The organism is Polynucleobacter corsicus, assembly GCF_018688255.1.
Taxonomy (GTDB): domain Bacteria; phylum Pseudomonadota; class Gammaproteobacteria; order Burkholderiales; family Burkholderiaceae; genus Polynucleobacter; species Polynucleobacter corsicus.
Map to the genome: position 1 here is coordinate 742978 of NZ_CP061314.1, position 57671 is coordinate 800648.

The following is a 57671-nucleotide window of genomic DNA, read 5'->3' on the forward strand; positions in this document are numbered from 1 at the left end:
CAACCAACTACGCATTTGCGCCGGCATATAACGCTACTGCTGGTGGCAGTCAGAATATCGTTACCTTGGTTGCTGCAAATCAGAAGATCTTGACAGTGACTGGCGCTGTAGCTGCCTCTAAGGTTTACGACGGCACTACTGCCATTACGGTCAGCGGCGGAACCTTAGTAGGCGTGACAAGCGGTGACACCATTAATTTGGTCCAGTCAGGCGTTTTGATTAATGCCAACGTGAGTAATAGTGCAGCAGTTGCTCTGAATTTCTCCATTACAGGTACTAACGTAGCAAATTACATCTTGGTGCAGCCTAGCGGTATTACCACCATCGTGACACCAGCGCCCCTAGGTATTGTTGTCACCGGTGAATACAACGGTACTACCAGCATCGTACCAAGTTCATTTACTGCAACTGGTTTGGTGGCGAGCCAGACAATTACAGGGCTATCCAGCGCTACCTTCAATGCAATCAATGTGGCTAATAATGGCAGCAACTTTGTCACTTCTATTGTGAGCAGTGGTGGCACCGCTTTATTAAGTAACTACAGTATTACCCCGGCATATAACGCAACTAGCGGTACGACTAAGAACGTTGCGACTCTGACTGCTAAAGCCTTGACTGTCGGCGGCGTTTCTGTAGCAACAAGTAAGGTCTACGATGGCTCGACAGTTGCAGCGATTACTGGAGGCTCCTTAGTCGGAGTCATTGGTACTGATAATGTGACGCTCAATCAGGCTGGATCATTTGCGCTGGCTACTGTTGCCAATGGCATTGCGGTTACTTCAAGCTCAACCCTAGGCGGACTAAGTGCCAGCAATTATTCCTTAGTTCAACCTACAGGTATTACTGGCAACATCACACCTAAGTCTCTTACGATCAGTGGTGTTACGGTTGCCAATAAGGTCTATAACGCTACAACTAGCGCAACCGTCACCGGCGGCATACTGGTAGGCCTGATTGGTGCTGATGGCGCCAATGTCATCTTGGCCCAGACTGGCCTATTTGCATCCGCTAATGCAGCTAACGGAATTCCTGTCGCCGTTATTGCCAGCATTAGTGGCACAGCTTCTGGTAATTACACCCTAGTTCAGCCAAACCCAGTGACTGCCAATATCACTCCTAAAGAATTGACAGTAACTGGTACGTTAGTCTCTAACAAGGTCTACGACAGAACGACTGCTGCAACAGTTACAGCGGGAACTTTAGTAGGAGCGATTACAAATGATGATGTAGTTCTAACTAGGGCAGGCTCATTTGTAACCTCAGGTGTTGGTACAGCTATAGCCATCGTGATGAACAACACCATCACCGGAACAGCTGCCGCTAACTACACCTTGACTCAGCCAACGGGAGTTACTGCCAACATTACTGCTAAAGCCTTAACGATTACCGCAGACAATGTCAGTAATGTCATTTACGGCAGCACTATCAGTTTAGGCACCAGTGCATTCACCCAATCTGGCTTAATCACTGGCGATACCATTGTTGCAGTAACCTTGCTGTATAGCGGTAGTAGTGCAGTAGCAGCCACTATCAACGCAGGCACCTATAACGGATCTATTGTGGCTAGCGCTGCAACGGGTACAGGCTTATCTAATTACGCTATTAGTTACGTAGCTGGTAATCTCACAGTGAGTCCAGCTACTTTGACTGTAGCGCCATTAGCCAAGAGCGTTGTCTATAACGGTAATGCCTTAACCGCAGCAACATACTCTACAAATGCAGCAAACTATGCTGTGACAGGATATAAAAATACAGACTCAGCAAGTAATACGACCCTAGCATTTACAGGTAGTCTTGGCTTTACTGCTAATGGTTCTGCTGCGATAGTACAAAATGCAGGTAGCTATGCTTACACTGCCAACACCTTAGCAATCACTACTACCAATACCAATTACCAAGTTGTTTTAGCAAGTTCTTTAACTAATAGCTATGTCATTACTCCAGCCACGGTTAGCCTAAGTGCAAGTAAGGTATACGACGGCACTACCACCTTTACTGCTGGTGATGCGGGCACTAGCTTTACCGTAGCTACTGGTATTGGCTCACAAACGCTGACTGTCAACGGATCGGCTACTGCTAACAATGCCAATGTGATTGGTGTCAGCAGCCTTAATACCACTGGCTTGCTACTTGCAAATGGCGCAAACGGTGGTTTAGCTAGCAACTATGTATTGCCAGCAACAACTGCCAACGTGGCAATTACTCCTAAGTCTATTGCCGTATCGATCGCCAATCAAACCAAGGTTTACGACACCACGACTGCAGCAAGCCTAACTGCTGGCACTAGTTCATTAGATGGCTCTTACATTCTGACTGGATTTATGGGTAATGATGGGGCCTATATCACCCAAGCAGTAGGAAGTTATAACAATGCCAATGTCGCCAATGCCTCTTCTGTTACTGCGGTAATCGGATCATCCTATGTTGCAAAGGGTGGGGCAGCACTAACAAACTACGTATTACCTACGACCGCATCAACAGCTACAGGCGGAGCAAGTATTACTCCAGCACCATTAACCATGACAGCGAATGACTTAACAACATTTGTTGGTGTTTCTATAGCGAATATCAATTCTCAGTACCAGCTATCAGGGCTTTTGGGTTCTGATACTGCAAGCACTGCAATTAGTAGTCCGACAGTAAGCTATACAGTCAGCCTGAACACAGCTATGGCTAGACCAACCTTAAATGCATTAACCCCAAGTGCGAGCTCGTCAAACTATAGTTTGAGTTTCGTAAAGGGTTCATTGATGGTTGCTGATAACTATCAAATGATCGTCAATGCAGGAAGCAACACTGCAATTTATGGCGTAGTCAATTCTTCTAATATCAGCTACTTAGGTGATGCACTTTCTAGTGGTAGCAGCGTCACTGCAGGCTACTGCACTAATTGTGGTCAAGCTGGCGTTACCTCACCAACCATTATTAATTTAGTGATTACTGCACCTGCAGCGGGTAGCAATATCTGGATTGCAGCAGACTTAGGCTCTGGATCTGCTCAGGGTAAATATAGTTTTGCGATTTCACCTACAGTTCTCAGCGGCTCTTATGGTGCTGGCGCTAATCTGAATGTGGGTAATTATGTATTGACAGCAGCTAATTTAGCTACAGTTACTGGATTTGCTACTCGTTATGCCTTGGATAAACCGATTATCTATAACGCTGGTAATTTAAGCATTACACCGAAAGCATTAACTGTCACCGGCTCATCAGTTGCTGCAAAAGTGTATGACGCTACCAAAACAGCGACCATCACAGGCGGCGAATTGGTTGGTGTTGCTGCAAATGACTCTTCCTATCTCGGTTTAGTACAAGCGGGTAGCTTTAATACACTCAACGTTGCTAATGGCATCGCCGTTACTGCATCAAATAGTCTCAGTGGATCGGTAGCATCCAACTACACCTTGACTCAGCCTACTGGACTGACAGCAAACATTACCGCTGCTCCAGTGACCATCAGTGGTTTGTCTGCGGCAAATAAGGTCTACAACGCTAATCAAGTTGCTGTCCTTAGCGGTACCCCAATGATTAGTGGCTTCTTGGGCAGTGATACAGGCACTATTTCGAGTGGAAGCGTAACAGGGCAATTTGCTAGTGCTAACGTAGGTACGGCAATTGCAGTCACTGCTGATGTGAGTGGCTTAACTATTTCTAATAGCAATTACAGTGTTGTTGGCGTCAGTACTTTAATGGCTGCTGATATTACCCCAGCCCCAATCACTGTCTCTGCAGCCAAGACTTATGACGGTAGTAATTCTGTTGCAGCTAATCAAATGACGATTGCTGGTGTATCAGGGCAGGTATTAACATTTGCTGCTGGTAGCACCGGTACGCTGACTAACCCAAATGTAGGATCTGCAAGACTAAGCTCTTTAAATAATGCCGTACTAGTAAATGGCACAGCTAGCTTGGCAAGTAACTATACCGTAGTTGATCCTATCTTCTCTACCGTTGCTATCAGCCCAGCAGCTATTACTGTAGGCGTTAATAATCTCACTAAGATATACGATAGAACACTGAGTACTGCCTCAGCCGCCACTGCTCCAGCATTGCAATTAAAGAGTGGCACACTGTTTATCAATGAGGGTACAGGTTCTCAAGATACGCTATCTGGAGGCGCTTTTGCTTATACCAATGCTAATGCCGGCTCAAGCAAAACAGTCAATGTATCTAATGCTAGTGTGGTGAGTGGGGCATCTACTATTACTCAAAACTATGCAATTACCTATCAAGACAATACCGCTAGCGTCATTACTAGAGCGCCAATTATCGTTAGCGGTCTAAGTGCAGTTAATAAAGTTTATGACACTAATAGGGTTGCGGTATTAACAGGTACTCCGCTAATTGTATCTGGCGGTCTAATCACTGGCGATACTTCAACCCTATCCGGTTCAGCAACAGCGGGCACATTTGCCAGCTCTAACGTAGGTAATGGTATCGCTGTTACGCCTACTTTGAGTGGTTTAACTCTCTCCAATACCAACTACTACGTAGCGGGTACATCGATAGCGCTTGCGGCCAATATCGCAGCTGCTCCACTAACCATCAGTGGTTTAGCGGCAGCAAATAAGGTGTATGACACAACAACTACAGCAACATTGAGTGGTACACCAACAGTGCAGGGCGTTCTGACTGGCGATAGCGTCACTGTTACTGGTGTAGTGAGTGGAACATTTGCTAGCGCTAATAAAGGCGACGGCATTGTTGTAACTGCGAATTTAAGTCAACTTCTTCTTTCTAATACAAACTACTATTTATCTAGCGTGACTACTGAATTGACTGCTGATATTGCGGCAGCTCCAGTAATCATCGGTGGTTTATCTGCTGCTAATAAGGTCTACAACAGAAATGCTGTCGCAGTCTTAACGGGCACCCCAGTGATTGCTTCTGGATTATTGGGTAGTGATTCAGAGACACTATCTGGGACAGCGACAGCAGGTACTTTTGCCAGCCTCAATGTTGGTAACGGTATTACTGTAACCCCTACATTAACCGGTTTATCCCTCAGCGCTAACTCCAATTACACCATCGCTGGTGTAGACACTGTGCTGAAGGCTAACATTACACCTGCTTCAGTGACGATTAGCGGATTATCGGTGGCAAATAAGGTCTATAACGGCACGACAGCTGCAACCTTAAGCGCTACACCAACAGCTTATGGTGTTATCTCAGGCGATACTGTTTCAGTGAGTGGTGCAGTGAGTGCGAATTTTGTGAGCGCCAATGTGGGAACTGGTATTGCTGTTACTCCTAACCTGGCTGGCTTAGTGCTTTCAAATACCAACTATCAAATTGCGGGTATCCGTACTACCTTAGCCGCTAATATCACCGCAGCACCATTAACAGTCACCGCAGATAATAAGACAATGGTGTATGGCTCATCTACTCCTGTATTGACCTACGCCTACACTGGCTTGGTTGGCGGTGATACTTCTGCTAGTTTTAGTGGGGCTATCGCGACCAATGCTACATCGACTGCATCAGTTGGCAATACTTATACGATCACACAAGGTACTTTAGCTAGCTCCGGTAATTACAGTATTACTACATTTAATGCCGGTCGCGTAACCATTACTCCACGTCCTGTGACGGTGACAGTTGATGCTGGTCAAGCCAAAGTCTATGGCAATGCAGACCCAAGCACATTTACTACAAGTATTCAGGCAGAGGGTGCTGATGTTGGCTTATTAACTGGTGGAACCTTAGGTGGAAGCCTGGTTAGAGCTACCGGTCAGAATGTTGGTGTCTATGCAATCTCTTCAGGAACCATGGTTGCCGACAATCCAAATTACGCGATTAACTTTGTTGGCGCTAATTTTGCGATTACGCCACGCCCAATAACTATCTCTGCAAATAGTGGGCAAACTAAAGTCTACGGAAGTGCTGATGGAGTCTTGACTTATGCAATCAGCAGCGGAAGTTTGGCCTCTTTTAATGGCGTTACAGACTCCTTAAGTGGAGTCTTAACTAGGGATGCTGGCAACCAAGTGGAGAGTATTTATGCGATTAATCAGGGTGGCTTAACCAATACTGCTAATCCAAACTACAACATCACTTATGTTGGGGCTACCTTCCAAGTAACACCAAAGCCGATTACATTGACTGCGCCTACCATTAATAAAGTCTACGATGGCTCTTATACCTATGATTTCACGGCAACGGATTTAGCGGCCATGAATTCACAGTTGGTTGGATCCGACACCTTTAGCGCTGCTAAAGCAGTATTTAACGGCAATAATCCAAATGTAGGCAATAACAAAGTCATCATTATTGATCCTACGTCTGTAGTGATTCGGGATGGTAATGCTGGTAAGAACTACTCTGTAAGCACTATTAAATCTTCTGGCAATATCACGCCTGCAAGTCTCATAGTGACCGCCACTAATGATGCTAAATTTAGTGTTGAGACTGACGCAGTTGGGTATGCGGGCGCTCTGTATAAGGGCTTCATCAATGGTGATACTGCAGCTAGCCTCCCGTCAGGAAGTCGTGATTTGCTGATTACCCGCAGTGATGCCTCTAATAATGCTGCTGGAACCTACACATTAACGCCAAGTGGTCATGGTGCACAGGGTGCGGTTGTGGGTAATTATCAAGTGAGTTATGTCAATGGTCTTTACACCATCCTAGGGCCGCAAGATATCTTAATTAGAGTCAGCGCAGTAACAAGCTATGCTTCGACCCCAACATACCAGTTCACCGCAAAATATATTGCCGCGAATGGAACAACCATCTCTTATATCGGTACTAATGGTAGTGACCTCAATCCGATTAATTTAAGCTCTAGTGGGTCCGCGCCGTTTACATTAAATGATGGGGTAGTTGGGGGTGGACGCCTGACCACTGCATTTATGCCGCTATCTACAACTCCAAGCGCATCTGGCCTAGTCAATGCCGGTCAATATAACGTGACTTCAACTGCCAATCCTACTAAGACCGGTTTCGTCAATTTGACAGTTGTAGGCTCCTTGATAGTAGAACCTATGGTGGTAACAATACCGAATCTGAGCGCGAGTTCGTTTACCAAGGTATACGATGGCTCAGCAGTAATGGGTTCGCAAGCCACAAATCTGTTTGGTGGAGCATCCCTCTTAGTTGCTAGTGACGCGGCAGCAATATCTGCCATTGGTACCTACGATGATAAAAATGTAGGCACATCTAAAACGGTCACTATTAAGTTTGGTATTAGTGGAAACGATGCCGCAAACTATGTGCTGTCGACAAACCAGGTTTCAGGTAGCTACGGCACGATCACTCAACTCAATTCAGTAACTTATGTTGGCCCAGCTGGCGGTGATTGGTCTTTAGCAAGTAATTGGGCGGGTGGGGCGATTCCAGACTTGTCGAACGTGGCTAATGTCATTATTCCTGCAGGCACATCAGTTTCTTATGGCTCCGGAATTGCTGGCCCTGTCACTAGCCAGGTCACTGCTAACGGCGCCCTGAGTTTGGCTAACGCTGGCGGAGCAGTTTCTCTTGGTGGTATCTCTGGTGCCGGCTCAATCGCATTAGGTGCTAATACCTTGTCATTAACAGCAGCAAGTGGTAATTTCTCTGGAGTAGTTAGTGGCACCGGTGGTCTTACTGTAGCCGGTGGTACGCAAACGCTTTCTGGTGTTAATACTTACACTGGCAATACTGCCATTAATACCGGTGCCAGCCTGATCATTGCGGGTTCAGGTCAATTGGGTGGCGGAAGTTATGCTGGCACGATTGCTAATAATGGCTCGCTTGTTTATGCCTCATCTGCCACTCAAACCGTCAGTGGTGTGATTTCAGGATCGGGCTCACTGACACAAGCTGCTACTCCTAGTGGTGCTCCTGTTGGCACTCTCATCCTCACAGAAGCTAATACCTACACTGGTACAACTACGGTAGATGCAGGAACCTTAGCTATTACTAATGCCGCTGCTCTAGGTTCAAGCTCTGCTGGTACTACCGTGAACACTGGTGGCACTCTAGATCTCCGCAATGTCACTGGTGTTGCAGAACCGATTACTCTGAACGGAGGTACTTTAGCTACTAGCACTGGTACAAGTAGTGTGACTGCGCCAGTGGCCATTACCGGCAATAGTGCGGTGAGTGTGACTGGCACCCAACTGACCATCAGTGGTGTTATCTCCGGCACAGGCGCTCTGGATAAAACTGGTGCAGGCACCTTGGTACTCTCTGCCGCTAATACCTACACTGGTACAACTACGGTAGATGCAGGAACCTTAGCTATTACTAATGCCGCTGCTCTAGGTTCAAGCTCTGCTGGTACTACCGTGAACACTGGTGGCACTCTAGATCTCCGCAATGTCACTGGTGTTGCAGAACCGATTACTCTGAACGGAGGTACTTTAGCTACTAGCACTGGTACAAGTAGTGTGACTGCGCCAGTGGCCATTACCGGCAATAGTGCGGTGAGTGTGACTGGCACCCAACTGACCATCAGTGGTGTTATCTCCGGCACAGGCGCTCTGGATAAAACTGGTGCAGGCACCTTGGTACTCTCTGCCGCTAATACCTACACTGGTACAACTACGGTAGATGCAGGAACCTTAGCTATTACTAATGCCGCTGCTCTAGGTTCAAGCTCTGCTGGTACTACCGTGAACACTGGTGGCACTCTAGATCTCCGCAATGTCACTGGTGTTGCAGAACCGATTACTCTGAACGGAGGTACTTTAGCTACTAGCACTGGTACAAGTAGTGTGACTGCGCCAGTGGCCTTGACTGCGAATAGCACTATTAGCGTTACTGGAACTTCCTTGGAACTTACCAACGTGGTTTCTGGTAGCGGTGGATTAACGAAGACGGGATCAGAAACTTTGCTATTGGATGCTGCTAATACCTATACAGGCGCGACAACGGTTGATGCTGGCATTCTGAAGTTAGGTGCCAACGCTTCGATTGCAGACTCCAGCAAGGTTACTGTTAATGGCACGCTAGATATGAGTGCTATTGCAGCAAATGTGTACATCCAAAGCCTCGCTGGTTCTGGTTCAGTCATCTCGGGTTCAGTTGCACCAAATTCATTGGTGATCACAAATGCAGGGGATACATTCTCAGGCGTATTGAGCGGCACTGGTGGACTAAGAATCGCTGGCGGTACCCAAACATTAACTGGCATTAATACCTACACTGGTCCAACCGTAGTAGATCCAGGCGCTAATTTGATTGCAGGCGTGCGATCCATCCCTGGAGACATTGTGAACAACGGTAGCTTTGGATTTAGTCAATCTACGGCAGGATCATTTACTCACAATATGAGTGGATCCGGCACCATGGTCATTGGTGGAACTGGGGTTATCACGTTGACTGGTACTAATACCCAAGCTGGTGGTACGCAGATTAATGCAGGGGCATCGTTGATGATTGGTTCTGCTAATGCGCTAAGTGGTAATCAGGTGCAGTCTAATAATGGCTCATTTGGTATTGCTGACAATATTGTCTTATCCAGCCTCAGCATTACTGGCACAGTCACTCTCACTAGCGACATTTATACGACCGGCGCTCAGTCCTACGGTAATGTGAAGCTTGCTCCATCTGCTGACAATCTCACTACATTGCAGACGGTCAATAGTGACATCACCATCACAGGCACCCTGGATGCAACGGTTGGAAAGATCCAGTCGATTTTGATTAACGCAGGCACTGCTAAGGTCACTTTTGGAGATAGCATTGGTTCTATTGCAAGACCGAATAAATTGACTGTGACGGGCTCACGTATCTTTATCTTGGCTGATATTTTGACTGGTGATAAGCAGGAATATAACGGCGCCACTTCAATCGGCGATGGCACTTACTTAGGTAAAGCCTTGGTAAAAGGATTCTTGTACGACTCACACTATCAGTACTTTGAGTATGCTCAAGGTAATGTGACAAGCAAAATTGATTCCCTCAGAAATGACCCACGTTTTGTCAGGACCTTAGTTTCTAAAGATCCAACCGTCACCTTTAATGGTCCGGTAGATGATTTGGCTGACTTTACGCATACATTATTGGTTGCAGCCATTGCCGCTAATGCTACGAGTGCCTTAGCTGCATCGACTATGCCGATCATTAACTTTAATGACTCGGTTAGTAAAACCATCCCGCTCTATAGCCTGAATGTGCAAACTGTTGCGGCAAGTACTAATGTAGAAGCGCCTAACTTATCTGTGTATGTAGGCCAAATTAATCTTGCTGGTAATGTGACTACCTACTCAAATCAGGTCTTCCATACAGCCTCGATGCCAGCGCTCAATGGTAGCCAGCCTATTACTTTCTCTGTATATGATGCCAATGCCTCAGTGTCATTCCTGTTGCCACCAGCTGTCAATGGAGTTTCTTCAAATCCGTACATCACTGTAAATGGTCAAACTAATCTGGGTAATTGGGTCTCCAACTTCACCCAAAACTCTGCACTGGGTGCGCCCCCTGCAGTACTGACTACGGCTAGCTATTCTCCTGGAAGTGAGGTGGGTGCGTTGCGAAGCATTATGGACTACCACGCTGATCAAGTACAGATGACTATTGTTCCAAAATCACTTTCTGGTGTCACCGTCAGCTCTCCTGAGGATGTTGAGATTGTTGCGGGCAAGGCTGCAAGTAAAAAGACTGGAAAGTCTTCATCTTCAGGCGATGAGCTATGCTCTTCCGACAAGGATGGCAACACAGTGTGTGAAGAAATCTAATCTTTTTTCTATGATGCTAAAACTTTCTAGCAAAACTTCAATCTATGTTGCTTGCTTTATCTTGCTCTGGGCTCATTCACTCGCAACAATAGCCGCTGATGCAAAAGAAAACTTTGAGTTTATTGCTACAGTTAATGGAGTCCCCATTACAAAAGGCCTGCTGGATCTCAATGTGAACCTAGCTATTGGGCAAGGACAAAAAGACAGCCCTCAATTGCGCGAGAGCATGAAGAATGAGTTGATCAGTCGAGAGCTAATTGCTCAAGCAGCAACTAAAGAGGGCCTAGCAAGGGACATCGATCTCACCGATCAAATTACCCAGATGAAGCAGACGCTATTAGTCCAGGCTTATTTGGAGGCGCACTTTAAGCAAAACCCGATTTCTGATGCAATGCTTAAGGAAGAATACGAAAAACAAAAGCAAGCTTTGGGCGGCGGTACTAGTGTTAGTCAATTTAAAGTCAGTCAAATAGTACTATCCACTGAATCTGCTGCCATTGCCGTATCAGGTCGCCTAGCGAAGGGCGATGATTTTTCAAAGGTGGCTCAAGAAGTATCGATTGATGATGCGACTAAAGTGCAGGGCGGTTCACTAGGCTGGGTTTCTCCAGGCCAATTATTGCCCGCCATATCCACAGTCATGACTAGTTTGAAAAAAGGTACAACTAGTAGCCCTATTCAGATTCAGGGGGGATGGGTCATTATTCGAGTGGAGGATAGCCGTTCTGCCAAGATAGCTAGCTTAGAAGCTTCAAAGCCGCAACTAAGACAGGCCATTATTCAGCAGTATCTCAATCAGACCCTAAAGCGCTTAAGTGAGAGCGCAAAGTTTGTGCGTTAAGCTAGCTTCATGAGCATCAAGCAATTCAACGCCACCTACCTTGCGGCAGACGACCGTATACTATTCCGCTTTAATACAGCCGAGGATACTGAGTTTCGTTTTTGGCTAACCCGTCGTGCGACTTTATTCATCCTAGCTGCCACCCAGCATCTCATGATGAAGGACTTAGAGCAGACCCATTCTCCGCAAGTGGCAAAAGCAATTGCTGAATTTTGCAAAGAGGCAATGCAGATAGATCCCAGCAATCAGGGCGCCCTCCAGGCTGACACCTATCAACCGGCATCTAACTATCCCTTGGGAGCTGACCCCCTCTTAGTAATGGATGTCAAATGCACCCCTGAAAAACAAGGTTTAGAAGATGGCGTATCACTAGACCTGGTTTTACCAGGTGGCGCCAATATTAACGTCAAGATGGCAGGATCGACTTTGCAGACCATGAGTATCTTATTAAATCAGCTACGTGAGCACGCAGCGTGGGGTGAAGTGCCCTCCGTTAGTGAAGTGGCTATTCAGGCTGAAGATAAAAATAAATCGGGCAATAAGCCCTTAGTCCACTAGCTTCGTATTAAAACGGCAACTTTGCCTCTGGCTTAGCTGCCAGCAATACCGCCTTAAATTCCGCCTGAATTCGCTTAATCGCCTCTTCACTATCAGCCTCAAAACGCATTACTACCACTGGAGTGGTATTGGATGGTCTTGCTAGACCAAAGCCATCCGCATACTCCACACGCACACCATCAATCGTATTAATGGATTCTGAAGTAGGGAACTTGGCATTGGCTTTAATCGTTTCTAGCAGAGTAAACGGTTCACCTTCAGCACAAGCGAGTTGCAACTCTGGAGTGCAGATGGCATTGGGCAAGTTATTGAGGGTGTCGCTCGGATTCTTTTCCTTGCTGAGGATCTCTAACAAGCGTGCGCCGGTATAAAGGCCATCATCAAAACCAAACCAACGATCCTTAAAGAAGATATGACCGCTCATCTCACCAGCAAGCGGGGCGCCAGTTTCTTTCAGCTTGGCTTTAACTAAGGAGTGACCGGTTTTCCACATGATGGGTTCGCCGCCATGTTCTTTTACGTAGGTGGCTAAGTTACGAGTGCACTTCACATCGTAAATAATCTGCCCGCCAGGATTGCGGGAGAGGACGTCTTTAGCAAAGAGCATCATCTGACGGTCTGGGAAGATCACCTGACCATCTTTAGTCACTACACCTAAGCGATCAGCATCACCATCAAAAGCAAGGCCTAATTCATTATCGGTAGTTTGGAGATTCTTAATCAGGTCTTGCAAGTTTTCAATATGGGCTGGATCAGGATGGTGGTTAGGGAAATGACCATCGACTTCACAGAACAGCTCTTGAACTTCACAACCAAGGGCTCTAAATAACTTGCCAGCAAATGCACCACCAACCCCATTACCGCAATCGACTGCAATCTTCATCGGGCGAGCAATCTTGATATCGCCAACGATGTAGTTGAGATACATCGGGAAAATATCAAAGGTGCTTCGACTTCCTTGTCCGCTAGCAAACTTCTTAGCTTCAATGCGTTTACGCAAATCCTGAATCTTTTCACCATAAATCGCAGCTGTGCCCAAAACCATTTTGAAGCCGTTGTAATTCGGGGGATTATGGCTGCCGGTAATCATGATCCCGGACTTCGGTGTCTTGCTATTAATGGTGTGATTAGCCGCAAAGTAGACCATGGGTGTAGCGACCATGCCAAGATCAATCACATTAATACCGGTAGAGAGAAGACCTTCTGTTAAAGCTTCAATCAAGCTAGGGCCAGATAGGCGACCATCGCGACCGATGACGATATCGGTCTCACCAAGCTCGCGCATTTCAGTACCAAAGGCTTGACCAATCAGTCTGGCAATCGAGGGATCTAAGGTCTCATCAATAATGCCGCGAATGTCATACGCTTTAAAAATTGAAGGGGATAGTTGCACGGTTAATCCAGTATTAAATAATTATTCTGCGTTGAAAATCTCATTACCAGTCGTTGGGGTAGCCATCAGCTCGTCACCATGCAGGTGAATATCAAAACGTTCAAGTTTTTGACTTAAGACAATTGAAATCACACTCAAATTGCTCGAGCCCTTGACAGTAGAGTGTGTCACCTTATTTTCTTCGCTTGCCATAATTATGAATTCCAAAGAATGTGAACAGAGATTAAGAATTTAATAAATTTATGCGGGCAGCAGTCACAGCATCAATATCTACGCTGGCAGCAATATCATTCTGATGACTTGCAAGGGCTTTTTCAATTGGCTTTGCTAAGACTTTGCCGTACTCCACACCAGGTTGGTCAAAGCTATTGATATTCCACAATGCACCTAATGTCGCAGTGCGGTTCTCGTATAAAGCGAGTAGGGCACCAAGGTAAAACGCATTGAGCTTAGGCAGCAACAAGAGGTTACTAGGGCGCTTGCCTGGATAGACATCATTTGGATTTGCAGCAGTCTTGCCATTAGCCAATGCCTGCGCTTGTGCCAAGCAATTGGATAGCAGAATACGGTGATGCGCCACAGCCTCTGGCCTATCACTCATCGGGTCACGTACGGCAATGAAATCAATTGGAATGATCTCCGTACCCTGATGAAAGAGTTGGAAGTAAGAGTGCTGCGCATTACTACCGGCACTACCAAATACCACCGGAGAGGAATGCTTTACTGGCTTGCCATCACGATCTACGCTCTTGCCATTGCTTTCCATATCGAGCTGTTGCAACCACTTCGGAAACCAATCCAATGCATCTGCATACGGAATGGCAGCATAAGCTTTAATGTTGTGTTTCTCTTGCTGATACAGCAAGGAGAGTGCCATGATGACAGGTAGATTTTGTTCTAGGGGCGCATTCTTAAAATGTAAGTCCATTGCTTCCGCGCCAGCTAAAAACTGCTGGAATGTTTCAAAGCCATATTGCAAAGCAATCGGCAGGCCGACTGCTGACCAAACGGAGTAACGACCGCCGACCCAATCCCAGAAAGGGAAAATATTGTCTTCGCTGACGCCAAAGTTTTTGGCAGCAGGAATGTTGGCAGTCACGGCATATAAAGCATGCTCAATTTGACTGTGAGTGCAACCGCTGTTCTTAAGCCAAGCAACAACGGCTTTGGCATTCATAGAAGTTTCAAGGGTCGTGAACGACTTTGAGACCACAATCACGCGAGTGCTATGAGGCTGAGCACGTGCCAGGATGCGCGCTAATTCGGCAGTATCAATATTGGCCAAGAAATGCATGCGCATGCCACGGCTTTCAATGCCGGGAACATGGGCTAAAGCTTCAATAGCTAGGCGAGGACCAAAGTCTGATCCACCAATGCCAATATGAATGACGTCAGTTACACCAACCCATTTATTACACAGCGCATCAATCCGATGCCAAACCTCAGATACTGCTGGCATCACATCTTTGCCATCGATCATTACTGGGGTTTTACTTAAATTGCGCAGTGCAGAGTGAAGGGCGGGGCGATCTTCGCTATTGTTAATGTGCTTGCCTGCAAACATATCCACAATGAACTGCTCCAGATGACTCTGGCGAGCAGAAGCAAAGAGCTTTTTCCAGCTAGCCGCATCAATTCCTTGATAGGCGGTGTCGAGCACCACATCAAGGGCAGAGTGAGTACTTTGGTTGGCTAATGGGGCTTGCACAGACATAGCTAGATTTTATCAATAAGGACATTCAAATCACCCTAAAACGCTGAAAATGTTACGATTTGAGCAATATAAGTACTTTAGCTTAGCTAAAAGTCATTACAAAATTGAGACATATCTGAAATCAGGTCAGGAATAGCGGATGGAGCAGGTTGATTGCGTCGTTGTAGGCGCTGGAGTGGTGGGTTTGGCAGTTGCTCGCGAGATGGCTTTGCAAGGCCGAGAAACTATCTTGCTCGAGCGAGAAGATTCTTTTGGAACCATCAGTAGTGCGCGCAACAGTGAAGTCATTCACGCAGGGATTTATTACCCAAAGGATTCTCTCAAGGCTAAGCTTTGCGTACAAGGTAATCGTCTCTTGTATGAATACTGCCGCAGTCATCAAGTGAGCACGCAAGCCTACGGTAAGTTAATTGTTGCTGCAGACGCTAGTCAGTTAAATGACCTTCAGGCAATTCTTTATAAGGCCCAAAATAACCAAGTACCTGATATCAAGATGATTTCAGGAGCGCAAGCTAAAGCTTTGGAGCCAGAGCTACGGTGCGAGGCTGCAGTACTCTCCAGCTCAACCGGTGTAGTTGATAGTCACGGGTTAATGCTGTCACTACTGGGTGGCTTTGAAGATGCAGGCGGTATGGTGGCTTATCAATCACCTTTACTCGGCGCTAAGCCAATTGGTAATTATGCTGAAGGTGGCTTTGAGCTCACCATTGGCGGTGCTGATGGCATGACTATTCAGACCAAGTTGTTAATTAATTGCGCAGGACTCAGCGCTCCAGCTCTTGCCCAAAAAATTGAGAGGCTCTCAAAAGACTTCATACCCAAAGCTTACTTTGCCAAGGGTAATTACTTCTCCTTGTCTGGCAAATCGCCATTCAGTCATTTGATTTACCCCATTCCCGAACCAGGTGGACTAGGCGTTCATCTCACCCTCGATATGGGTGGTCAGGCCAAATTTGGTCCAGATGTAGAGTGGTTGGATATTGACGAGGAAAGTCAGATTAACTACACAGTGGATCAAGGGCGGGGAGACGGCTTTTATGCAGCCGTCAGAAAATATTGGCCTGGCCTAAAAGATGGCTCTTTACAAGCAGATTACTCGGGCGTCAGAGCTAAAATCGTCCCGCCAAATGCCCCAGCAGGAGACTTTTACTTTGAAGGGCCCCAGCAGCATCAGCTTCAAGGCTTATTTAACTTGTATGGCTTTGAGTCTCCTGGACTTACCTCTTGTTTAGCAATTGCAGAGCATCTAGAAGTTTTGATTAAAGAGTCTAAATAAATTAATCTAATGCACGGAACCAAATGGATTTAGTAGCTTAACCTTAAAGCGTTTGAAGTCCTTTGTATTTCTAGTAACTACTGTAAGTTTCTTTTCAATGGCTGTGGCTGCAATCATTGCATCTTCTCGTACTGTATTTGATTGAGAATGCATCAGTTTTGCCCATAAACTAAAGGCCGCTCCACTCATAGCTAAAACATTGTGATTCTTGAGAATATCTTCTAACCAAGCCTCAAGAGATGCTGCTTTATTTTGATCTTGTTCTCTTATTAGTTCTATCCCGGTCTGAATTTCCCCAATAGATACGGCAGAAATATAGAGGTCCTCATCTGCTACGGTACTGAGCCATTCTAAAACCGCACCATGAGGCTTTGATTTGCGTAATTCGGAGATGACATTGGTATCTAGTAGGTACATATTGGCAATTAAAGTTTGATGGGTTTACGAGCTAAACCTCGCCCGCGCTTTGGCAGAATTAAATCTCCCTTTGCCTCCTCGGAGAGAAGAAGTGATTTAAGAGATGGTTTTGCTAGCTGCTTCAATGTTTTCCACTCCTTAATAGTGATTAGAACGGCTGTCTCATGCCCTCTTTTTGTAACTACCTGAGGCCCTTGTTTGAGACAGGCGTTTAATAATTCGCTAAATTTAGCCTTAGCGTCTTGTACCGCCCAATGGTTATTTGTCATTTTTTCTCCTGACTAGATATCTGACTAGTTTATCAGGGTGTCAACAATAAATAAAAGGCGCTAGAGGATATTAGAGCGGTGCGAGTGGAGAAATAAAGTAGGGCCTATTTGAGTTTTACGTAGAGCACTTCTGAATTCCTTATAATCTAGGACTCAATTCGCAAAGGAAGAGTGGCAGAGCGGTTGAATGCACCAGTCTTGAAAACTGGCGAGGATGAAAGTCCTCCGTGAGTTCGAATCTCACCTCTTCCGCCATATACGACAGCAGAGCCCCTAACCGTGGGGCTCTTTGTTTTTGGGGCTCCTCTACCCAACAGCAAAACATGGTGTGGAAAAATTCCCATATATTTGCTAATACTCAGAGTGTTAGCAGGTCACCAACTAATAGGACTCAAGCGCCTTCTTAAGTTCAGCTTCAACCTTATTTTTTAAACTAGTCGGACTAATCACCTCAACACCAGATCCATGTTTCAGGATATCCATGACTAATTCAGGATCTTGGTTGTAATCAAACTCCAGGCTGTAATAACCATCTTTATCAAAGTTGCCCACTTGTTGGCCATGCCAATGCTCGCCCGATCGCTCATAGCTTCACCAATGCAAAGATCACGCCACTGCAGACCCTTCAGCCTATTCGGGCGCGAACTTCAAGATTAGGAGCGCCGTTAGCTATTGCAGGCAATCCCATGGATCGGATTGCTCAGCATCTAGGGAATATGGGTATTTAAGCTATTTTTGACATGTCACCTCCGGTTGGTGGCATGTCAATAAAAATGCATATTTCCGGCTAAATTGCCCTGGAATGTCAATAAAACTGCTAATAATCGCAGTTATTGTCAATAAATCTGCCTATTCCAAGTGAATTTAGCTTTTGAAGCTAGTTAGTAAAAAACATTCAAACCGCTATTTCGTAAGAAAAAGTGAGGATATATTTAAAAATATAGGAATCCATTGAAATATGTAAGAAAAAGTGTGTAAATATGTGTAATCGTAAGAAAAAGTGTCTATATGTAAGAAAAAGTGTGGGAAAATAGCTATTCGAACGAAAAAGTGGGGCTTGGGGGAAATATGGGCGATATAGGCTATTCACAGGTAAAAAGTCAGCTTGATCTGAGTGCTTTTGACCCACTTGTACCTGCACGTCTTGCCTCGGTGACCAGCGTAACGCCCACCCAGGGTGCATTGTTGATACCGGCAAAAGTAGCCCCTAAGGACGATCGCCCACTAAACCACCTTTTATTTGCGCTAAAGCATGAAGGAGTTAATCTCCAATTGTTATCGCAGGCCTTAAGAAAAATCCCAGCCCAAGAGATGCTGGCTACAATTTGCGAATCGCCAACAGGCGTTTACATTCGTGCGGCTTGTTTTTTGTGGGAAGCCTTTAATAAGCAAGAGTTAAAGGGCGCGCCAGTAATTACGGGGCCTATGGTTAATTTATTTGACCCCAAAAAATACATTACAGGACCAAGCATACGCAATGCCAAATGGCGAGTTAACTTCAATGGCTTGGGTTCTTTGGATTACTGCGTAACTGTTGAGCGAACTGCGCGCATTAATAGTTTGCTTGAATCTAACATCCTTCAGAAGGCAAATGAATTTTTATCAGAACTAGGTGGGGCCGCATCCGATAGGGCAATGTCTTGGGCTTATTTAAGTGAGACCAAAAGCTCTTTTGAAATCGAGCATGAGACACCGAGTGCCACGAAAGCAGAGGCATTTGTAGAGCTACTTAAAAAAGCCCATCTGACTACCCAGCTAGATGAAGAGTACTTAGTTGGCTTGCAGAATACCGCCATTACCAATCCTTTGGATAGAGCAGTTAACTATCGCCACCAACAAAACTGGTTAAGCAGTCCATTGCGTGGTGCTGCTGGCGTAACTTATATTCCGCCGCCACCTGAAATCGTTAATGACTTGATGAAGGGGTTGGTAGATTTTGCCAATACCGCACCAAAGCAGATCGATCCTTTAATTGCTGCTGCGATTGTTTCATTCGGATTTGTTTTCATTCACCCATTCATGGACGGTAATGGGCGCTTATCGCGCTTCTTATTTCATCATGCGTTGTGCCAGTCTGGCTTGCTGCAGAGGGGATTACTGCTGCCAGTATCCATTGCGATGAAGCGCAATGAAGACCCATACCTAGCAGCTCTAAAGAGCTTTTCTGAGCCTGCTCGCAAGCGCTGGGAAGTTATTTGGATTGACGGTGATGAATATCAAATGACCTTCAAATCAGATGATTCCTTATATCGCTATTGGAATGCCACTGCCTGCGTTGAGTTTGGATTGGAGATGGCCAAGCAGGCGTTAGAAAAGGACTTAAGAGAAGAGACTGAGTTCTTGGCCAAGTACGACATTATTTATCGTGCAATTGATGGTCAGTACGATATACGGGGCAAGGACCTCAATACTTTAATTCTGGCTTGCATGGAGCAAAACGGAAAACTATCGGCTAACCGTCGTAAGAAATTTACAACAACAGTACCTGAAGAAATATTTAATGCTATTGAGATTGAATATGCGAAGGTAGTTGGCTGATTCAAAAAAGCTTCGTACTCATTCCGTCAAGGGCACCCCAAAGGGGTGGCTTGCGCACCCTTGATGGCCACGATTAAAGTAACGCTCTTTTATGCCCAAGGTGGCAGAAAGACACATTGGGCATAAAGACCCAAAGCGAGTTCATTTAGTAACTCAACAAAAACCCCACAAATATCCCGAGCCTATATCTACCGCCCCAATAATTGATCTCAGCGCTTCACGCCTATGCGTTAAAGCTAGAGTCGCACCTAGTAGCGTAGGAATGGATGGGTTCACGCTCCATCACCAGGTATGAAGCCAACTAATTTCATAAATAACTATTGATGGGGTGGCATATGACAATTTCAAATACAGACTTGCAAGAGTTAGCTAAGGTTTCCTTGGATGAGTACCGGCGGCGAACTTTGGCGCTCACCAGAGCAGCAGGAGATATATTTCAAGACCGGTAGATCAAAGACTATGAATAGTAATCACTTGAGGCGCTGTGCTACCGATCTGAACTTCTTTTGAGATGACTGAGTCTGTCATAAATAAAGTGAGATCAAGTATTGCGGAGCCATTTCCAATGGATGTAGCTGAGGCTATTTTTACGGGAATGGAGATACAGGCTCAAAAGTTAATTGCCCGAACTGAATCTTAGAATTAAAAAACCCCAGCAATCACTTGCTGGGGTTTTGTCTTTCTAGAAACTAGAAAAGATTAGTGCATTACTTCTTAGCAGCTGGTGCGCTCACTACGGCAGCAATCGCTTCTGTGTAAACCACTTTAACTTGATCGTTTACAGCTATATCTTTCATTAAGTCAGGATTCTGAACTTTAACTTTGAAGATGTTTCCTTTAGGACCTTTTAAAGAAACGATATTTTTAGCTGTATCAATCGCCTCGATATTGGCAGTCGCTGTGATGGTATTCGTAGTGATCATGCCTGGCTTGTCGCCTTGCGGGGCAGTAGTAGTGCTTGTAGTAACTTGCTCGCTAGTTGTACCTGGGTTCTTCACCTTAACCAACTCAATAGCAACAGCTAGTTCGTAGACCACATCAAAATGATCACCAACTTTAATTTCAGCAAAGTTCTTTACTTCAGGACCAGCAACGATAGAAGTCTCGCCATCTTGGTTTTTGAGGGTAACAGTGCGTGTTGCAGCATCAATCTTGATCACTTCACCGTCATAAATGAGGGCAGCCTCTTGAGCAGCTACTGCAGCTACTGGAGCTTTTGGCTTAGTGAGGAAAAAGTATGCGCCGACTGCGATAGCGGCAAGAACAACAATAATGATTATTTTTTTCATAACGGTATTAATCCTTAATTAATTGGGTCACATTACCCATGGGTAGTAATGCGGTAATTGGTAAATATAGTTGTTTTTAACAATTATGGAGATTGTATTACTCATGTTATTAATCAGAATGAGTTTTCAGGGCAAATTCGCTTAAAAAGGCCTAATTACGCGCTATTTATGGATATTCCTCAACCTTTAGTCTTTTAATAAGCACATACTGAGTGAATGACATTAATCGGAGCGCAGAGTGGTGCTTTTCCTATCGATGCTGCTAATGGCATCTTTAGTAAGAAAAACATCCAGATCCCAGCGAAATGAATAATCTCCCGAATGGCGCAGTTGGTGCTACTGGCAAAGTAAGACAGGCCATTATGGTTTGGGATATGCCAGTGAGGGTATTGCATTGGCTTCTAGTAATCTGTTTTGCAGGCGCTTGGCTCAGCTCAGAGAGTGAGAGTTGGATCTTGATTCACTATGCATTTGGCTACACCGCATGCCTGTTGGTTCTCATCCGATTGGTATGGGGCTTGATTGGCACCCGTTACGCTAGATTTAGTCAATTTCTCAAAAGTCCTCGGGCAGTCATGGAGTACTTTATGGCCATGTTACGTGGCCATCCTCATCACGATGTTGGTCACAATCCAGCGGGTGGTTTGGTGATGTTTACGCTGATGTTGCTCATCCTGTTAATTGGTTTTACTGGCTATCTATCGGTTAAAGAGTTTTTGGGTGACTTTGTATCAGAGGCTCATGAAGTATTTGCCAGCTTGGCTCTTGGCTTAGTCATCATTCACATCATTGCGGCCATTGGCATGAGTGTGATCGAAAGACAGAATCTCGTCAGATCCATGGTGAATGGTAAAAAACAGGGCATGCCAGAGCAAGGGATACGTTATCCGCAATATGTCATTGGCGCCTTGATCTTTTTGGGCGCACTTTACTTTTTCTATCTGACCTTGAGCGGTGGCTTGCCTAGTCTGACTCAGTAAGATGGGTCGTGGTGGCTGGGTAGGTGATCGTTGTACGATAGACAATATGAAGCTCCTAATAGCCCTTTATTTCTTTATCCTGGCTACGATTCAGTTGGGTTTGTTATTGGGTATTTATCACTACCACCGCTCTCAGGGTGAGCTCAGACCAAATCGATACTGGATGAGCTCATTGATGATTAATATCGCTGCTCTATTGATCTTTGCTAGCGGCATTCTCGTAATCCAGGACCTGCAAAAGCCCGAATTTAATTTCACAATAGCCAATTCTCTGTTTTATATCGCTGCCGTCTTTCAGCTCCTGTTTTGTAAATCTCTGATTGGACCAGTCAGCAAGCGTTTGCAATATGGCTTTGCGCTCTCCGCCATTATTTTTGTGCCGACTTTTGAGTATCTTCGTATTGATGGAAGCTACGAGATCCGCACCATATTTATGTGTGTCATAGCCGTCATATTCTTCTCGTGGCAAATTGCGATACTCAGACAGCAAAGAGGTTTAGAGCTCTCTCGGCAATTAATGTATTTGCAATACGCAACTGCCGCCGAGCTTCTTTTTGCATTGGGGCGTTTAGGGGTTTTAGCTTCTACCGGTTTCACTATTAGTAGGGTAGAGCAAATTCCACAGTTATTGATTCTGCTCACCATTGGTCAGTTAGTGATCAACACTCTCTCTTACATTGCGCTAGGGGGGTATTGGACGGAAAAGGTTGTCTTAGCAAATGCAAAATCCCAGACTGAGAATGATGAAATCAAAGCGCTCCTAGCTGAGCGAGAGAGCTTGATATCCCAGTTACTCAAAGCCAACAAAACAGTCGCAACTGGTGCCTTATCTGCTTCGATTGCCCATGAGCTTAATCAGCCATTAGGCGCTACATCTCTAAATATTCAATTTTTGCAAAAGAAGCTTTCCGAAGGAGGTTTAAGCTTCGATCAGAATCAAGAAATCTTAGCGGCGCTCCTGTCTGATAACCAAAGAGCGTCAAATATCATTCGGTCTCTCCGATCAATCTTTTCTGATGGAAAAGTAGGTGCCGAACAAACCGAATTTGGCGAATTAATAGAATCTGTTCTGAAGATCACCCAGCCAGAAATTGCATCAAAAAATATCCAGATTGTCCTTAGACTCGCACCAAGTACATGGGCCAATATCAACCGAGCAGAAATTCAGCAGGTTCTCCTCAATTTAATGAACAATGCCACTCAAGCGCTTGCGGATTCAAGCACCATGCCCAGGATTTTGCAAATAGAGTGCTCTGGTGTCACTGGGGGTGTTGAAATACTAATCATTGACAATGGCCCTGGCGTCCCTGCGGATATGCAACCCCATTTATTTGAATTGCTCACCAGCAGTAAAAAGCGCTCTGGCATGGGCTTGGGTTTATGGCTTTGCCAACACATTGTGACTCGTCATGGCGGTCATCTGCGCTTTCAAGATGCCCCAAGTGGGGGCGCTCAATTTACGATCTTCTTGCCCTCAATACAGGGCTAGGTATTAGCCCTATAGCTAATTGCCTACGGCTATAGCAATCTTTACATTCGTGAGATAACTTTTTTACCAACACATGTGTTACTTCAAGGCTTTCATGAAAACCAAACTCTCCTTCATTGCTCTATCTATTAGCCTCATTTGCGGTAATCCCGCTATTGCCGCTGGCGGTGGTGGCGTGGTTGCTGACCCTGGCGCAATGCAGGGCAAGCACTTTGACTCTAAGGGTAAGGCGCCGTCCACATTTACGGTCGATCTACAAAATGGCTTGCGCAAAACTTTGCCATTTGAGGATAAGCGTGACTTTGAAGAATCTAAGAGGGGATTTATTGCGGCGCCTGCCTATAAAACCATCATGGCAGATGCCGGTAACGTCGCTTGGGATATGGGTAGTTATGACTTCCTCTTGCAAGGTAAAGACTTTGATAGCGTTCACCCATCGTTACAGCGTCAAGCGATTCTCAATATGGGCTACGGCCTCTATGAAGTCGTACCAGGAAAGATTTATCAAGTACGTGGTTTTGACTTATCGAACATCAGCTTTGTCAAAACCAATACGGGTTGGATTGTCTTTGACCCATTGACCTCAAAAGAAACTGCTAGAGCAGCTTTAGAGTTAGTAAATGAGAAGTTAGGTAAGCGCCCAGTAGTGGCCGTGGTGTACTCCCATTCTCATGCTGACCACTTTGGTGGTGTGCGCGGTGTTGTGGATGAGGCAGACGTGAAGAGTGGCAAAGTGAAGATTATTGCCCCAGCTGGTTTCATGGATCACGCTGTAGCAGAGAACGTCTATGCGGGTAATGCCATGACGCGTCGTTTGTATTTCCAGTACGGCGTTTTATTGCCACGCAGCCCATTTGGACACGTTGACCAGTCGATTGGTAAAAATACTGCGGCCGGTAACCTGGGTTTAATTGAACCAACTATTCTGATTAATGAGCCATTTGAAAAAATGACGGTTGATGGTGTAGAGATGGAGTTTCAGAACACACCTGGCACAGAAGCTCCAGCGGAGATGAATACCTATTTCCCACAGATGAAAGCATTCTGGGCTGCAGAAAATATCACCGGCACCATCCACAATATTTACACCTTGCGCGGCGCACTTGTACGTGATGCATTAGCCTGGTCCAAGAATATCAACAACGCCTTGTATCGTTACGGCACTGAGGCGCAAGTGATGTTCGCTTCACATTCCTGGCCGCGTTGGGGTAATGATCGCGTGCAAGAAGTGATGCGCACGCAGCGTGATAGTTATGCACACCTAAACAATGAAGTCCTGCATTTAGCGAACAATGGTGTGACGATTAATGAAGTCCATAACGTCTACAAGCAACCGGAGAGCCTGAAGTCTCAATGGGCAGCGCATAGCTACCATGGCTCAGAGGAGCACAACAGTCGCGCTGTGATCAATCGTTACCTAGGTTACTGGGATGCTAATCCTGCCACCTTGATTCCCTTATCACCAAAAGATTCAGCGCCACTCTACGTAGAGATGATGGGTGGTTCAGGCAAGATCATGGCAAAGGGTAAGCAGCTCTATAAGCAGGGAAAATATCGTGAAGCAATGGAGATCGTCAATAAGTTAGTTTATGCAGAGCCAAACAACACGGCAGCTAAAGATTTGCTAGCAGATATTTTTGAACAAATTGGCTATCAAAAAGAAAGTCCAAGCGTACGTAATAGCTTCTTGGGTGCTGCCTATGAATTGCGTCATGGCATGCCTTCTGGAGCGTCACCAAAGACCAATGGTCCTGACATGATCAAAGCGATGACTACAGAGCTTTGGTTGAATGCCATGGCGATCAGCATGGACAGTAAAAAAGCTGCTGGCATGAAGTTCACTATCAACTTGAGTACGCCAGATAATGGTGAAAAGTTTGTCGTAGAGATGAGTAATTCTGCGCTGAGCAATATCAAGGGCTATCAAGATAAACAGCCAAACCTGACTATCACCGTCAATCGTAGCGATTTAGAAAAAGTCATGGGCGGACAAACTACTTTTGAAAAACTCCAATCAGAAGGTAAAGCCAAGTTTGAAGGGGATCGCAAAGCATTTGAGCAACTGCGCAGCACGATGACTATCTTCACTCCCGACTTTGAGTTGATGCCTGGTACGAAGGCCAAAAAAGCACCTCCTGCCAAACCAAGCAAGGATCCGTTTGAGGCTCCTCCAATTGCTAATTCAGAAGGTGCTTAAGGAAAATAAAATAGCAGACAGGTATTAGAAAGATGGGCTCCTCGGAGCCCATTTCTTTTTTAGTAAGCAGTCAATGATTCAGGCTGCGAATGCGCCACCATCTTCCAGTGCTTTGAGTTCATCACCAGCAATACCCAATTCCTTGAGTACCTCATTCGTGTGTTCACCAAGCAAAGGAGGGTGTCGAGAAACCTGTTGCGGTGTGCCCATCATCTTGACTGCAAAGCCAATATTGGGAACTTTGCCTTCAATCGGGTGATCAATCTCCATACGCATCTGGCGATACTGCCCATGCTCACTATCAAATGCCTGTGGGTAGGTATTGATCGGTCCGGCCGGAATGCCTGCTGCCAAGAGGAGATCCACCCATTCTTCACTAGTCTTGGTGATAAACGTTTTCTCTAGCTCCGCAGCCAGTATTAAGCGATTGGCAAGGCGTAGTGGATTGGTTCTAAAAAGTGGGTCTTCAAATAATTCCGGGCGATCAATCTTGTCGCAGAGGAGTTTCCAGAGTTTTTGATTGGTGGCGCCCATTACGAAATAACCATCAGCAGCTTTCATAGCCTGATAAGGTGCGCTCATATGATTGGCTGTACCCAACTTGTACGGCTCAATACCGGTGCCCCAGTATTGCGCTGTATCCCAAATCGAGAAAGCCAACGCAGAATCAAATAGGGAGGCATCAATAAATTGACCTTCACCCGATTTGGTCTTGCCAATATAGGCTGACAATATTCCATAGACTGCAAAAAGGGCGCAACCAATATCCGCCACTGGAACGCCCGCCTTTACCGGAGGACCGTCTGGATAACCTGTCACGCTCATGACACCAGACATGGCTTGTGCCATTAGGTCAAAGCCGGGACGATCTGCCCAAGGTCCTGTTTGCCCGAATCCGGAGATGCTGGCATAGACTAATCCCGGGTTGAGATCTTTCAGGGAGGGGTAATCGATACCCAGTTTTTTCATGACGCCGGGACGATAGTTCTCGACCAAAATATCTGCAGTTTTCACAAGCTCAAAAAATACTTTTTTACCGGCTTCTGTTTTGAGGTTGAGCGTGACGCTGCGTTTATTGCGATTCATATTCAGAAAGCCCATGCTGTCTGAACCTTTCATCTTGAATCCCATTGCCCCACGGGTTTGATCTCCAGTACCAGGCGGCTCAATTTTGATGACATCGGCACCCAAGTCAGCAAGCAACATGCAGCAGTAGGGGCCGGCCATGACTTGACTTACGTCAAGAACTCGAACGCCAGCCAGGGGTAAAGGCTTGCTGGTAGGTGTTTTCATCATTGTCTCAATAGTTTTTATATGTTTAGATAGCAATCTTAGTTGATTGTTATCAATATAAAACAAAAAATGGAGACAGCATGATCAATCAATCCTCCAAGCGGATTCTGTTTAAGCTTGCTTTCTTGGTCCTAAGTATCTGCAGTACTTTGTCATTGACTGCTAATGCTCAACAGGCCTTTCCAACAAAACCCATTCGCTTAATTGTAGGCTTCGCTCCTGGTGGCGGCACGGATATTGTGGCTCGTGCCATTGCTCCCAAGATGAGTGAGATCTTAGGCCAAAGCGTCATTATTGAAAACAAATCTGGTGCAGCTGGCACTATTGGTGCAGACCTCGTTGCTAAATCAAATCCAGATGGCCACACCTTGCTCATGGGCCACTCGAATTCCAATGCGATTTCTCCATATGTTCTGAAGAATGTGCCATACAACCCAGCGACGGATTTCACACCAACTACCTATTTAGGTTACGTGCCAAACGTGTTGGTTGTTAAGTCCTCTCTGCCAGTGAACTCAGTGGCGCAATTGATTTCCTTGGCGAAGCAAAACCCAGGGCAGATGACTTACGGCTCTTCCGGTATCGGCAGCACCCAGCATCTAGCAGGCGCTTTGTTCTCGAAGATTGCTGGCGTAGAAATGAGTCACGTACCCTACAAAGGTAGCGGTCAAGCGATTGTGGATTTATTGGGCGGTCAAATCACCATGAACTTTGATACCTTGCCGCCAAACTTGCAGCAGATTCGCCAAGGTAGTTTAAAAGCTTTGGCAATCTCTACGCCAAAGCGCTTGGCATTGCTACCCAACGTCCCTACATTTAATGAGGTAGGTATTGTTGGCTTTGATGTGACTAACTGGTATTCCGTGATGGGGCCCAAAGGCATGGATCCTGCAGTCGTAAATAAGATTGATCAGGCCGTAAAAGCAGCCACCAATGATCCAGAGATTAAGAAAACATTAGATTCTCAAGGCTTACAACCAGAGGGCCCAGCAACACCAGCAGCCTTTAATTTGTTCCTGGCAGGTGAGTTGGCGAAGTACCAGCGCTTGGTAAAGAGCTTAAATATCAAGGCTGAATAATTCCCCTTCTATTTTTTACTCCATGACAACAGCTACAGACTCCACCCCAGATCGTATTGCCGAAGTTCGCTTAGAGCTTCGCAATAAGATTGCGTACATTACGTTTGACCATGTTGCCGCTCGCAATGCAATGACAGTGGGAATGTATCAAAGCCTGAAATCGATTTGTGAGGATTTGGCTCAGAGTTCTTCGGCTAGAGTTGCCATTTTGAGAGGCGCTGGCGGTAAGTCCTTTGTCTCGGGAAGTGATATCGCCCAGTTCTCTAGCTTTACTACTGGCGATGATGGGATTCGGTACGAAGAGGGCATTGATGCCTACCTCGCACCTTTAGCTATGTTGCCTATGCCAACGATTGCAGTTATTGATGGCATGGCAGTTGGTGGAGGTCTAGCAATTGCGAGTTGTTGCGATTTCAGAATCTCCACACCCGATGCGCGCTTCGGAGTGCCGATTGCCAAAACACTGGGTAATTGTTTATCTGCTGGCAACGTCGCTTGGCTTATTGCGCACCTGGGCATCAATATCGTCAAGCGTATGTTGTTATTGGCGGAGCTGGTGAATGCACCCGAGCTACTCAAACAGGGTTACCTACTAGGTGCCTATCCGGCTGAAGCGCTTGAGCATGAAGCAAATCAGCTAGCTGAGCGCCTAATGGGCTTGGCGCCCATCACGCAAAAATCTAGCAAACAAGCGCTTGCAAGAATCATCAAAAATAATTTACCCGATTGCAATGACCTAATTCGAGAGTGTTATGGCAGCGATGACTTTAGGAATGGGGTTGCTTCATTTCTGGATGGTAAGCCACCTAGCTGGTCTGGAAAGTAAGTCCAGCTCTAAGCAATATCAGAGCTTTATAAGAATATCTCTTGAAGATTATTCAGATAGCGCAATCCTTGTTCAGTTGCTTTGAGCTTGTTAGGGTTTGAATCTAACAAACCTTTTTTACTAGCCTCATCCAATCCTTTTGACACTACATTGAGCGGCAAGCCAGTGCGCTCTCCAAATGTAACGGTGTCCACACCATCAGTCAGGCGCAAGGTATTGAGCATGAATTCAAAAGGGAGATCTTTGGCCGGAATCTCTTTCGCTTCGATCAATGCATTGCCTTTAGTTTCCATCGCCTGCATATAGGTTTCTGGATGACGTTCTCGCACCTGACGCGTAATTTTGTCAGGGAAGGAAATTTTTCCATGCGCGCCTGCACCAATCCCGATGTAATCCCCAAAGCGCCAGTAATTGAGATTGTGTTTGCACTCCTGATCTTTCTTGGCGTACGCAGATACTTCGTAGCGTCGATAGCCTGCCGCCTCTAGTAGGTTCAAGTTCTGCTCAAAGATCGCATCAATCTCATTCTCGCTGGGTAGTTTTGGAGGAAAGTTCGCAAAGTAGGTATTGGGTTCTAGCGTCAGGTTATAGAAAGAGAGGTGTGGCGTCTTAAACGAGAGAGCAGTTTCAATATCGGATTTTGCGGCTTCTAGACTTTGATTCGGTAAGCCAAACATGAGATCGAGATTAACGGATTTAAAGTGTTGCAGAGCAATGGCAATCGCGCGCTTGGCTTCTTCACCACTATGTATGCGCCCTAAAGCTTTGAGTTGGGCATCCTGAAAACTCTGAATACCTAAAGAGACGCGATTGATTCCTGCCTTAGCAAAGCCAGCAAACTTATCGGTCTCCACTGAGCCAGGATTGGCCTCCATAGTAATCTCACAATCGGGCTCTAGGTTCACTCGTGCCCTTACGGCTGAAAGGAGTTCATTCATGCCATGGGCAGATAACAAGCTGGGGGTGCCACCACCAATAAAGATGCTGTGTACTTGACGACCCCAGATGCGAGGTAGCTCTGTTTCTAAATCAGTAATGAGGGCTTTGATGTAGCGCGCTTCATCAAAACCTTGCTTGCCATCTTTGATTTGATGTGAATTGAAATCGCAGTAAGGACATTTCTTTTCGCACCACGGAAAGTGAATGTACAAAGACAGCGGAGGTAGGGCGGTGAGTTTTGGCTGCGTAGCCAAAACAGAATTAAGCGTATTGAGCACGGATTTGGAGTTGAGTAATGAGTTCACGCAAGGCTTGACCACGATGACTGATCTGGTTTTTCTCAGAGGGCTCTAATTGGGCGACGGTCTTGCCCAGCTCTGGTATAAAAAAGTGGGGGTCGTAACCAAAGCCACCATCACCCCGTGCATCATCAATAATTTGGCCATACCAGCGGGCTTGCACAATCAGGGGCTCTGGGTCTTTGGCGTTATTGACCATCACCAGCGCGCAAACATAGTGCGCTCCACGATCAGCTTTGCTCTGCAATGCTGCAATCAGTTTTTGATTATTAGCTGCATTATCGCCATCAAGCCCTGCGTAACGCGCTGAGTACACTCCAGGTGCTCCATCTAAGGCATGGGCACAAATCCCGGAGTCATCTGCGAGTGCGGGTAAGCCGCTCGCAGCACTAGCATGACGTGCCTTAGCAAGGGCATTCTCAATAAAGGTATGGTGCGGCTCTTCCGCCGCCGGAATACCCAATTCACCTTGAGGGATGATTTGAAAGTGAAACGGCGCCAAGAGTTCCTGAAATTCACGGACTTTGCCAGCATTGTTAGAAGCAAGAACGAGCTTTTGCACCATCTACCTTTTATTTAAATGCTTCTTTTTGTAGCTGAGTTAAATCACGAATGCCTTTTTCGGCCAGATCTAACAAGGCATTTAATTCAGCGCGGGAGAAAGCGGGGCCTTCAGCAGTGCCTTGCACTTCAATCATGCCGCCTTTGCCTGTCATAACCACATTCATATCGGTATCGCAAGAAGAGTCTTCTGGGTAATCTAAATCGAGTACGGGTACGCCTTGGTAGATCCCAACAGAAATCGCTGCAACACTATCAATAATCGGATCGGCTTTAAGTGCACCACTTTGCAAGAGAGTATTAATTGCATCTCGTGCTGCTACATAAGCGCCGGTAATCGATGCAGTTCTTGTTCCGCCATCAGCTTGCAAGACATCGCAATCTAAATGGATGGTTCTTTCACCCAATACTTTCAGATCAAATACGCTGCGCATCGCACGGCCGATCAAGCGCTGAATCTCTTGGGTGCGACCAGATTGTTTGCCACGAGCTGCTTCACGGTCGCTGCGGGTGTGGGTCGAACGGGGGAGCATGCCGTATTCAGCGGTAACCCAACCTTCACCAGAGCCTTTTTTATGGGGAGGTACCTTTTCCAGGACGCTGGCTGTACAAAGGACTTTGGTGTCGCCAAACGCAATCAGGACGGAGCCCTCGGCATGCTTGGTAAAGGCACGGCTGATACTCACAGGGCGCAATTGCGTTGGGGTGCGACCACTTGGGCGGGTGATGTTGTGCTGAGTCATGGGGTATGCTCCTAAAGATCTACAATGTCCCTATGATATCGAGCATGACTGGTTATGGCAGCGCTTCTCGCCAAGTCTCCCTAGGGGCTGGCGTAGTAGCTGATCTGCAAGTGGAATGTCGGGCTGTAAATAGCCGCTTTCTGGATTTGGGCTTTCGTCTTCCGGACGAATGTCGCGGGGCTGAGCCTGCCTTACGAGAACTGGCTACGCAAAGCCTTTCTCGGGGTAAGGTCGAGTTCCGGGCCGCATGGCGCGTAAATTCGGGTGCTGCTGGGGCGGCTAAAGCCAATCCCCATGCCTTAGGCGCCTTAAGCAAAGATCGCCTAGATGCGCTTTACACCCTTCAAGAGCATGCTCAAGTAGCCTTTCCGAATGCAGAAGTACTGCGTATCTCCGATATTTTGCGTTGGCCCGGAATTGTTTCTGAGCCGAGAGGTGAAGAAGAGGGTTGGATTACTGCTACTGTGGAAGCCGGCCGCGCTGCCTTAGCCGCCTTAGTGGATAGTCGCCATGCCGAAGGCAAAGCCTTGGTAACGGTCCTAACTACTATTACCAGCAAGATGCGTGAGATTGTTAAGGTGATCGAACCAAAGGTTCCAGTCTATGTCGCCCAGTATCAAGAGAAGCTCACCGAGCGCTTGGCAGAAGCATTAACTGCCCAAGAACAAGGCAAGAGTAGTGGGTCTGGCACCGAGTTGATGGAGCGGATCCGTCAAGAGGTGGTGCTCTATGCCGTGCGTATCGATGTGGCAGAGGAATTTGCCCGACTCAAGACTCATCTTCAAGTAGTTGATACTGCCTTAGCGGGCAAGGGTCCGGTAGGTAAGCGTTTGGATTTCTTAATGCAAGAGTTAAATCGTGAAGCCAATACCTTGAGCTCCAAATCGGTTTCAGAAGAATGTACACAAGCTGCTTTAGAGCTCAAGCTCTTGATTGAGCAAATGCGTGAACAAGTGCAAAATTTAGAGTAAGCATTATTTCTACAAATGATTATGGCAAGCCCTAAACCTAAAGCAAATTTAACTCCTGCCTACCAAGGCAGCATGCTGATGATCGTCGCTCCATCAGGGGCCGGCAAATCTTCTTTAGTGAATGCCTTGTTACAAGAGGATGCAGCCCTCAAGCTCTCACTCTCAACAACAACGCGTGCGCCAAGACCGGGTGAGGTAGATGGCAAGGACTATCGCTTTATCAAGAGAGATGCATTTATCGCCGAGCGTGACCAAGGCAATTTTTTGGAGCATGCTGAAGTACACGGCAATTTTTACGGTACATCCAAAGCCTGGATTGAGACTCAGATGAAAACCGGGCGCGATGTGATGTTGGAAATCGACTGGCAGGGTGCGCAACAGATTCGTCAAATCATTCCGGAAGTGCAGTGGATCTTTATCTTCCCGCCTTCATTTGAGGCGCTAGAAGAGCGCTTGCGTAAACGGGGTCAAGATGATGAGGCCACCATTCAGAGGAGATTGGCTGCAGCGCATTTAGAGCTCCAGCATGCTTATGAAGCTGATTTTATTGTGATCAACGATGATTTTGAGCAGGCATTGATTGATTTACGACAGGTGGTTGCAGCCAGCCGCTTGCGCTCAGGGCCGATTATGGCTCGTAACCCTGCGCTTTTAAAGCGCCTCGGAGTCTAATCAGTTATCCTATGGGAGTTGAAGCTAAATTTAAGTGAGTCCAGCATGGCCCGTATTACTGTAGAAGATTGTCTAAAAACCATCCCCAATCGTTTTGAGCTGGTATTGGCTGCGACTTATCGTGCACGTCAATTAGTTCAAGGTCACTCCCCACGTGTTGAGTCCAGAGATAAAGCAACCGTAGTTGCATTACGTGAAGTTGCTGCTGGTGTAACCGACCGTGACATGTTGACCAAAGTACCTTTGTAATTTAGGGGTTCCGTTGTGGAGCTCCCCTTAGGCGACCCAAACACATCGGAACTCAAAGGTCAGATCTCGCCTAAAGAGATCGCTCACAGCGATAAGTCTTCCATCATCGCGACATTGTTGGCTCAATCGAGTCGACACCTGTTTGGCCCAACCTCTGCGCCTGCATTACCTCTAAAGCACCAAGTTGTTTCAATTGATGGACTGATTTCTAAATTGGGTTATCTTAAGCCTGAAGAAATTACCCTCATTAAGCAAGCCTTTCATTTTGCTGATGCGGCTCATCTTGGTCAGTATCGCCACAGTGGTGAACCTTACATTACCCATCCAGTAGCAGTTGCTGAGCTTTGCGCTACCTGGCGCTTAGACGCGTCATCCATCATGGCGGCTTTAATGCATGATGTGATTGAGGATACGGGTTGTACTCAAGCAGACCTAGTTGGTAAGTTTGGTAGCAAAGTAGCAGAGCTCGTAGAGGGCTTAACTAAGCTCGATAAGCTGGAGTTCCAAAGTCATGCTGAGGCACAAGCTGAAAGCTTTCGCAAGATGTTTATGGCAATGGCGCGCGATGTCCGAGTCATTTTGGTCAAGCTCGCAGATCGTACACACAATATGCGCACGCTTGATGCTGTCCCAATGGAAAAGCGTCGCCGGGTAGCTGCTGAAACGATTGAGATCTACGCTCCGATTGCACACCGCTTAGGTCTCAATGTCATTTACCGCGATTTACAAGACTTGAGTTTCCGTTACTCCATGCCCATGCGCTTTAGGGTGATTGAAGGTGCAGTAAAGCGGGCGCGCGGTAACCGCAAGGAGATGGTGGAGAAGATTTTGCAGAATGCCCGGATGGCATTTGCAAAAGCCAATCTCGGAGTGGATCTGCAGGGTCGAGAAAAAACCCTATTTAGTATCTACAGCAAAATGCGCAGTAAGCATTTGAGCTTTTCTCAAGTGCTCGATGTGTATGCGTTCAGGGTCACTGTCCATTCAATTGATGAGTGTTATCGTGCGCTCGGCATTTTGCATGCGCTCTACAAGCCCATGCCTGGAAAGTTTAAGGATTACATTGCCATTCCTAAGCTCAATGGTTATCAGTCTTTGCATACGACGCTATTGGGTCCATCAGGCGTGCCAGTAGAGTTCCAGATACGTACAAGCGATATGCATGCGGTTGCTGAAGCAGGTGTTGCTGCGCACTGGGCCTATAAAGATGGCGGTCCCGATATGAGCGAGGTGCAAAACCGCGCACACCAATGGCTGCAATCCTTGATTGATATTCAGGATAGCAGTGGCGATTCTCAAGAATTCTTAGAGCACGTCAAAATTGATTTATTCCCGGATGCAGTTTATGTCTTTACGCCGAAAGGGCAGATTAGAGCCTTGCCGCGTGGTGCTACCGCTCTCGATTTTGCTTATTCCGTTCATAGTGATGTAGGTAATACTTGCGTAGCAGTCAAGATTAACGGCATGCAGTTACCTCTCCGTAGTGAGTTAAAGAACAGCGATATTGTTGAGGTAGTGACATCTGCGAACTCTCAACCTAATCCAGGTTGGTTAGCATTTGTGAGGACAGGAAAGGCTCGCGCCTCGATTCGGCATTCACTGAAGACCAAGCACTATGCCGAGTCTTTGCAGTTAGGTGAACGCCTGTTGGCTAGTGCATTGCGTCAGCAGGGAGTTGATGCTGGACTACTATCACCAGAGCTCTGGGAAAAGTTATTGCATTGGACTGGCGATAAAACGCGCGAAGAGGCCTGTGTGAATATTGCCTTGGGCCGCAGATCCTCTCAAGAGCTGGCAATTCGCTTAAATATTTTGATTGATGATGAGGGTGGCTCCGACCAAATGCGCTTGGGCGCGGCAGACTGGGTCTCCCCCCAACAAGAAATTGCCTCACACCATCATCAGCGTCAAGCCATCCTGGTGGATGGTCGCGAAGGAAACTCGATTCATTTTCAAACCTGCTGTCATCCTATTCCAGGCGATAACATTATTGGTTATCTTGGTAAGGGTGAGGGTTTGCAGGTGCATACCAATGACTGCCAAGTAGCCCTCAGAATGCTCTCTAAAGATAGTGATAAGTGGGTAGAGGTCGAGTGGGGTAAAGAGGTTAATCGGGAGTTTGAGGTTGACCTAGCGATTGATACGCATCAAGGCAAAGGCGTATTAGCTAGAGTGGCAAGCAGTGTGACTGCTGCAGATTCCAACATCATGAACGTATCGATGGATGATCGCTACAAAGAAGATGCTGTCACGATTCGTTTCACCATTCAGGTATCAGACCGCTTACATCTCGCTAAAGTCATGCGTAGTTTGCGTGCAAACCATGATGTGATGCGCGTGACCCGCGTCCGGGTTAGTTAGATTCCTGTAAATCTCTTTTATTTGTACTGAATGTCCAGGATTTCAATCTCAGTTGGGCCCGTTGGCGTTTGAATTTTGACGCAATCACCTAGGCGCGATTTGATTAAGGCTTTGGCTATAGGTGATACCCAGCTGACATGACCCAGATCTAAATCAACCTCATCGACGCCCACAATCGTAATGCTGGTCTTTTTGCCAGCATCGACACCTTCCAAGTTCTCATAAGTGACGGTGGCCCCAAAAAAGACCTGATCGGCATCGGCTTCACCCGATTTTCGGACTTGGTTATCGACCACCACAGCAAATTCAAGGCGCTGGTTGAGGAAGCGAATCCGGCGATCTATCTCCCGAAGGCGCTTTTTTCCGTAAATATAGTCACCATTCTCGGAGCGGTCGCCATTGGAGGCGGCCCAGTGAACAACCTTGACAACCTCTGGCCGATCCAGGTTTAGGAGCTGTAAAAGCTCGCTTTTAATGCGTTCGTGACCAGCAGGTGTGATGTAGTTCTTCTCTTCCATGGCATAATTATGACTGTTGCGGCTGTAGCTCAGCTGGATAGAGTACTTGGCTACGAACCAAGGGGTCGTGGGTTCAATTCCTGCCAGCCGCACCAACCCTTACAGGGCCTAGTTGAAAAACTGGGCCCTTTTTCTTTTTTGAGGCATTTCATAGTGGTTTCATGTAGATCCCTTATAGTTTGCCTATGAGCATTTCGGCCTCCAATTCTTCAATTTCAATCACTCCAGTGGCGGTTTGGTCGCAGGTGGATGCAGGCCATGCACAAGTTAGCTTGAGTGGCGCCGTTAATGTGTATTCCCTGGCTGGAGTGTGGAGTGATGTTCGGAAACAGCAAAATCAGTGGCTAGGGCAAGGAAGTACACAAGCGCACTCACTGATTTTTGACGCATCAAAAGTCAGCTCTTTGGATGGATCGGCATTTGCATTTTTGATTGATGTGCAAGAGGCGCAGAACAAAGCAGGCGGACAGTTTGATATTCAAGGTTTAGATCCTAAGTATCAGCCGCTCTTGCGTGAATTCGATCCAATTAATAAATTATTCCCGGCACCTACTGCAAAACAAAAAAGAAGTTTTGTTGTGAGTACTGGCATGGCTGCGCAGAATTTGATAGATGATGCTCGCGGCCTAGTGAGGTTTACCGGTCACCTGTCAGCGGATTTAGCTTGGTCAATCCGAAATATCAGGCAAGTTCGCTGGGGGGACTTTGTGAACGCTGCTGTAGAGGCAGGTATTGCCGCATTACCTATTGTTGGTCTAGTTGCATTTTTGATTGGCGTTATTCTGTCCTTTCAGGCTGCGATTGGTATGGAACAATTTGGCGCCGTCTCATTTGTTGGGCCACTCGCTGCGCTAGGTATCGTCAGGGAGATGGGCCCACTGATTACTGCGATCTTGCTTGCCGGCCGCTCATCAGCAGCATTTGCAGCCGAGATTGGTACGATGACTGTGAACAGTGAAGTCGATGCATTAGTCACTGGCGGCTTAAGCCCCATCCGATTTCTAGTGGTGCCAAGAGTGCTAGCTGGCATATTAGTGGCGCCAATATTGACCTTATTTGCCGACATCGTCAGTATTTTTTCTTCCATGCTGACCATGCAAATTTATGGCATTCCCTTTATTAATTTCTACAACGGCATGTTAGCGGCTGTCGATGTTGAGGATGTTCTATCTGGTCTTCTTAAGGCTACTCTCTTTGGCGTGGTTGTCTCTGCAATGGGTTGTTTACGAGGCATGCAAACCGGTACCGGTGCAGCGGCTGTAGGTATTTCCGCAACCCGGGCAGTGGTGAGTAGCATTGTCATGATTGTGCTGGTCGACGGTATCTTTGCTTACATCTCTTACAGGACAGGTTTCTGATGGATGCTTTGGATAAAGCGATTGATGTGCAAAACCTCACTGTGGGTTACGGCTCAAACGTGCTATTACAAAATCTCAACTTCTCCGTTAATAACGGTGAGATCTTTGTGATTTTGGGTGGATCAGGTTGCGGTAAATCAAGTCTCTTAAAGAATTTATTCGGCCTATATCAGCCTCTTGCTGGGGATGTATTGATCGAGGGTCAAAATATCACTATCGCCCAAGGTGCTGAGCGCCAAAAAATCATGACGAGCTTCGGGGTCATGTATCAGCAGGGCGCTTTATTCGGCTCCATGAATCTACTGGATAACGTGACACTCTTTATGGAGGAGTACACCAAGTTGACTAGAGATCAGATGAATTTATTAGCCCGATGCAAACTGGACTTGGTGGGCTTACTGCCATATGAAACGTATATGCCTAGCGAGATTAGCGGCGGCATGCAAAAGCGGGCTGCAATCGCACGGGCGATGGCTTTAGATCCTAAAATACTATTTCTGGATGAGCCTTCAGCGGGTCTTGATCCGATTACGTCGGCTGATCTCGATAGTACGATTTTAGATCTTTCAAAAAACTTAGGATTTACCTTTGTGATCGTCTCTCACGAGCTAGCCAGTATTTATTCCATCGCCGATAAAGTCATTATGTTGGATAAGGATGCCAAGGGCATTATTGCGCAAGGCGATCCTAAGGTATTAAGAGATAGCAGTAAAGATCCCCGAGTGCATCAATTTTTTAATCGCATCATGAGCAAGGATGCAGCATGAGCAATAACTCCAACCCTAATTACTTCCGTCTTGGCATTTTTGTGCTCGCGGCAATCGGTGCGTTACTCACTGTCATCTTGATCTTTGGCTCAGGGCAATTTTTCAAAAAATCATTCATGGTCGAAACCTATGTCAAGCAATCAGTGACAGGCTTAGATGCTGGTGCGGCGGTACGCTTTCGAGGCGTTAAGATTGGACAGGTGACGATGATTGCTCTCTCGGGTGACTTGTATGAAAAAGAGGTCCCGATGGTACAGAAGCAAGAGTATGTTGTTGTGAGAATGCAAATCTATGGCGATGCTATTGAGAAAAGTCATCTGGAAACATTCATTAAAGATAACTTGCGTGCGCGCATTCGATCGATGGGCATTACTGGCGTCAACTATGTGGAGTTAGATTTCTACCCAAGCGCTACCCAATACTCTCCCTTACCTTTTCCATGGGCGCCCGAGTATGCAGTTGTCCCATCAATGCCAAACCAAGCAGATGAAATTATTTCAGGAATACAAAAGTTAATTGGTGCTCTCAACGGTCTTGATGTTGAGGGAACCCAGAGGAAGTTTGATGCCTTATTGGATAATTTGAATAAATTAATGGCTGGCGATGGTAAAAATAATGCGGGCCTAATTAATTCAGTGCAAGATCTCAATGTCTTGTTGGATCGAATTGCTAAAGTCACCGATAAAGATCAACTCAATATTCTGATGCGTGAATTGGTTGCCACCATGGTTTCTTTGCGTCAAACCGTTACTAGCGTTCAGGGCGACACCACTGCAACCTTGGAGAACCTGCGTCAGGCCAGTGAACAGTTAAATGAATTTACCCGTGTCGCAAGTCAATCGCCGTCTACTCTAATTTGGGGTGAGCCACCTGCACGTATTACGCCTCCAATGAATGGAGCTCAAAAATGAAAATTCAGATGACTAATCACCCACGCCTTATTCGGTTTGCCGCCTTTGTATTCATGGCGGCAACATTAAGCGCATGCTCATTGCCTAAAAGACCAGCATTAGAGACCAGTAGCTGGATGGTTGCCCCAGAGCGTACAGGTGCCCCCTATAAGCCACGTAGTGATTTGTGGCTCAAGATGGGTTCATCCTCAGCAACACCACCTTTTGACGGCAAGTCTTTGGTTTATCGCTTGGGTGATCAGCGTTATGAAAAGGATTTTTACAATACATATTCCGCCTTGCCAAATGAGATGGTCGGTAATGCAACACGTCAGTGGTTGAATCATGCCCAGATCTTCTCTATGACTGTAGGTCAGGGCAATAGCTTCTTTCCGTATTACATCTTGCAGACATCCATAGAGGAATTTTATGGCGATTACCGGGTTCGTCCGGAGGCCGTTGTAACGATTGAATTTTTCTTTACTGCCACTGATCCCCAAAAGCGCAATCCGGTGATTGGTAAAAACCGCTACACCAAGAGAGTTGCACTCAAGGACAACACTCCTCAAGCATTGGCCTTAGGTCAGCAAGAGGCCTTGGCGCAAATTTTGAAAGAGTATGAGGTAGTGCTTTATAAATACGCTGGTAATCTGCCTCCACCTCTAGGGCAGTAGGCATTCTAGAATGACAGTACAGATAACAATATTGGAGAAGACATGGATTTAGGGCTCAAAGGTAAGGTTGCATTGGTGATGGCATCTAGTCGAGGTTTAGGTCAGGCGATGGCCGTCTCCTTGGCGCGTGAGGGTGTCAAAGTAGCGGTGACTGGCCGCAATCCGGAGGGATTAAAAAAATCGGTAGAGATGATTGAGGCTGCCGGTGGAAAAGCTTTAGCTCTGAGCTGGGATCTTTCTGATGCATCTCTGATCGATAGCTTGGTGAGCAAGGTAGAAAAAGAACTGGGCCCGATTGATATTTTGGTAAACAACACCGGCGGACCTCCTCCAACATTGGCGGCAGGGCAAGATCCCGCTTTGTGGCAAAAGAGTTTTAACGATATGGTGCTATCACTCATCAGCATCACCGATCGAGTTCTACCAGGAATGCGTCAACGTAAATGGGGTCGCATTATTACGAGTACCACTTCAGGAGCTATTGCCCCTATTAAAAATCTGGCCATCTCAAACACCTTGCGAGCCGCGTTACTCGCCTGGTCTAAAACCTTGGCGGCAGAAGTGGCAGCCGATGGCATTACTGTGAACGTGATCATGCCGGGTCGTGTAGCAACTGATCGCTTGCGTCAATTAGATGAAGCACGTGCTCAACGTGAAAATGTGAGTTATGACTCCGTTGTTCAAGCTAGCTTGAGGCAAATTCCGATGGGGCGTTATGGTGATCCACAGGAGTATGGAGATACTGCGGCATTTCTAGCTAGTCAAAATGCCTCATTCATCACTGGGTCAGTGATTCGTGTGGATGGTGGCCAGATTCAGGCGATCTAAAGCAGTGTTAAGCAGCTTTTTACGGGCCATTCAGCGAGACCTTCGATCAAGTGAGCTAGTAGCACTATTGGTCGCGCTGACGCTCTCTGTAGCTGCCTTATCCAGCGTCAGCTTCTTAGCTGACCGAATGCAGCGGGCCTTTCAGTTCGATGCACGCCAGCTACTTGCTGCAGATCTATTGCTGGTTTCTGATCAACCCCTGCCTGAGCGCTTTATTCAGGAGGCTCAGGGGCGACAGCTAAGCGCAGCTCAAACGATTGTTTTTCCGAGTATGGCTACGGTAGGGATGCAAAGTAAGCTGGCTTCCCTTAAAGCTGTAAGTTCTGCTTACCCCTTGCGCGGTAGCTTGCAGGTATCACCTTCATCAGTCAGCACAACTCCACCAGTAGGTTCGGTCTGGGTGGATCCGGCAATGCTCAGTGCGCTCAAGGCAAAAGTGGGCGATTCGATGCTATTGGGTGATAAGACATTTTTCATTAGCGGTATCTTAGAGCGCGAGCTTGACCGAGGCGCTGGCTTTATGAACTTCGCGCCACGCGTCATGATGTCACTGGATGATTTGCCAGCCACCGGTCTGATTGGTCTGGGCAGCCGCGTGACCTATCGACTGCTTTTGGCGGGGAATGATTCAGCTATCTCTGACTATGAGCAATGGGCTACGCAATCGATTAAATCCGAAGGGCTTAGAGGGTTGCGCATTGAGACTTTGGAGAATGCTCAGCCTGTCATGCGTAAAACCCTTGAGCGGGCAGAGCGCTTCTTATCTTTGGTTGCCTTACTGACAGCCATGGTGGCTGCGGTAGCGATTGCCTTGTCAGCGCGCCGTTATGTTTTAAAGCAGGCTGATGTTTGCGCAGTGATGAAATGCCTTGGCGCAAGCCAAAAGACCATCCTAGTAAACCAAGTCAAGATATTGGGCGCTCTGTGTATATCAGCCGCTGTGATGGGTGCCGCAATTGCTTACGGCGTTCAAGAGATATTGATTGGGATCTTGGGCAATTTACTAGTTGCGAATCTACCCGCGCTCTCACTCTGGCCCCTGGTCTGGAGTATTTTGTTTTCCTCCTGTTTGCTAATCGGTTTTGCTGGACCACCCTTATTTAGTTTGGTCATGATTTCACCGGTGCGACTGATTCGTAAAGAGTTGGGATCTGTAAACATTAAGGTGTTGTGGGTTGCACTTTTTGGATTGACTACTTGTCTTGTCTTGATCGCGTTTGCAGCTCAAGATTGGAAGCTGGCCTCTTGGGTTGCTGCAAGCTTTGGCTCAGCCATTGTGGTCTTTGCCGTAGTTTCTTGGTTATGCCTAAGCTTGCTTAAAATCTTATTTACAAGGTGGAGTAGTCACAGCTTCGCATTACGCTTTGCACTTACAGTGCAAGCACGTCGCTCTGGCTTCGCAGTCATGCAAATTACGGCGCTAGGTATTGCCTTGATGGCCTTATTGCTCATCCTATTGCTCCGACAAGATTTATTGGCTACCTGGCAGGGCAATATCCCAGTCGATGCGCCCAATCGCTTCATGATTAATATTCAGGAAGATCAAAAGCCTAGCATCACTCGCTCACTACTGGATGCGGGAGTAGCAAAACCCAGCTTTAGTCCCATGGTTCGTGCGCGCTTAGTGGAAGTCAATGGAAAGTCTATTGGACCCAATGACTACGTTGATGAAAATGCACGCCGCTTGGTTGATCGAGAATTCAATCTCTCATACACCGAGCAGTTGCCTGAGGGTAATCGGATTACTGCTGGAAAATGGCTTGAAGGTAGTGCGCCGCAAGTTTCTTTGGAGATGGGGATTGCAAAGACTTTGAAGTTAAAGCTGGGCGATCAAATGACCTTTGAGCTTGCCGGTGAAAAAGTCACAGCGCCCATTACCTCTTTGCGTAAGTTGGACTGGAGTTCGATGAAAGTGAATTTCTTTGTCATCATGCCCCCTGCAATGCTCGCAGAGATGCCCCAGTCTTGGATTACCTCGTATTATCAAGGTGCCGCAATTGAAGGTTTAGATTATCAACTTACACAGACTTATCCCAATCTCACCATCGTCGATGTGGGGACATCGCTAAAGCAAATACAAGATGTACTGGACCGACTGTCCTCTGTATTGGGGCTCTTGTTCGCATTCACGATTGCGGCAGCGATTTTAGTTTTAGTAGCTGCGATAGCGGCAACACAAGATGAGCGTTTTAGGAGCGCAGCCTTGTTAAAGGCAGTGGGTGCATCACGCTATCTACTGGGGAAGATTGCATTAGCCGAGCTACTAATTATTGGAGTGCTGGCAGGAACTTTAGCGGGACTCGCTGCCGGAATTGCAGCATGGGCACTGGGCCGTTTTGTATTGGAGATTGAGTTCAATGCATTTATGCAGTCTTTGGCGATGGGGATCGGCTTTGGGGTAACTGCTTGCCTACTAGCCGGTTATCGCTTTCAGAGAAGAATTCAGACCGCTACTGCAATGGAATGTTTGCGTGAGACTTAATTCAGTTTAACTAGGTTCTTCGGTAATTCCACTAAGCGCGTTCCACTAAAGCGGTCTGGCAGACTTTGGCGTAGCAAAGGTTTAACGCGATCTAAGTAAATGCTCAGTGGCCACAGAAATAAAGCCACCGCAAATAGCATTTCAATAATTTGCCATCTCTGCAGTTCGAACATCCACTGCAAAATCACGCAAGGCACTAGCCACAAAGACCCAAAAAAATAACGCCAAATCGCTTGTCTGCGAGTCAGGTTGTATCCGCCTGGACCAATCATGCGCACTCGCCATGTTTGCATTGCCAGTGTCTGCCCCGACTTCGTCCAATACCAGGCAAAGTAAATGCCTAGTACGGCGTAGAGATAGAGAAAGGTGAGCCAACTGGGGAGAGATACGCCAAACAGAATACCTAATCCCAAATTGGGAAGTAGGAAAGTGAGAGCGATGACGCCTAATAAAACCAATTGCTCATACAGAATGCAAGAGACCCGTCGCCAAAACTGGGGAGCGGGGAGTAGGTTTAATTCTGCGGGGCTAATCATGACTTAAGGATTACTTGAGCCGCTATCGGGGCTGCTGTTCGTTGCAGGAGGTTCTGAAGCAGGAGCGTTGCCGGCTGTTGGAGGCAGTGCTAAGTTCGATTGATGTTTAATCGGATGCTGTTGCAATGTAGGCGCACTTACAGTCGTTGGTTTTTTCTTATTGACCTCTGCTTGAGCTAGCTTTTTCTTTTGCTCATCACTCAGTTTTTGATAAGCACTCCAAGCCTCAGCTTTTTTCTCAGCGGGAAACTTGAGGCTGCTTAAATAGTTTTCGCGTGCAATGCGGCGGTCTTTTTGAGAGAGCTTGGACCAACCCATCATGCGGGACTGCAGTCGCTGTTGATCAGCCTCACTCATCCGAGAATGTAGATTGGCAACTTGTATCCATTTTTTACGACTGTCTGGGAGCATGTAATCCCAATCGTCTTCCAATGGAGCGAGGATTTTTTGTTGCCCTGGTTTAAGGCTCTCCCAAGTACCATCTGGCTTTTTCTCTGGGATGCCAGTAGTTTTTCCATGGCCTGCTGCCGATGTTTGGGCAAATACGCCTGAACTTGGAACTGATCCTAGGACGCCAATCGCCAGCATCATGCTGATGCTTAGTGAGGCGCTCAAGGACCGTAGATTTTTTAGCATGCGCTAACTGTAGCTCGCTATGACAGTTAGGATGGAGTCTTAGCTGTGCTGAGGCTGTCTTGATCTGATTCCGCTAAAGGCCCGTTTTTGAGGAAACCCAAAAAGCCGCTATCAGCATAAGCATCAGGTGGGACATCGTCAGTTAAGAGGGCGACATCGAGCTCGGCAATATCGTTGATGCGGGAATCTTGCTGCCATTGGGCGATGCCGATGAGACCGAATACTAGAACGGCCAAGGGGGCAACCCAACCCACGTTATCCCATAATGAGCGAGAGCCAAAGGACCAGTTTCCGCTAGAGCTCGCTAAAACAGGCTGCGCAATGCGTACTTTTTCTGGTTTTTTGACAGAAAGCGCCTTGAGGCGTGCTGCATACAGACGATCTTTGATTCCAGCGGGCAGGGATTGGGATCCTTGGCGGAGCAGGGCGGCAGCATTCAGACCAAATTGATCTGATTCTGTTGTGCTGAGGATGTCTTCGTTGCGGTTCACAGGGCAATTCCTTTTAATTTCAATGCTTTAGCTAGAGCCTGAGTGGCTCTTGAGCAGTGGGTTTTGACGCTTCCCTCGCTACATCTCATCGCAAGGGCAGTTTCAGTAATACTCAGCTCATCCCAATAACGCATCAGGAAGGCTTCTCGTTGACGGGCAGGCAATTTTGATATTTCTGACTCTAGAGCATGTAATAGCTGAATACGTTCAAGCTTAAATGCACCATCTTGGTGAATTTCACTATCATCTGGAGCTGACAGTGACTCCAGGGGGTCAAAATCATCGCCTTCATCCGATTTCTTACCCATGTTCGAGAACAGGGTGACCCAGGTATTGCGAACTTTTTGACGTCTAAACCAGTCGTGAATGCGGTTTTGCAGAATTCTGGTGAAGACCAGAGGTAATTCTGCTGCAGGCCGATCACCATACTTTTCAGCCAGCTTGATCATGGCATCCTGAACAATGTCTAAGGCCGCATCGTCATCTCGCACAGCATAGACCGCTTGCTTGAAAGCGCGCTGCTCAACACTACTCAGAAAGTCAGAAAGTTCTTGGGGTAAAGCCATTCAGTAGATTAGACCTGAATCAGAGGGAATTCGTTCATTTTAGGGGATTGCTATAGAATATAGGGCTTACTACCTAGAATCTCATTCAAGAAGTGGTTTTTTCCGGTAGCAGCGCCGTTCGAACTCAGGCCACAAGCAAGAGATAGAACAGACCAATCAATTTTTTGCCGAAAATTGCAAAGGACGAAAGAAAATGAATACAAGCAGCGCCGAATTTTTAGCTTCTAAAGCTAACCAAGACACAGCCAATACAAATCCCGCAGCAACTCCACCAGAAATGATTGGTGCTGAGATGCTGGTGAAGGCTTTGCACAAAGAGGGTGTCGAATACGTTTGGGGTTATCCAGGTGGTTCCGTTCTCTTTATCTACGATGAAATTTTTAAGCAGGACAAGTTTGAGCACATTCTTGTTCGCCATGAGCAAGCAGCGGTTCATGCGGCCGATGGCTATGCACGCGCAACCGGTAAGGTTGGCGTTGCCTTAGTAACTTCAGGTCCCGGCGTAACCAATGCGGTTACCGGAATTGCGACTGCTTACACTGATTCAATCCCGATGGTGGTCATCAGCGGTAACGTACCAACGTATGCGATTGGTGAAGATGCTTTCCAAGAGGCGGATACCGTGGGCATTACTCGCCCAGTGGTCAAGCACAACTTCTTGGTAAAAGATGTGAAAGACCTCCCCCTAGTAATTAAGAAGGCCTTCCATATTGCGCAGACAGGTCGTCCAGGCCCAGTTTTGATTGATATTCCTAAGGATGTATCTGCGGCCAAAGGACCATTCGTCTATCCAGAAACCTTGGAGATGCGTTCATACAACCCAGTAGTTAAGGGGCATAGTGGACAAATTCGTAAAGCGGTTTCTTTATTACAAGAAGCTGAGCGCCCATTCATCTATACCGGTGGTGGCGTGATCTTGGCTGATGCCGCGCCAGAATTAAAAGAGTTTGCTGACTTGCTGGGTTATCCCGTTACCAATACCTTGATGGGTCTTGGCGGCTTCCCAGGTACCAGCCCTCAGTTTGTGGGCATGCTGGGTATGCACGGTACGTATGAAGCCAATATGGCGATGCAACACAGTGATGTGTTGATTGCAGTTGGCGCCCGTTTTGATGACCGCGTGATTGGTAATACTGCGCACTTCGCAAGTCATCCGCGCAAGATCATTCATATTGATATCGATCCATCCGTGATTTCAAAGCGGGTGAAAGTAGATGTGCCTATCGTTGGCAATCTCAAGGAAGTATTGCAAGAGATGACCGCTCAGCTCAAAGCTGCCGGCCCACGCAAGAATGACGCTAAGTTGGCGGCATGGTGGGCACAGATTAATGAGTGGCGTAAAAAAGATTGCTTGAAATATGACGAAGCATCGCAAATCGTCAAACCGCAATATGTAGTTCAAAAGTTGTGGGAACTCACTGGTGGTGATGCATTTATTACTTCTGACGTAGGTCAGCATCAAATGTGGGCTGCACAGTTCTATAAGTTCGATAAGCCACGTCGTTGGATTAACTCAGGTGGTTTGGGCACGATGGGTGTTGGCTTGCCATATGCCATGGGTATCAAGAAGGCATTTCCTGATCAGGATGTTTTCGCAATTACTGGTGAAGGTTCTATCCAGATGTGTATTCAAGAGCTGTCCACTTGCAAGCAGTACAACACACCTGTAAAGATCGTGTCATTGAACAACCGTTACCTCGGGATGGTTCGCCAATGGCAAGAGTTAACTTATAACAAGCGCTATTCCAGTTCATATATGGATTCATTGCCAGACTTTGTGAAGTTGGCAGAAGCCTTTGGGCACGTGGGTATGCGTATTGAGAAGAAGTCTGATGTTGAAGGCGCCCTTAAAGAAGCTATTCGTTTAAAAGATCGCACCGTATTTATGGATTTCCAGACAGACCCAGAGGAAAACGTTTGGCCAATGGTTCAAGCGGGTAAGGGTATTACTGAAATGCTTTTGGGTAGCGAGGATCTCTAATGCGACACATTATTTCTGTATTGATAGAGAACGAGCCGGGGGCGCTATCTCGCGTGGTTGGTTTATTTTCTGCCCGTGGTTACAACATTGAAGCCTTGAGCGTTGCACCAACCGAAGATCCATCCTTGTCGCGCATGACTATTGTCACTCTTGGCTCTGAGGATGTGATTGAGCAAATCACTAAACACTTAAATCGCTTAGTTGAGGTGGTGAAGGTATTTGATTTGACTGAAGGCCCTCATATTGAGCGTGAGCTCATGATGATTAAGGTGCGCGCAGTAGGTAAAGAACGTGAAGAATTGAAACGTACAACGGATATCTTCCGCGGTCGCATCATTGATGTGACTGATAAGAGTTACACCATTGAATTAACTGGTGATGGCGCCAAATTGGATGCCTTCATTGATTCGATTGATCGTGCATCGATTCTGGAAACTGTCCGTTCGGGTGGTTCTGGTATTGGGCGCGGCGAACGCATTCTGAAGGTTTAATTTTTTTAACTAATTACTGCATTAACTACATTTTCAAAACAAGGAAAGAGCATGAAAGTTTTTTACGATAAAGACGCCGATTTGTCCCTCATTAAAGGCAAAAAAGTAACCATCATTGGTTACGGATCACAGGGTCACGCACACGCATTGAACCTTAAAGATTCAGGCTGTAACGTGACCGTTGGTTTGCGTAAAGATGGCGCTTCCTGGAGCAAAGCTGCAAATGCTGGCTTGACAGTAAAAGAAGTTGGCGCAGCAGTTAAAGATGCTGACGTAGTGATGATGCTCTTGCCTGACGAGCAAATCGCTGATGTATACAGCAAAGAAGTTCATGGCAATATCAAGCAGGGCGCTGCATTGGCATTCGCTCATGGCTTTAACGTTCACTACGGTCAAGTTCAGCCACGCGCTGACTTGGACGTAATCATGATTGCACCTAAAGCACCAGGCCACACTGTACGTGGTACTTATGCTCAAGGCGGCGGCGTTCCTCATTTGATCGCTGTGTACCAAGATAAATCTGGTTCAGCGCGTGATGTTGCTTTGTCATATGCAACAGCTAACGGCGGTGGTCGTGCCGGCATCATTGAAACTAACTTCCGCGAAGAAACTGAAACTGACTTGTTCGGTGAGCAGGCTGTTCTTTGTGGTGGCGCAGTAGAGTTGATCAAAGCTGGTTTCGAAACTTTGGTTGAAGCGGGTTACGCTCCTGAGATGGCTTACTTCGAGTGCTTGCATGAGCTCAAGTTGATTGTTGACTTGATCTACGAAGGTGGTATCGCCAACATGAACTACTCTATCTCCAATAACGCTGAGTACGGTGAATACGTCACTGGCCCACGTGTTGTGACTGAAGATACTAAGAATGCAATGCGTCAGTGCTTGAAAGACATTCAGACTGGTGAGTACGCCAAGAGCTTTATCTTGGAAAACAAGGCAGGTGCGCCTACTTTGATTTCACGTCGTCGCTTGAATGCTGAGCATGACATCGAGGTGGTTGGTGCGAAGTTGCGCGCCATGATGCCTTGGATTGCAAAGAACAAATTAGTTGATCAAACAAAGAACTAAGTAAATAGTAGTTAGAAACTAATAGTAGTAACTAAAAAGGCTCAGAACAAAGATGATGTATCCACACCCCATTATTGCGAAAGAAGGTTGGCCGTATTTGGCATTAGTGGGGGCCATTACTTTGCTGGTCCACTATCTTGGTGGCATTGCATGGTCATGGCCTTTGTGGATCATCTTTATCTTTGTTCTACAGTTCTTCCGAGATCCGCAGCGTATTGCTGCCATAGGCCGTGATCTAGTTTTATCTCCTGCCGATGGTCGTATCGTCGTCGTAGAAAAAGCGAACGATCCTTATGCGGGTCGTGAGGCTTTGAAGATTAGTGTTTTTATGAACGTATTTAACGTTCATTCCAACCGTAGTGCAGTTAACGGTACGGTAAAAGAAATTCAGTATTTCCCTGGCAAGTTTGTCAATGCCGATTTAGATAAAGCCTCTACTGAGAACGAGCGTAATGCTGTTGTGATTGATGCCAATGGCCAAATCGTGACTCTGGTGCAGGTTGCAGGCCTGATTGCTCGCCGCATTCTTTGTTATATCCATGTTGGCGATAGACTTAAAGCGGGTGAGCGTTATGGCTTTATTCGCTTTGGCTCCCGTGTCGATGTATATTTACCTTTAACAGCTGAGCCTTTAGTCAGCGTTGGTGATAAAGTTTTTGCTACGAACACTGCATTAGCTCGCGTACCTGGCTTAGATTAATTAAGCCGCTTTAACTAGGAATATTCTTTGCCTACATTTCGCCGTCGTGGCCGTATAGACCGCAGTCGCATAACGAACTCGCGCACTAATCGCACTCAAGATGAGTGGGCAGAAGACTTGGGTGATGGAATTGATTTTGAAGTGGAAGAGTTGCACGTAGATAAGCCACGTAAACGTAGTAAGGGCATTTATTTACTTCCCAATGCATTCACTACCGCAGCCTTGTTCTGCGGTTTTTTTGCTATCGTCAATGCGATGAACCACCAGTTTGAGATAGCTGCTATTGCCATCTTTGCGTCTTTAGTTTTGGATGGCATGGATGGGCGCGTTGCTCGCATGACTAATACCCAAAGCGCCTTCGGTGAACAGTACGACTCTTTGGCTGACATGGTGTCTTTTGGTGTTGCGCCAGCCTTAGTTGCTTACGAATGGGCTCTAAAAGACTTGGGTAAGTGGGGCTGGTTGGCCGCCTTTACCTACTGTGCAGGAGCAGCCTTGCGTCTGGCGCGCTTTAACGTCAATACTGGCGTGGTAGACAAGAAGTTTTTCCAGGGCTTACCTAGTCCAGCCGCTGGCTCTTTAATGGCTGGTTTTATTTGGCTGGCTGATGACAACAAGATCCCCGTGCGTGACAGTGCCATCCCTTGGATCACTTTCTTTTTGGCTGTTTATGCTGGCTTGACCATGGTGTCCAATGCCCGTTTTTACAGTGGCAAGGCTTTAGATGTGCGCTACCGCGTACCTTTCGGCGTCATGGTGCTGATGATTCTGACCTTTGTTTTGATTTCTTCTAATCCGCCCTTGACCCTGTTCGGCCTCTTTGTGGTGTATTCCATCTCAGGATATGTCATTTGGGCTTGGGAGCATCTCAGCGGCCGTCGTTTTAGCTAATTTAGAATATTTAGGTTATATTTAATCCATGTTGATGAATTTTTCCCTTTCTAACTTGCTTCTACTAGCACTAAGCCTACAGCTTGGGGCAGGTAAGGCCTGAGTTAATGAGATTAAAGTAATTCATTAGCCACGACATACCAGCCCCAGCAAATTGCTGGGGCTTTTGTTTTTAGGCTTAGTCATTAATAAATATGAATCAGCAGTAAGCATAATTAAGCAATATTGAACCGGAGAGTAGTGATGAGCGACAAAGTAATCATTTTTGATACCACCTTACGTGATGGCGAGCAATCGCCTGGCGCTTCCATGACCAAGGATGAGAAGGTTCGCATCGCTCGTCAGTTAGAGCGCCTCAAGGTGGATGTGATCGAAGCTGGATTTGCGGCGAGCTCCGAAGGTGACTTCCAGGCAATCTCTGCAGTAGCAGCAGCTGTGAAAGATTCGATTGTCTGCTCACTCGCACGCGCTAACGATAAAGATATTACTCGCGCTGCTGATGCATTGAAAGCAGCTAATGCAAAACGGATTCATGCATTTTTGGCAACCAGCCCATTGCATATGGCCGTGAAATTGCGCATGTCTCCAGAAGAGGTTTTGGAGCAGGCTAAACGTTCCATTCGTTTTGCAAGAAACTTAGCTGAGGATGTGGAGTTCTCGGCAGAAGATGGCTATCGCTCAGAAATGGATTTCTTGTGCAGAGTAGTTGAAGGCGTTATTAATGAGGGTGCTACTACCATCAATATTCCGGATACCGTAGGCTACGCTACTCCAGAGTTATATGGTGAGTTCATCAAGACCTTGCGTACCCGAGTTCCTAACTCTGATAAGGCGGTATGGTCTGTGCATTGCCATAATGACTTAGGTATGGCTGTTGCTAACTCTTTGGCAGGCGTCAAAATTGGTGGTGCACGTCAAATTGAATGCACTGTTAATGGCTTGGGTGAACGCGCTGGTAATACAGCATTAGAAGAAATTGTCATGGCTTTGCGTACCCGTAAGGATTATTTCGATATGGTGTGCGGTATTGATGCGACTCAAATTGTTCCTGCATCAAAGTTGGTCTCGCAAATTACTGGCTTCGTTGTTCAGCCGAACAAGGCGGTTGTGGGTGCAAACGCATTTGCGCACACCTCAGGAATACATCAAGACGGCATCCTAAAGAATCGTGATACTTACGAGATCATGCGCGCGGAAGATGTGGGCTGGTCTGCGAATAAGATTGTGCTCGGCAAGTTGTCTGGTCGCAATGCTTTCAAACAGCGCTTACAAGAGTTGGGCATTGCGATTGAAGCCGAAGCAGATTTGAATGACGCTTTTGTCCGCTTCAAGACGCTAGCCGATCAAAAATCAGAAATCTTTGATGAAGATATTATTGCCATCATGTCAGACTCTGCTGCAGCCGAAGAGGGTGAATTTTATAAATTCATATCCTTGAGCCAGCATTCTGAAACAGGTGAGCGACCAAAGTCTAAAGTGACCTTCCGGGTTGGGGATAAAGAAGCGAGCTCTGAGGCTGAAGGTAATGGCCCAGTGGATGCGAGCTTGAACGCTATTGAGCAGATCGTGAAGAGTGGGGTAGAGCAATTACTCTATTCTGTAAATGCAATCACCTCAGGTACGCAGTCTCAGGGTGAGGTTACTGTCAGACTTGCAAAAGGTGGACGTATTGTTAATGGCGTGGGTACTGATCCAGACATCATTGCAGCTTCAGCGAAAGCCTATTTGTCAGCCCTTAATAAATTGCATGATCCTAGTCAAGCTAAGCTCAATGCGCAGATGACGCCTTAAGAAATTCGCGGCGGCATCTGCAGCTTTTGCAACGCGCCGCTTATTTATTTAGATCTGTACTCTTGTAGTACTTGGTGCCTTTGCCAGTGATTTCTGCGGCAAGGCCTGAGTCTGTGAGCTGATACATCAGCACGCCAGGGGCGACCACAGTTCCGCCTTGATAGGCGCCACCAGTGGTTTCATATTTAGCGGCTGCAGTGACTTGGCCGCCAAAAGTCCAGCCGGAGTTAACAAATTCATTGAGTGCGGCTTGGGTTTGAAAAACAAAAATATTTTGGAAAGATTTAATTCCCACGCCAAGACCTGCTTGTACTTCAGCCATATTCATATAGACAGGTTTCGCGCCAGACCGATTGATGACAACGCCACTGCCTGTTCCGCCTCCTGCAATGAGTATCTTCATGCCAAAGTTACTAAAAGTAGCGTAGCCAGCCGACTTATCAATCAGCTCTTTTGATTTAGGTTCTATTTGATAGAGTGCCTTGAGGGTGTCTTCACTCTTTTTAAGGACATCTTGGCGTTGCTGGGCAATGGTTTTCTCGGCGGCAAAAGGATTTGAAAATTGCGCAAAACTCAGTGAAGGGGATAGGGCTAATAAACTATAGGCTAATGCTTGGATGAATTTAGTTTGCATCGATTTTTTCCTTGGCTGTGTTTCCGCAATGAATGAATTCCCTCTTTATACTCCAACAAGCCTTTCCTCCCAATAACAATCCAATATGACTCTTTTTACTCGCTGCATCTTTACTCTCTTCATGCTGTCTTTACTGGGCTGTAGCAGCTTGCAGCGCAAAGCGGCAGTGCCACCTCAGCAGATGGGGCAGGCTCAAATAGCGGGTCTCAGTAGTGCGCGATATATGGTGGCCAGTCAGCCCAGTATTGATCAAATGGCTGCAGACATTCAGGCGGGATTTAAGGTGAGGGATGAAAAAACCTTAAATGCGCCGGCAAACTACTTATCACTCTCCGGTGGTGGCGATGATGGTGCATATGGCGCAGGATTATTGATAGGGTGGGCTGAGCGCGGCGATCGCCCGCAATTTAACTTAGTCACTGGCATCAGTACCGGCGCATTAATTGCTCCCTTTGCGTATATGGGAAAAGAATACGATCCCGTCTTACGCGATGTTTATACAAAATATGGCCCTAAAGACATCTTCATTGAGCGCGGATTGATCTCCGGCATTTTGAGTGATGGCTTATCCGACACGACCCCTTTGTTTCAGCTGATTTCAAAATACATTGATCAAGATTTTCTGAAGAAGGTGGCACATGAGTACACCACCAAAAACCGCTGGCTTTTGATTGGAACAACCAATTTAGATGCAGGCGTACCTGTAATCTGGAACATGGGCAAGATTGCCAGTATTGGCACTCCAGAGGCTTTAGAGCTTTTTAGAAAAGTCATGCTGGCATCTGCATCGATACCGGGCGCATTTTCACCGGTGATGTTCGATTTTGAGGTTTCTGGCCAAAGCTTTCATGAGATGCATGTGGATGGTGGTGCTATTACCCAAGTATTCCTGTACCCCAGTGCACTATCTCAAAAAGGGAAAGAGCTGAATGTAAAGTTACAAAAGGAACGCAATGCCTACATTATTCGCAATGCGCGCTTAGATCCTGAGTGGCGTGAGACACAGCGGGAGACCCTCAGCATCATCCAGAGAGCAATCTCCAGTCTGATTCAGACTCAAGGCATTGGAGATCTCTATCGCATCTATCACACCACTGAGGTTGACGGCGTCAGCTTTAATCTGGCCTATATCGGATCCGACTTTAAATTTCCCCACAAGACCGAGTTTGATACCGCCTATATGCAGGCTCTTTTTGATTACGGCTATCAACAGGGCCTTGGCGGCAAGGAGTGGCAAAAGTACCCTCCTGGCTATAAGCGGGGATTTGATGAGGAATTGCCTAAAAAATAGGCATTTCCAGGTATTTCCATCATCATTTCCATATAAATCAAGGACTTGCCAAAATATCCACTGCTCAACCCTGAATTGAGTGCCTGGCCCCTGTGGCCAGGGATTTAAGGCGGATCTGCTACAATTCGAGGGCTTTGATTTTTAAAGCTTTTTTGTTTTATTTGATTAATAAGTGCACGACACAAGTTGGGTGAAAGCTCAGGTGTTCGCAAGTAAGGAGTATGAAAATGGCAGTTGCTGATATTAAAACGGCGGAAATCGTCAAAGACAACGCGCGTAGCGCAAACGATACGGGTAGCCCTGAAGTTCAAGTTTCATTGCTAACAGCCCGCATTAATGAATTAACCCCCCATTTCAAAGCTAACGCTAAAGATCATCACAGCCGTCGTGGTTTGTTGAAGATGGTTTCACGCCGCCGCCGCCTTTTGGATTACCTCAAGGGCAAGGATCTGGGTCGCTATCGCGCATTGATCGAGAAATTAGGTCTCCGTAAGTAATTCTTATCGGTATTGCAATGCCATCTATCTTAGGGTTGTTTCGTTACAGAATCAGTCTTAAGCAGATGGCATGTTTTTTGGGCGCTTCAAGATTATTTGTGTAGGGGATCGTGTCATTCCAATGAGTTTCTGGGTTGTGAAATCCAGTGCCTCCCTGGAATGGCATCCCTTGTGATCTTTAATCGCTCCAGTGTTGTCGCGACACTGCTTTATCCCGCGACAAGCGTGAAATCCATGTGGCTTTTACGTGAACAATTTGGAGAAGATCAGAATGACTATGTTTAAAAAAGCAGTAAAGACGTTTCAATGGGGCAATCATCAGGTAATCATGGAAACAGGCGAGATTGCTCGTCAAGCTGGTGGTGCTGTCATCGTTAACGTGGATGACACAGTAGTAATGGGCACAGTAGTTGCCTCTAAGTCCGCTAAGCCAGGCCAGTCATTTTTCCCATTGACTGTTGATTACTTAGAGAAAACTTACGCCGCAGGAAAAATTCCTGGTGGTTTCTTCCGCCGTGAAGGCCGTCCATCCGAAGGTGAGACATTGATCTCCCGTTTGATCGATCGTCCATTACGTCCATTGTTCCCAGAAGGTTTCTTGAACGAAGTTCAAGTAGTCATTCATGTGCTGTCTATCAACCCAGATGTACCTGCTGATATTCCTGCATTGATCGCTGCTTCTGCAGCTTTAGCGGTTTCAGGTATTCCATTTGCTGGTCCAGTAGGCGCAGCACGTGTTGGTTACGCTAACGGCCAATACCTCTTGAACCCAACTCGTACAGAGCAAGCTACTAGCGAAATGGATTTGATTGTTGCTGGTACTCAAGCTGCTGTATTGATGGTGGAGTCAGAGGCTAATCAGTTGTCCGAAGAAATCATGTTGGGTGCAGTTGTATACGGCCATGACCAAATGCAAACTGCGATCAACGCAATCAACGAATTGGTAACCGAAGCTGGCAAGCCAGAGTGGGATTGGACTGCTGCTCCTAAAGATGAGCCATTTATTGCTAAGGTCACTGCACTAGCTGAAGCGCCATTGCGTGAGGCATATCAGATTCGTCAAAAAGGTGCTCGTACAGATAAGCTGAAAGAAACTACTAAAACAGTAATGGCTAAGCTTGCTGAAGAAGGTGATGTTGATGCAGTAGCTGTCAATGACATCATGTTCGAAATCGAAGCCAAGATTGTGCGCAGCCAGATTTTGAATGGCGAGCCACGCATTGATGGTCGCGATACACGCACTGTTCGTCCAATTGAAATTCGTAATGGCGTATTGCCACGCACACACGGTTCAGCATTGTTTACCCGTGGAGAGACACAAGCTCTCGTAGTAGCTACTTTAGGTACTGCACGTGATGAGCAGATCATTGATGCACTCGAAGGCGAGTATCGTGATCGCTTCATGTTCCACTACAACATGCCTCCGTTCGCCACTGGCGAAACTGGTCGTGTAGGTAGCCCTAAGCGTCGTGAAATTGGTCACGGTCGTTTGGCTAAACGTGCATTGATTCCAGTATTGCCAAGCGCAGAAGATTTTGCTTACAGCATTCGTGTGGTTTCAGAAATCACTGAGTCCAATGGCTCCTCATCGATGGCTTCCGTTTGCGGTGGCTGTTTAGCAATGATGGACGCTGGTGTTCCAGTTAAAGCGCACGTTGCTGGTGTTGCCATGGGCTTGATTTTGGATGGCAACCGCTTTGCTGTGTTGACAGACATCTTGGGTGATGAAGATCACTTGGGCGATATGGACTTCAAAGTAGCGGGTACTGCTAATGGCATTACTGCTTTGCAAATGGATATCAAAGTTCAAGGTATTACTAAAGAAATTATGCAAGTTGCATTGGCCCAAGCTAAAGAAGGTCGTTTGCATATCTTGAGCAAGATGCAAGAAGCGATGGGTTCAGTTCGTACTGAATTGTCTGCACATGCTCCGCGCATGGTTTCTTTCAAGATTCATCCAGACAAGATTCGTGAAGTAATCGGTAAGGGCGGCGCAACAATTCAAGCCCTGACTAAAGAAACTGGTTGCAGCATCGACATTAAAGATGACGGCACTGTAACAATCGCTTCTACTTCTGCTGAAGGCATGGCTGAAGCCAAAGCACGTATCGAAGGCATTACTGCTGAAGCTGAAGTAGGCAAGATCTACGAAGGCCCGGTAGTGAAATTGCTTGAGTTCGGCGCTTTAGTAAACATTCTTCCAGGTAAAGATGGTCTCTTGCATATCTCTGAAATTTCTAATGAGCGTGTAAAAGAAGTTAAAGACTACTTAGCTGAAGGCCAAGTTGTTCGCGTGAAGTTGTTAGCTGCTGATGAGCGTGGTCGTTTACGTTTATCTCTCAAGGCTGCGATGGCTGAAGAGGGTGGCACGATTGCTCCTTTGGCGGGTGCTGAAGTTTCTGCTGAAGCCGCTCCTCCATCTGACGAAAACGCTTAACTAGTTTATTTAGCAAGCGGAATTCATATGCGCGTAATAGAAATCAAAGAATTTGGCGCACCAGAAATGCTGGTGTCTGCCACTCGTCCTGACCTAGCACTTCCTGGTGCTGGGTCTGGCGAGATTCTGATTCGTGTTTTGGCTGCCGGGATTAATCGTCCTGATGTTTTGCAACGTAAAGGCCATTACCCGGTTCCAGCAGGCGCATCTGACATTCCGGGCCTGGAAGTGGCTGGTGTAATTGTTGGCGGTGATTTAGGTCACGCCGATAACCTTTTTGGGCTCAAGGTGGGCGATAAGGTCTGCGCGCTAGTGCAGGGTGGTGGTTACGCAGATTCGTGTATAGCCCCAATTGCCCAATGTTTGCCTTATCCTAAAGGATTTACTGATCAAGAGGCTGCCGCATTACCAGAGACGTTTTATACCGTGTGGAGTAATGTCTTCATGCGTGGCCAACTATCTGAAGGCGAAACTTTATTGGTTCAAGGTGGCTCGAGCGGTATCGGTGTAACTGCTATCTTGATTGCGA

46 protein-coding genes, 2 tRNA genes and 1 pseudogene (2 of these 49 only partly in view) are annotated in these 57671 nt (G+C 46.7%); 32 read left to right on the plus strand and 17 right to left on the minus strand.

Annotated features, from left to right (window positions below; all coding sequences use genetic code 11):
• The 3 genes in view from C2747_RS03915 to C2747_RS03925 are tightly spaced (at most 10 nt apart) and all read left to right on the plus strand, a layout consistent with a single transcriptional unit that may run on beyond the window.
• On the plus strand, window positions 1–10661 hold the end of the coding sequence (locus C2747_RS03915) for a YDG domain-containing protein (RefSeq protein ID WP_215332596.1). 15073 nt of this gene lie to the left of the window's left edge; only the last 10661 of its 25734 coding nucleotides appear in the window; the start codon falls outside the window, past its left edge; the stop codon is at window positions 10659–10661.
• A 10-nt stretch (window positions 10662–10671) separates the two neighbouring features.
• Window positions 10672–11502 carry a peptidylprolyl isomerase gene (locus tag C2747_RS03920; protein ID WP_215332598.1) on the plus strand — a complete coding sequence of 277 codons (831 nt, stop codon included), beginning with the start codon at window positions 10672–10674 and terminating at the stop codon, window positions 11500–11502.
• A 9-nt stretch (window positions 11503–11511) separates the two neighbouring features.
• The gene (locus C2747_RS03925; RefSeq protein ID WP_215332600.1) at window positions 11512–12060 is read left to right on the plus strand and encodes a hypothetical protein; all 549 of its coding nucleotides are present in this window, start codon (window positions 11512–11514) and stop codon (window positions 12058–12060) included.
• 7 nt (window positions 12061–12067) lie between these two features.
• On the opposite strand, the gene C2747_RS03930 is transcribed toward C2747_RS03925, so the two are convergent.
• From C2747_RS03930 to pgi, 3 genes are read right to left on the minus strand one after another with little or no spacing between them, the layout of a single operon-like run.
• Complete coding sequence (locus C2747_RS03930; protein WP_215332602.1) at window positions 12068–13453, minus strand: phosphomannomutase/phosphoglucomutase; 1386 nt, start codon at window positions 13451–13453, stop codon at window positions 12068–12070.
• 21 nt (window positions 13454–13474) lie between these two features.
• The gene (locus C2747_RS03935; RefSeq protein ID WP_215332604.1) at window positions 13475–13645 is read right to left on the minus strand and encodes a hypothetical protein; all 171 of its coding nucleotides are present in this window, start codon (window positions 13643–13645) and stop codon (window positions 13475–13477) included.
• A 31-nt stretch (window positions 13646–13676) separates the two neighbouring features.
• Window positions 13677–15167, minus strand: coding sequence for a glucose-6-phosphate isomerase (gene pgi / locus C2747_RS03940; RefSeq protein ID WP_215332605.1), 1491 nt, complete (start codon window positions 15165–15167; stop codon window positions 13677–13679).
• A 139-nt stretch (window positions 15168–15306) separates the two neighbouring features.
• Here pgi and C2747_RS03945 point away from each other — a divergent pair, with 139 nt between their 5' ends.
• A complete protein-coding gene (locus C2747_RS03945; protein WP_215332607.1) occupies window positions 15307–16443 on the plus strand; it encodes an NAD(P)/FAD-dependent oxidoreductase in 1137 nt (378 codons plus the stop codon).
• 6 nt (window positions 16444–16449) lie between these two features.
• Here the strand turns inward: C2747_RS03945 and C2747_RS03950 are convergent, their stop codons facing one another.
• Complete coding sequence (locus tag C2747_RS03950) at window positions 16450–16860, minus strand: type II toxin-antitoxin system VapC family toxin (protein ID WP_215332609.1); 411 nt, start codon at window positions 16858–16860, stop codon at window positions 16450–16452.
• Window positions 16861–16868: 8 nt separating this feature from the next.
• Window positions 16869–17129: a type II toxin-antitoxin system Phd/YefM family antitoxin gene (locus C2747_RS03955; RefSeq protein ID WP_215332611.1), complete on the minus strand. Its 261-nt coding sequence runs from the start codon at window positions 17127–17129 to the stop codon at window positions 16869–16871.
• Between the two features lie 165 nt (window positions 17130–17294).
• Between C2747_RS03955 and C2747_RS03960 the strand changes: the two genes are divergently transcribed.
• A tRNA-Ser gene (locus tag C2747_RS03960) sits at window positions 17295–17384 on the plus strand.
• A 126-nt stretch (window positions 17385–17510) separates the two neighbouring features.
• On the opposite strand, the pseudogene C2747_RS03965 reads toward C2747_RS03960, so the two are convergent.
• Window positions 17511–17684 (minus strand): annotated as a pseudogene (locus tag C2747_RS03965) (WYL domain-containing protein); the annotation flags it as partial.
• A 513-nt stretch (window positions 17685–18197) separates the two neighbouring features.
• Here C2747_RS03965 and C2747_RS03970 point away from each other — a divergent pair.
• Entirely contained in the window at window positions 18198–19667 is a 1470-nt protein-coding gene (locus tag C2747_RS03970) for a Fic family protein (protein ID WP_215332615.1), read from the plus strand.
• A gap of 707 nt (window positions 19668–20374) precedes the next feature.
• On the opposite strand, the gene C2747_RS03975 is transcribed toward C2747_RS03970, so the two are convergent.
• Window positions 20375–20956: a hypothetical protein gene (locus C2747_RS03975; RefSeq protein WP_215332617.1), complete on the minus strand. Its 582-nt coding sequence runs from the start codon at window positions 20954–20956 to the stop codon at window positions 20375–20377.
• A 305-nt stretch (window positions 20957–21261) separates the two neighbouring features.
• Between C2747_RS03975 and C2747_RS03980 the strand changes: the two genes are divergently transcribed.
• From C2747_RS03980 to C2747_RS03990, 3 genes are all read left to right on the plus strand, one after another.
• Entirely contained in the window at window positions 21262–21936 is a 675-nt protein-coding gene (locus C2747_RS03980) for a cytochrome b/b6 domain-containing protein (protein WP_215332618.1), read from the plus strand.
• 46 nt (window positions 21937–21982) lie between these two features.
• Window positions 21983–23425, plus strand: coding sequence for a sensor histidine kinase (locus tag C2747_RS03985; RefSeq protein WP_215332620.1), 1443 nt, complete (start codon window positions 21983–21985; stop codon window positions 23423–23425).
• Window positions 23426–23519: 94 nt separating this feature from the next.
• Window positions 23520–25622: an alkyl/aryl-sulfatase gene (locus tag C2747_RS03990; protein WP_215332622.1), complete on the plus strand. Its 2103-nt coding sequence runs from the start codon at window positions 23520–23522 to the stop codon at window positions 25620–25622.
• Window positions 25623–25700: 78 nt separating this feature from the next.
• Here C2747_RS03990 and C2747_RS03995 read toward each other — a convergent pair whose 3' ends face one another.
• The gene (locus C2747_RS03995) at window positions 25701–26915 is read right to left on the minus strand and encodes a CaiB/BaiF CoA transferase family protein (RefSeq protein WP_433915502.1); all 1215 of its coding nucleotides are present in this window, start codon (window positions 26913–26915) and stop codon (window positions 25701–25703) included.
• A gap of 80 nt (window positions 26916–26995) precedes the next feature.
• On the opposite strand from C2747_RS03995, the gene C2747_RS04000 reads away from it, so the two are divergent.
• Both C2747_RS04000 and C2747_RS04005 read left to right on the plus strand, forming a co-directional pair.
• Window positions 26996–27994, plus strand: coding sequence for a Bug family tripartite tricarboxylate transporter substrate binding protein (locus C2747_RS04000; RefSeq protein WP_215332626.1), 999 nt, complete (start codon window positions 26996–26998; stop codon window positions 27992–27994).
• Window positions 27995–28016: 22 nt separating this feature from the next.
• Window positions 28017–28820 (plus strand): enoyl-CoA hydratase/isomerase family protein, encoded by an 804-nt coding sequence (locus C2747_RS04005; RefSeq protein ID WP_215332628.1) that lies wholly within the window; start codon window positions 28017–28019, stop codon window positions 28818–28820.
• 26 nt (window positions 28821–28846) lie between these two features.
• Here the strand turns inward: C2747_RS04005 and hemW are convergent, their stop codons facing one another.
• Genes hemW through rph form a run of 3 tightly spaced genes read right to left on the minus strand, consistent with a single transcriptional unit; the run spans window position 28847 to window position 31362 of the window.
• Complete coding sequence (gene hemW / locus C2747_RS04010; RefSeq protein WP_433915503.1) at window positions 28847–30064, minus strand: radical SAM family heme chaperone HemW; 1218 nt, start codon at window positions 30062–30064, stop codon at window positions 28847–28849.
• Complete coding sequence (gene rdgB, locus C2747_RS04015) at window positions 30021–30620, minus strand: RdgB/HAM1 family non-canonical purine NTP pyrophosphatase (RefSeq protein WP_215333064.1); 600 nt, start codon at window positions 30618–30620, stop codon at window positions 30021–30023. Before rdgB ends, hemW begins: the two co-directional genes overlap by 44 nt.
• Before the next feature lie 10 nt (window positions 30621–30630).
• Complete coding sequence (gene rph, locus C2747_RS04020; protein WP_215332630.1) at window positions 30631–31362, minus strand: ribonuclease PH; 732 nt, start codon at window positions 31360–31362, stop codon at window positions 30631–30633.
• A gap of 32 nt (window positions 31363–31394) precedes the next feature.
• Between rph and C2747_RS04025 the strand changes: the two genes are divergently transcribed.
• From C2747_RS04025 to C2747_RS04040, 4 genes are all read left to right on the plus strand, one after another.
• Window positions 31395–32333, plus strand: a complete 939-nt coding sequence (locus C2747_RS04025; RefSeq protein ID WP_215332632.1) for a YicC/YloC family endoribonuclease — start codon at window positions 31395–31397, stop codon at window positions 32331–32333.
• A gap of 21 nt (window positions 32334–32354) precedes the next feature.
• On the plus strand, window positions 32355–33005 hold the full coding sequence (gene gmk / locus C2747_RS04030; RefSeq protein WP_215332634.1) for a guanylate kinase: 651 nt from the start codon (window positions 32355–32357) through the stop codon (window positions 33003–33005).
• Between the two features lie 45 nt (window positions 33006–33050).
• Window positions 33051–33254 (plus strand): DNA-directed RNA polymerase subunit omega, encoded by a 204-nt coding sequence (gene rpoZ, locus C2747_RS04035; protein ID WP_011902918.1) that lies wholly within the window; start codon window positions 33051–33053, stop codon window positions 33252–33254.
• Between the two features lie 63 nt (window positions 33255–33317).
• Entirely contained in the window at window positions 33318–35615 is a 2298-nt protein-coding gene (locus tag C2747_RS04040) for a RelA/SpoT family protein (protein WP_433915511.1), read from the plus strand.
• A gap of 17 nt (window positions 35616–35632) precedes the next feature.
• Here C2747_RS04040 and greB read toward each other — a convergent pair whose 3' ends face one another.
• The gene (gene greB, locus C2747_RS04045) at window positions 35633–36133 is read right to left on the minus strand and encodes a transcription elongation factor GreB (RefSeq protein WP_215332638.1); all 501 of its coding nucleotides are present in this window, start codon (window positions 36131–36133) and stop codon (window positions 35633–35635) included.
• Between the two features lie 18 nt (window positions 36134–36151).
• Here greB and C2747_RS04050 point away from each other — a divergent pair.
• From C2747_RS04050 to C2747_RS04080, 7 genes are all read left to right on the plus strand, one after another.
• Window positions 36152–36228: transfer RNA gene (locus tag C2747_RS04050), tRNA-Arg, on the plus strand.
• A gap of 90 nt (window positions 36229–36318) precedes the next feature.
• Window positions 36319–37491 (plus strand): MlaE family ABC transporter permease, encoded by a 1173-nt coding sequence (locus tag C2747_RS04055; RefSeq protein ID WP_215332640.1) that lies wholly within the window; start codon window positions 36319–36321, stop codon window positions 37489–37491.
• Complete coding sequence (locus C2747_RS04060) at window positions 37491–38258, plus strand: ABC transporter ATP-binding protein (RefSeq protein ID WP_215332642.1); 768 nt, start codon at window positions 37491–37493, stop codon at window positions 38256–38258. The genes C2747_RS04055 and C2747_RS04060 overlap by 1 nt, the downstream gene beginning before the upstream one ends.
• The gene (locus C2747_RS04065; RefSeq protein WP_215332644.1) at window positions 38255–39169 is read left to right on the plus strand and encodes an MlaD family protein; all 915 of its coding nucleotides are present in this window, start codon (window positions 38255–38257) and stop codon (window positions 39167–39169) included. The genes C2747_RS04060 and C2747_RS04065 overlap by 4 nt, the downstream gene beginning before the upstream one ends.
• A gap of 8 nt (window positions 39170–39177) precedes the next feature.
• The gene (locus tag C2747_RS04070) at window positions 39178–39822 is read left to right on the plus strand and encodes an ABC-type transport auxiliary lipoprotein family protein (protein ID WP_251374820.1); all 645 of its coding nucleotides are present in this window, start codon (window positions 39178–39180) and stop codon (window positions 39820–39822) included.
• Window positions 39823–39864: 42 nt separating this feature from the next.
• The gene (locus tag C2747_RS04075; protein WP_215332646.1) at window positions 39865–40650 is read left to right on the plus strand and encodes an SDR family oxidoreductase; all 786 of its coding nucleotides are present in this window, start codon (window positions 39865–39867) and stop codon (window positions 40648–40650) included.
• 4 nt (window positions 40651–40654) lie between these two features.
• Entirely contained in the window at window positions 40655–43132 is a 2478-nt protein-coding gene (locus tag C2747_RS04080) for an ABC transporter permease (RefSeq protein WP_251374821.1), read from the plus strand.
• On the opposite strand, the gene C2747_RS04085 is transcribed toward C2747_RS04080, so the two are convergent.
• Genes C2747_RS04085 through C2747_RS04100 form a run of 4 tightly spaced genes read right to left on the minus strand, consistent with a single transcriptional unit; the run spans window position 43129 to window position 45361 of the window.
• On the minus strand, window positions 43129–43668 hold the full coding sequence (locus C2747_RS04085) for an RDD family protein (RefSeq protein ID WP_251374822.1): 540 nt from the start codon (window positions 43666–43668) through the stop codon (window positions 43129–43131). The genes C2747_RS04080 and C2747_RS04085 overlap by 4 nt on opposite strands.
• A 3-nt stretch (window positions 43669–43671) precedes the next feature.
• Window positions 43672–44283 (minus strand): DUF3106 domain-containing protein, encoded by a 612-nt coding sequence (locus C2747_RS04090; RefSeq protein ID WP_251374823.1) that lies wholly within the window; start codon window positions 44281–44283, stop codon window positions 43672–43674.
• Window positions 44284–44330: 47 nt separating this feature from the next.
• The gene (locus tag C2747_RS04095) at window positions 44331–44795 is read right to left on the minus strand and encodes a DUF3619 family protein (RefSeq protein ID WP_215332652.1); all 465 of its coding nucleotides are present in this window, start codon (window positions 44793–44795) and stop codon (window positions 44331–44333) included.
• Window positions 44792–45361 carry an RNA polymerase sigma factor gene (locus tag C2747_RS04100; protein WP_215332654.1) on the minus strand — a complete coding sequence of 190 codons (570 nt, stop codon included), beginning with the start codon at window positions 45359–45361 and terminating at the stop codon, window positions 44792–44794. Before C2747_RS04100 ends, C2747_RS04095 begins: the two co-directional genes overlap by 4 nt.
• A gap of 193 nt (window positions 45362–45554) precedes the next feature.
• On the opposite strand from C2747_RS04100, the gene C2747_RS04105 reads away from it, so the two are divergent.
• The 6 genes from C2747_RS04105 to C2747_RS04130 all read left to right on the plus strand — a co-directional run bounded on the left by C2747_RS04105 (window position 45555) and on the right by C2747_RS04130 (window position 52283).
• Window positions 45555–47342: an acetolactate synthase 3 catalytic subunit gene (locus tag C2747_RS04105; RefSeq protein ID WP_215332656.1), complete on the plus strand. Its 1788-nt coding sequence runs from the start codon at window positions 45555–45557 to the stop codon at window positions 47340–47342.
• Window positions 47342–47833 carry an acetolactate synthase small subunit gene (gene ilvN / locus C2747_RS04110; RefSeq protein ID WP_046329932.1) on the plus strand — a complete coding sequence of 164 codons (492 nt, stop codon included), beginning with the start codon at window positions 47342–47344 and terminating at the stop codon, window positions 47831–47833. The genes C2747_RS04105 and ilvN overlap by 1 nt, the downstream gene beginning before the upstream one ends.
• A gap of 51 nt (window positions 47834–47884) precedes the next feature.
• Complete coding sequence (ilvC, locus tag C2747_RS04115) at window positions 47885–48901, plus strand: ketol-acid reductoisomerase (RefSeq protein ID WP_215306564.1); 1017 nt, start codon at window positions 47885–47887, stop codon at window positions 48899–48901.
• A gap of 52 nt (window positions 48902–48953) precedes the next feature.
• Complete coding sequence (locus tag C2747_RS04120) at window positions 48954–49601, plus strand: phosphatidylserine decarboxylase (RefSeq protein ID WP_215332658.1); 648 nt, start codon at window positions 48954–48956, stop codon at window positions 49599–49601.
• 27 nt (window positions 49602–49628) lie between these two features.
• Entirely contained in the window at window positions 49629–50492 is an 864-nt protein-coding gene (pssA, locus tag C2747_RS04125; protein WP_215332659.1) for a CDP-diacylglycerol--serine O-phosphatidyltransferase, read from the plus strand.
• Window positions 50493–50735: 243 nt separating this feature from the next.
• On the plus strand, window positions 50736–52283 hold the full coding sequence (locus tag C2747_RS04130; RefSeq protein WP_215332660.1) for a 2-isopropylmalate synthase: 1548 nt from the start codon (window positions 50736–50738) through the stop codon (window positions 52281–52283).
• 40 nt (window positions 52284–52323) lie between these two features.
• Here the strand turns inward: C2747_RS04130 and C2747_RS04135 are convergent, their stop codons facing one another.
• The gene (locus C2747_RS04135) at window positions 52324–52917 is read right to left on the minus strand and encodes a lipid-binding SYLF domain-containing protein (RefSeq protein WP_215332661.1); all 594 of its coding nucleotides are present in this window, start codon (window positions 52915–52917) and stop codon (window positions 52324–52326) included.
• A gap of 85 nt (window positions 52918–53002) precedes the next feature.
• Between C2747_RS04135 and C2747_RS04140 the strand changes: the two genes are divergently transcribed.
• From C2747_RS04140 to C2747_RS04155, 4 genes are all read left to right on the plus strand, one after another.
• Complete coding sequence (locus tag C2747_RS04140) at window positions 53003–54208, plus strand: patatin-like phospholipase family protein (protein ID WP_215332662.1); 1206 nt, start codon at window positions 53003–53005, stop codon at window positions 54206–54208.
• Between the two features lie 227 nt (window positions 54209–54435).
• On the plus strand, window positions 54436–54705 hold the full coding sequence (gene rpsO, locus C2747_RS04145) for a 30S ribosomal protein S15 (RefSeq protein ID WP_112204355.1): 270 nt from the start codon (window positions 54436–54438) through the stop codon (window positions 54703–54705).
• A gap of 271 nt (window positions 54706–54976) precedes the next feature.
• Window positions 54977–57142 (plus strand): polyribonucleotide nucleotidyltransferase, encoded by a 2166-nt coding sequence (gene pnp / locus C2747_RS04150; RefSeq protein WP_215332663.1) that lies wholly within the window; start codon window positions 54977–54979, stop codon window positions 57140–57142.
• 27 nt (window positions 57143–57169) lie between these two features.
• Window positions 57170–57671, plus strand: the 5' portion of a protein-coding gene (locus C2747_RS04155) for an NAD(P)H-quinone oxidoreductase (RefSeq protein ID WP_215332664.1). The gene runs 497 nt beyond the window's last position; 502 of the gene's 999 nt are visible here — the first part of the coding sequence; its start codon is at window positions 57170–57172; its stop codon lies beyond the right edge, outside the window.

What these genes read in the sequence shown, in the direction of transcription:
- C2747_RS04085 (WP_251374822.1), bottom strand. Translation starts at nt 43,668, where the DNA reads ATGATTAGCCCCGCAGAATTAAACCTACTCCCCGCTCCCCAGTTTTGG.
- rpoZ (WP_011902918.1), top strand. Translation starts at nt 33,051, where the DNA reads ATGGCCCGTATTACTGTAGAAGATTGTCTAAAAACCATCCCCAATCGT.
- C2747_RS03950 (WP_215332609.1), bottom strand. Translation starts at nt 16,860, where the DNA reads ATGTACCTACTAGATACCAATGTCATCTCCGAATTACGCAAATCAAAG.
- pnp (WP_215332663.1), top strand. Translation starts at nt 54,977, where the DNA reads ATGACTATGTTTAAAAAAGCAGTAAAGACGTTTCAATGGGGCAATCAT.
- C2747_RS04025 (WP_215332632.1), top strand. Translation starts at nt 31,395, where the DNA reads ATGATATCGAGCATGACTGGTTATGGCAGCGCTTCTCGCCAAGTCTCC.
- C2747_RS03955 (WP_215332611.1), bottom strand. Translation starts at nt 17,129, where the DNA reads ATGACAAATAACCATTGGGCGGTACAAGACGCTAAGGCTAAATTTAGC.
- C2747_RS04100 (WP_215332654.1), bottom strand. Translation starts at nt 45,361, where the DNA reads ATGGCTTTACCCCAAGAACTTTCTGACTTTCTGAGTAGTGTTGAGCAG.
- C2747_RS04060 (WP_215332642.1), top strand. Translation starts at nt 37,491, where the DNA reads ATGGATGCTTTGGATAAAGCGATTGATGTGCAAAACCTCACTGTGGGT.
- C2747_RS04130 (WP_215332660.1), top strand. Translation starts at nt 50,736, where the DNA reads ATGAGCGACAAAGTAATCATTTTTGATACCACCTTACGTGATGGCGAG.
- C2747_RS04000 (WP_215332626.1), top strand. Translation starts at nt 26,996, where the DNA reads ATGATCAATCAATCCTCCAAGCGGATTCTGTTTAAGCTTGCTTTCTTG.
- C2747_RS03925 (WP_215332600.1), top strand. Translation starts at nt 11,512, where the DNA reads ATGAGCATCAAGCAATTCAACGCCACCTACCTTGCGGCAGACGACCGT.
- C2747_RS03985 (WP_215332620.1), top strand. Translation starts at nt 21,983, where the DNA reads ATGAAGCTCCTAATAGCCCTTTATTTCTTTATCCTGGCTACGATTCAG.
- C2747_RS04105 (WP_215332656.1), top strand. Translation starts at nt 45,555, where the DNA reads ATGAATACAAGCAGCGCCGAATTTTTAGCTTCTAAAGCTAACCAAGAC.
- C2747_RS03995 (WP_433915502.1), bottom strand. Translation starts at nt 26,915, where the DNA reads ATGAAAACACCTACCAGCAAGCCTTTACCCCTGGCTGGCGTTCGAGTT.
- rpsO (WP_112204355.1), top strand. Translation starts at nt 54,436, where the DNA reads ATGGCAGTTGCTGATATTAAAACGGCGGAAATCGTCAAAGACAACGCG.
- C2747_RS03975 (WP_215332617.1), bottom strand. Translation starts at nt 20,956, where the DNA reads ATGAAAAAAATAATCATTATTGTTGTTCTTGCCGCTATCGCAGTCGGC.
- greB (WP_215332638.1), bottom strand. Translation starts at nt 36,133, where the DNA reads ATGGAAGAGAAGAACTACATCACACCTGCTGGTCACGAACGCATTAAA.
- C2747_RS03920 (WP_215332598.1), top strand. Translation starts at nt 10,672, where the DNA reads ATGATGCTAAAACTTTCTAGCAAAACTTCAATCTATGTTGCTTGCTTT.
- C2747_RS04140 (WP_215332662.1), top strand. Translation starts at nt 53,003, where the DNA reads ATGACTCTTTTTACTCGCTGCATCTTTACTCTCTTCATGCTGTCTTTA.
- ilvC (WP_215306564.1), top strand. Translation starts at nt 47,885, where the DNA reads ATGAAAGTTTTTTACGATAAAGACGCCGATTTGTCCCTCATTAAAGGC.
- ilvN (WP_046329932.1), top strand. Translation starts at nt 47,342, where the DNA reads ATGCGACACATTATTTCTGTATTGATAGAGAACGAGCCGGGGGCGCTA.
- pgi (WP_215332605.1), bottom strand. Translation starts at nt 15,167, where the DNA reads ATGTCTGTGCAAGCCCCATTAGCCAACCAAAGTACTCACTCTGCCCTT.
- C2747_RS04135 (WP_215332661.1), bottom strand. Translation starts at nt 52,917, where the DNA reads ATGCAAACTAAATTCATCCAAGCATTAGCCTATAGTTTATTAGCCCTA.
- C2747_RS04055 (WP_215332640.1), top strand. Translation starts at nt 36,319, where the DNA reads ATGAGCATTTCGGCCTCCAATTCTTCAATTTCAATCACTCCAGTGGCG.
- C2747_RS03990 (WP_215332622.1), top strand. Translation starts at nt 23,520, where the DNA reads ATGAAAACCAAACTCTCCTTCATTGCTCTATCTATTAGCCTCATTTGC.
- C2747_RS04005 (WP_215332628.1), top strand. Translation starts at nt 28,017, where the DNA reads ATGACAACAGCTACAGACTCCACCCCAGATCGTATTGCCGAAGTTCGC.
- C2747_RS04065 (WP_215332644.1), top strand. Translation starts at nt 38,255, where the DNA reads ATGAGCAATAACTCCAACCCTAATTACTTCCGTCTTGGCATTTTTGTG.
- gmk (WP_215332634.1), top strand. Translation starts at nt 32,355, where the DNA reads ATGGCAAGCCCTAAACCTAAAGCAAATTTAACTCCTGCCTACCAAGGC.
- C2747_RS03935 (WP_215332604.1), bottom strand. Translation starts at nt 13,645, where the DNA reads ATGGCAAGCGAAGAAAATAAGGTGACACACTCTACTGTCAAGGGCTCG.
- C2747_RS04075 (WP_215332646.1), top strand. Translation starts at nt 39,865, where the DNA reads ATGGATTTAGGGCTCAAAGGTAAGGTTGCATTGGTGATGGCATCTAGT.
- C2747_RS04070 (WP_251374820.1), top strand. Translation starts at nt 39,178, where the DNA reads ATGACTAATCACCCACGCCTTATTCGGTTTGCCGCCTTTGTATTCATG.
- rph (WP_215332630.1), bottom strand. Translation starts at nt 31,362, where the DNA reads ATGACTCAGCACAACATCACCCGCCCAAGTGGTCGCACCCCAACGCAA.
- C2747_RS04120 (WP_215332658.1), top strand. Translation starts at nt 48,954, where the DNA reads ATGATGTATCCACACCCCATTATTGCGAAAGAAGGTTGGCCGTATTTG.
- C2747_RS03980 (WP_215332618.1), top strand. Translation starts at nt 21,262, where the DNA reads ATGAATAATCTCCCGAATGGCGCAGTTGGTGCTACTGGCAAAGTAAGA.
- C2747_RS03945 (WP_215332607.1), top strand. Translation starts at nt 15,307, where the DNA reads ATGGAGCAGGTTGATTGCGTCGTTGTAGGCGCTGGAGTGGTGGGTTTG.
- C2747_RS03970 (WP_215332615.1), top strand. Translation starts at nt 18,198, where the DNA reads ATGGGCGATATAGGCTATTCACAGGTAAAAAGTCAGCTTGATCTGAGT.